Below are 56000 nucleotides of genomic sequence, written 5' to 3'. Positions count from 1 at the left end.
CTCGGGGCTGCCCATGCGCACGTATTCGCGCATCCGGAAGAGCTGCATCCGGGTCGGTTCCAGGCTGGGTTCGCGCCGGAAACAGTACGATTGCAGGTCGAACAGGCCGCCCTCTTCGGGCAGGCGGCCGCGCGCTGCGGCGGCCGGGTAGAGGGGGTAGCAGGCCGCGGGGGTGAGCACGATGTCCGTCGCCTGCTGGTGACCGGTCCAGTCGCTCCGGGCTTCGACGCAGGCGAGAAGCTCGGCATGCTCCGCCTCGTTGCCGCAGAAGCTGTGAATGGTGCCGGCGAGGTTCGGAAAACCCTTGAGGTAGCCGCTGCGCTCGAAGGCTGGCCGGCTCATGCCGGGGGGAAAGCGCATCACCTCCGCCCCGTCCGCCGCGCCGAGGCGGCTGATCAGGCGCTCGAGGGCATCGACGACGCTCTCGAAGGCGCCGCTGCGGCCGTAGAGGCCGTTGACGCCGGTGCGTACCAGGAGGCCCTGGTCGAACAGGCGATCGAGGAAGCTCGGGACGCCGTCCGGGGCCTCGTCGAAGATTTCGGCGGCGCGGGAATCTGCCCGGGGAGAGAAGGTCGAGTCCATCACGCGCTCATGAGCTGGCCGCCGCCCTTCTGCACGAGCAGAAGCTTGGCGGTGTTGGCGAGGATGCGGTCGTTTCCGATCATCAGCGGCGCCGACAGGACGTCGCGCAGGGGCCGGCCGAGGCTGAAGGGCGTGCCGTTCTGGTAGCCGGCGAGGCCGACGATCGAGAGGGCGCGCTGCACGATGTCGACGGCCATCTCGGAGGCGGTCGTCTTCAAGTTGTTCAGCATGACGGAGAAGCCGATCGACCCGATGGTGTCGACGTCTCCCTGCGCGTCCTCGTAGCGGCGGAGCGCCGACACGATGGCGGCCCGCATCGCCTGGAGGGCGTTCGAGACTTCCGCGAGGCGCAGGGCCGTCGGCGGCACCTGCCCCGGCTGGCGCCGGGCCTCGGTCTGCACGAAGGTGCGGGCGCGGTCGACAGCGGAACTGGCGATGCCGAACCAGACGCTGCTCCACAGGAGGTGCGAGGAGGCCAGCATCGACTGGGCCGCGATCTCCGCGAAGGGCTTGGGCAGGATCTGCTCGACGGGAATGTCCCGGGCCTCCAGGCGGAAGCCGTCGCTGCAGGTGCCGCGCATGCCGAGAGTGTCCCACACGCTCTTGCGCTCCAGGGAGACCTGGTCGGCGAACAGGGCCACCAGCACTTGGTCGGAGCCCGCGGCCTCCGGGTGGCGCCGGGCAGTGGCGAGGATCAGGTCGGCCTGCGTCCCGTAGGAGATCACGGAGGCGTCTTTGCCGAGGGCGAAGACGCCTCCGGTGGTCTCGACGGCGCAGAAGCTGGTGCGCAGGTCGCCGCCGATCCCGGCCTCCGTGGTCGAGGAAGCGACGAGGAGCTGCTCCTGGGCGATCCGCTCCATCAGCTGACAATGCCACGCGCTGTCCAGGCCGTGGGCCACGAGGCTCGCGACCTTGATGTGGTGCATCGCGAACACCATCGCGGCACTGCTGCACGCTTGCCCAAGCGTGCAGCACAGGTCCGCGATCTCTCTCAGCCCGGCCCCTTCGCCGCCGAACTGGCTCGGGAACTGCAGGCCCAACAGGCGCTCCGCCTTGAGGGCCGTGACCGCTTCCAGGGGGAAGCGGCCGTCTCGGTCGACGGCGTCGGCATGGAGCGCCGCGATCGTCGCTGCCCGCTGCGCGCGCTGGGCCAGGGTGCTCATGCGGCCTGCGGATGGAGGACGGTGGCCACGGTCTCGCGGATCGCAGCGATCGACGCGAAGGACTTGCGGGTCAGGAACTCGTCCGGGAACTCGATGCCGAACCGCTCCTCGAGGGCCAGCATCAGCTGGACCGAACCGAACGAGTCGAGGCCTCGATCGAACAGGCTGTCGTCGTCGCCGATCTGTTCGGCGACCGGCGCGAGCACCTCATTGGTCGCGAGGATCTCGCGGATGTCCTGGGAGGTGACCAAGGTACGGCTCCTTTCTAAGCAATAGCACATGTATTGGCTGGCAATTTGAATTGTCAAACAACAAGGGCCACGATGGTAAATACCGGGCTCTGTTGTGTGCGATCGGGTTTGTCGACGGCCGACGCTCCGATGCTCACCCAACGCGCCGGTCTTCTGATCGATCTTCGTGCCAATCCTAGAGGAAGGCGACTTTACAGGCGCTTCCCCCAAGGTCCTCCGGCTCGAAAATTCACTGGCATCCGCAGCGCCAGGGACAACACCTGATATCGTGGTAAACAAAGTCTCGCAATAATTGACAAAAGGCGGAACGATTCAGGATAATGTCTGGAATGACGTGACTTTGCGGGCCGGCGCGCGCTCAGGTTCGACGATCAGGCGTTGACCGGGTCCGCTCCCGTTCAGCGGACGCACACGATCCTTCGGCGAGAGATGATCTACAACCTGCAGATCCTGCGCGCCCTGGCGGCCTATTCGGTCTTCCTGACGCATTTCGGACTGTACGCGGGCCCCATTCTGCCGAGGCCCGACGCGATGGCGTTCGGAGCGGCGGGCGTGGACGTGTTCTTCGTCCTGTCCGGCTTCATCATGTTCGTGAGCACGGCCGGGCGAAGTGAGACCCCCGGTTCGTTCCTGCTCCGTCGGGCGATTCGCGTGGTACCTCTCTACTGGCTCGTCACCCTCGGGCTGGCGCTGATCGCGCTCGCCGGACTGAAACCCATCGGCATCGTCGAACTGCGGCCGGATTACGTGGTGCAGTCACTGCTGTTCCTGCCGTTCTCGCGGGGCGGCTACGTCGAGCCCCTCAATTCGGTGGGCTGGACGCTCAACTACGAGATGTTCTTCTATGCCGGATTCGCCGCCCTGCTGCTGGTGTCGGACTTGCGCGCGCGGATGATCGGCCTGGCCGCCGCCTTCGGTGCGCTGGTCCTGCTCGGCCTGGCGCCGGTACCGGGCCTCTACTGGGCCTATTACACGAAGCCGATCGTGCTCGAATTCGTGGCCGGTGCGGCTCTGGGCTACGCCTATCTCCGCTGCGGGGCGCCCTCGCCCGGCTTCCCGGTCCGGCGGGCGGCCGTCGGCGCGCTCGCGGTCGCGGGCGCCCTCATCCTCGGTGGGCAGGCGGTGGCGGGCGCCCTCGGCGCCGATTTGGAGATGACGGGGTTCCTGCGCCCTCTTGTCTGGGGGAGCGCCGCAGCGCTCGCCGTCGGCGCGCTGCTTCTGCTGGAGCGGGGCGGCATCGTCCTGCGCTCGAGGTGGCTGTTCTCCCAGGGGAACGCCAGCTACGCGTTCTACCTGATCCACAATCTGATGTTGCATGCCGGCGCCAAGGTGGCGGCCGTTCTGGTGGTTCCAGGTCCCCTGCGCGTCGTCCTGGTCTTCGTCCTGGCCTTCAGCGCTTCCGTGCTCCTCGGGGAATGGCTGTTCCGCTGCGTGGAAAGGCCCATCGGGGCCGCCCTGCGGCGGTTGTGCGACCGGAGCCCGGGCCCTGGACCGCTGCCCGGCGCGGTTCCTTCCTGAACGAACGGACGCCGCGATGCGAAACCACCGTCTGTCTTGATCCTTCCTAAAAACCTAATACGGGCAGCCTGATTTTCGATAAAAGCGTCCGCAGACTGTTATCTCTAAGTACTGATCGTGCGTAAGATGACTTCAGCGCGTGGGTTTATCATAGTAGTTTAGTTCGAAGAGAGAATGCTCTCAGGGGTCGGTGTCATGCCGTCCGTCTGCGGAGGTTCTCTCGGTGTCCGGCAGGCCGGCGAGGATGGTTCGGATGCGTATAGCGATCGTTCACGACTGGTTATACGTGGTCGGAGGCGCCGAGCAGGTGCTGCGCCAGCTGCTGAAGATCTATCCGCAGGCCCATATCTATACCCTGTTCGACTTCCTGCCCGAGTCCGCGCGGACCTATCTCGGCTACACGCAGGCGCGCACGAGCTTCATCCAGCGCCTTCCCCTCGCGCGCACGCGGCACCGGCACTACCTGCCGCTGATGCCGCTCGCCATCGAGCAGTTCGACCTGTCGAGCTACGACCTCGTCATCTCGAGCAGTTACGCCGTGGCCAAGGGCGTACTCACCGGACCGGACCAGCTTCACGTGTCCTACGTCCACTCCCCCATGCGCTACGCCTGGGATCTGCAGCACACCTATCTGCGGGAAAGCGGCTGCGCGAGCGGCCTCAAGGGCCTGCTCGCTCGGCTCATCCTCCACCGGATGCGCCTGTGGGACTACCGCACCGCCCCCGGGCCGAACGCGATCATCGCCAATTCCGGTTTCGTGGCGCGGCGGATCCACAAGGTCTACGGCCGCGGCGCCGAGGTGATCCCTCCGCCCGTCACCCTGTCCAGCCAGCGCTACGACGGACCGCGCGGGAACCACTTCCTGGTGGCGAGCCGCCTCGTGCCCTACAAGAACGTCGAAGCCGTGGTGCGTGCTTTCGCGCAGCTGCCCGGCCTCGACCTCGTGGTCGCCGGCACCGGTCCGGAGGCCGAGCGGCTGAGGGCGATCGCGACCTCGAACGTCACCTTCGCGGGGTTCGTATCCGACGAGGAGCTGCGCCGTCTCATGGCCACGGCCCGCGCCTTCGTCTTCGCGGCGGAGGAGGATTTCGGGATCATCGTTGTGGAGGCCCAATCGGAGGGCACGCCCGTCCTCGCCCTCGGGCGCGGCGGCGCTCGCGAGACCGTGCAGGTCCGTGGGCCGAACCGCACGGGCCTGTTCTTCGACACGCCCGAGCCCGATGCCATCGCGTCCTGCGTCTGCGACTTCATCCGCCAGGAGGACAGCTTCACCCGCGAGGCCTGCCGGAACCAGGCGGAGCCGTTCTCCTCCGATCTGTTCCGCATCCGCTTCTCGCGCTTCGTCGACGAACAGCTCACGATGCATCGCGCCGCCTGCGAGCCACGCCTGCGCACCCTCTCCCGGCTCGAGGCCGTTCCCCGCTTCGAAGCCGTGTCCTGAGGAGCGGCGCGCATGTCCCTCCTCACCCTCGACATGCCCGACCGCGCGCCGGCCGCCGGGCGCGTACCCGAGCAGGACCGCGAGCGCGGCGGCGCGCTCATGGTGCCCCTCCTCAAGATCTGGCGCCGCCGCGTCCTGTTCGTGACCGTCTTCGTTGCCGTCCTCGGGCTCGCGGTGGCCATCCTGTTGCGCACACCCGCCCAGTACGTGGCGACCGGGTCCGTCATCGTGGCCGAGCCGGAGCCGGGCGCCAGCAACGCCTCGATGGCCTGGATTCAGAAGCTCGGCGATCCGGCCGATCTGGAGAGCCAGATCCTGGTGATCCGCTCGCCCCGCCTCATGCGTCTCGCCGCCGAGAGCGGCCTCGCCGAGGCGGTGATGTCCGAATGCCGTGAGACCGTCACCCGTGGGCATCCCGACCGGATCACGGAGAAGAAGGATGCCGTCTGCGCCAAGCTCGGCGCGGACCGCGACGCGCTCGTGGAGTATCTGCAGAAGCGCTACATGGTCGGCAGCGCCGGCCGCTCCCGCGTCATCGCCATCGGCTACAAGTCGCCGCTGCCCGAGGTGGCGCAGACGATGACCAACGCGCTCATCAACGCCTTTCTGGAAGACCAGCGCAACGCGCAGGCCTCGAGCCGCAAGGCGGCCACCGACTGGCTGTTCACCGAGATCAAGCAGCTCGACGCCTCGATCCGCGACGACGAGGCGCGCATCCAGGCCTTCCGCCGCCGTAAAGGCCTCGTGAAGGGTGCGACCGGTCCGATCAGCGCCGAGCGCCTCACCGGGATCAGTCAGCAGCTCGCGGCCTCCGAGGCCGCCAAGGCGGATGCCGCTGCACGCCTGAAGGAGATCGAGGCCGACCGTCGACGCGGCTCCGACAGCGCCCCGGCGGTCCTCGCCAGCCGCGCCGTAGGCGACCTCAAGCAGCAGATCAGCGGCGTCAGTGCGCAGCTCGCCAACCAGAGCACTCTGCTCGGCCCGAACCACCCGACCGTTCGCGCCCTGCAGACCGAGCAGGCCAGCCTGCGCGCCCGGATCGACCGGGAACTCGCCAACGTCGCCGACGGCCTGCGCAAGACTTACGAGGCCTCGAACACCCTGGCCCGCTCCCTCCGCGCCCAGATGGACGCCGCCAAGTCCGAGGCGGCCGCCGCCATGGACGACGAGGCCTCGATCGAGGGCATGGTCCGCAACGCGGAGATCAAGCGCGCCCGCTACGCCGACCTCGTGAAGCGGGCGAGCGAGCTGGAGACCGAGCGCCGCATCCTCACCGGCAGCACCCGCTTGGTCAGCCTCGCCGAAGTGCCCCAGGAGGCGTTCTCGCCCAAGCCCGTCCCGTTTCTGGCCGGGGCCGTCGTACTGGCGACCGTGCTCGCTGCCGGCGCCGCCCTCCTGCGCGATCTCGCCGACCGCCGGGTCCGCACGCCCGCCCAGCTGGTGGCCGGCACCGGCGCCCCGGTCTTCGCCCAGCTGCCCTGCCTGGCTGCCGGCGGCCTGATGGGCCGCCTTTCCGACCGGCGCCGCGAACTGCCGCTGGCCGAGGCCCTGCAGCGGGCGCAGGCGGATCCCGGCATGCGGAACGTGCTGCGGACCCTCCACGCCCACCTGTTCCTGGCGGGCGGCGACGGCTCGCGCACGGTGCTGGTGACCTCGGGCAAGCCGCGCGAGGGCAAGTCCTTCACGACCTTCGCCATTGCCGGCCTCAGTGCCGCGAGCGGTCGCCGTGTCCTGGTGATCGAGTGCGACCTGCGCCGGCCCAATTTCGAGGCGTCCCTCGGTCTGAGCCGCAGCCCTGGCCTCGCCGGTATCCTGCGCGGCGAGATCGATGCCGCGGCGGCCGTCATCGCCAAGGACGGATTCGACGTCATCCCGGCCGGCGTTCCGACGCCGGACTCAACCGAGCTTCTGATGAAGCAGCGCATGGCGAACCTCCTGCGTTGGAGCCGGCGCTACGACCTCGTGCTCCTCGACAGTCCGCCGACCAGCCTGCTGATGGATGCCTGCATGCTCGCCCGCCACGTGGACGGCGTGCTCTGCTGCACCCGTGCGGGCCGCTCGCAGCTGTCCGATACGATCGAGACCGTGACGAGCCTGCGTCAGGCCGGCGGCGCCGTCCTCGGCATCGCCATGACGATGGTCAAGCCCGGCGGCCAGCCGGCCTACGAGGCCATGCCCCTGTCCTTGCCGCATCGTACGGGAGCCGCCTGATGGCCGGGACGCTCTCGACCGCGAACGGTTCCGAGCGGGCGCGCACCGCGCGTCCGGTGGGGGCGCGGGCGGCCCAGCCCCGGGTGCTGTTCGTCAGCCACACGGGCACCATGTCCGGCGCCGAGCTCGTCCTGCGGGACGTCGTGCGGGCCTGGCCCGGCTCCCAGGCCTTCCTGTTCGAGGGCGGCCCCCTCGCCGACGCCCTGCGGGAGACCGGCCTGACGATCCGGCTCGCAGCGCCGGGCGCCGACCTCTCCGGCCTGCGCCGGGACGTCTCCCCCTGGCGCGCCCTTCCGGTGCTCGGCTGCCTCGCCCGTTTGGCGCGGGACCTCGCCCGGGCCGCGCGCGGCTGCGACGTGGTCTATGCCAATTCGCAGAAGGCCTTCCTGCTCGCGGCCCTGCCGGCCCGTCTCGTCGGCCGCCCTCTGGTCTGGCACCTGCACGACATCCTCGACGGCGCCCATTTCGGCCCGGCGCAGCGGATCGTGCAGGCCCGGCTCGCCAATGCCTGCGCGGCGTGCGTCATCGTCCCCTCGCGGGCCGCGGCCGAGGCGTTCGTGCAGGCGGGCGGACGCCGGGACCGGGTGACGGTGGTGCCGAATGGCCTCGACCTGATCCTCGACCCGCGCCCCGTGGCGGAACTGCGCACGGAGCTCGGCCTGCCCGCCGGGCCCCTCGTCGGCGTGTTCAGCCGTCTCGCACCCTGGAAAGGGCAGGACGTCGTGATCGAGGCGCTGGCTGAGATGCCGGGCCTGCGCTGTCTGGTGGTGGGCTCTGCCCTGTTCGGCGAGGATGGCTACGCGGCGGGCCTGCGCGACCTCGCGGCGGCCCGCGGCGTCGCCGACCGGGTCCTGTTCCTGGGCCAGCGCAGCGACGTGCCTCGCCTGATGCAGGCCGTCGATGCGGTGGTTCATCCCTCCGTGGACCCCGAGCCGTTCGGCCGGACCCTCGTCGAGGCGATGCTGGCCGGCGTGCCAGTGGTCGCCACCGATGCCGGCGCTTCCAGCGAGATCCTCGACGGCGGCGCCCTCGGCACCCTCGTACCGCCCCGTCGCCCCGACCGCATCGCCGCCGCCCTCGCCGAGATCCTGGATCGCCCGGAGGCTTTCGCGGAGCGCACTCGCCTGGCTCGCGAGCGGGCCCTCGCCCGCTACGGCGCCACCCGGATGCAGGACGACCTCGCCGACCTGATCCGCCAGGCCGCCGCTCGCCCGTGACGCTGACGGACAATCCCCCCATCCGGAGCCGCCGAGCCACGATGACCCGCGTCCTCGTCAACATGCCGAGCCAGCATGGCGGCCGCCCGTCCGGCGTGGCGTTGGTCGCCTTCCGGGTGATCGCCGGGCTGCTCGACCGGGGCACCGTCACCGTCGTCCTGCGCTCGCCCTGGACCCGCGCGCAGCTGCCCGAGGCGATCCGCGACCGGGTCGCGATCGTGACCGTGCCGCGCCCGCGCCTGATGATCCTCGACGTTCTCCGCCAGGCCGTCACCGTCCCGGCCCTGTGCCGGGCGGAAGGGATCGACGTGGTCTTGAACGCCGATCCCTACGGTGCGGCCTTCGGCGGCCGGGCCCGCGTCACCGTCGTGCACGACCTCTACTTCCGAACCATCCCGGACTGCACCGGGTGGCGCGAGGCGCTCACGACGGACCTGATCTTCCGGCTGGTCCTCGGCAACAGCGCCCGGGTGATCGCGGTCTCGGACACCACCCGGGACAGCCTCGGGCAGTTCTACCCCTCCCTGCGCGAGCGCGTCCGGAGCGTGCCCTCGGCGGCCATGCTCGATGCGTCGGCGACGGGCGGCATCGCGCCCGAAACCGCGCGGGGCGCCTACGTTCTGGCGGTGGGCAACGCCACCCACAACAAGAACTTCGCCGCCCTGGCGCGGGCGGCCGCGGCGCTCTCCCAAACCCATCCCGACCTTGCCATCGTCCATGTCGGCGAGGACGCGCAAGAGACCATCGCGGCGGCCTTGGCGGGGGCGCCGGTGCGGCTGACGCGCCTGTCGCGCATCGGCGAGGATCGCCTCGCCGCTCTCTACCGGGACGCCCTGTGCCTGTGCGTACCCTCCTTTGCCGAAGGATTCTGCCTGCCGGTGCTGGAGGCGCAGACCCTGGGCTGCCCGGTGCTGTGCTCGGACCGCTCGGCGACGCCCGAGATCGCCGGGAATGGTGCGCTTACCTTCGATCCCGCCGATCCCGCTGCGCTCGCCGCGGCCCTGCGCCGCCTCCTGCACGAGCCCGACCTGCGCGCCGACCTGATCGCGCGGGGCCACGCCAATGCCCGACGCTACGACTGGGCCGAGACCGCCCGGCGCTACGAGAGCGTGCTGCTCGAGGCCTTGCGGGACGCCGCCCGCCCAATGCCCGCCGGGGAGGCCTCGGATGCGCATCCTGCACCTTAGCTCCCTCTACGCCCCCGAGCAGGTCGGCGGCGCCGAACTGATGGTGGAGACCCTGGCCCGGACCCAGGCCGGCCTCGGCCATGCCGTGGCGGTGGCCTGCGCCTCGCGCCGGGTGGAGGCGCCGACCCTCCAGGACGGGGTCACCGTCTACCGGACCGGCCATGGCACGCCCTTCCACAGCCTCGACTGGCCGCAGCACGGACGCCTCGACCGCCTCCGCTACAAGCTCGCCACGCAGTGGAACCGGCAGACGGTGATCCGGATGGAGGCGGCGGTCCGCGCCTTCGCCCCCGATGTCGTCAACACCCACTCGATCTCGGAGATCACCCCGGCCGTCTGGCCGATGCTCCGGCGCCTCGATATTCCTGTTGTCCACACGCTTCACGACTTCACCAGCCTGTGCACCAACGGTGCGATGGCGAAGCACGGACGCGCCTGCGCCGGCCAGCACTTGAAGTGTCGGCTCTACGCCGAGCCGCACCGCCGCTGCCAGCGCGCGGTCTCCGCCGTCGCGGCGGTCGGCACCGACATCCTGGACCGGCACCTGGCGGCCGGGTTCTTCGCGGAGATTCCCGACTCGCTTCGCCGAGTGATCTGGAACCCGATCGCCTCCGGTGGCCCCTCCGCTCGTCCGCCGCGCAGGCCCGGCGATCCGGTCGTCTTCGGCTCCCTCGGCCGCATCGAGGCCTCGAAGGGCACCGACGTGTTGCTGGCGGCCTGCCGCCACCTGCCGCCCGAGGGGTGGCGCCTCGTCGTCGCCGGCCGGGCTGCGGATGGGCTCGCGCGATACCGCGCCCTGGCCGAGGGGTTGCCGGTAACGTTTGTCGGGTATGCCGAGAAGGATGCCTTCCTCGACACCATCGACTGTCTCGTCGTCCCGCCGGTCTGGCCGGAGGCGTTCGGCCGGACGGTGGCGGAAGCCTATGGTCGCGCCGTGCCGGTGATCGGAACCGCCGTGGGCGGGATCGGCGAGCAGGTCGGCGCCGGCCCCTGGCTCGTCCCTCCCGGCGATGCGTCCGCCCTGGCCACCGCGATGGCGCGGGTCGTGGCGGCGCCGGAGCGCCTTCCCGAGGGCCTGTCCCGCGCCGAAGCCGTTCGCTCGGGCACCGACCCCGACGTCGTCGCCGGCGCCTATCTCGAGCTCTACGCCGCCGTTCGCGCTGGCGTCGCGACCTCCCCCCATCCTCTCCCGCCGGTGGCCTTCTCCGAGCCCCCGCGTCTCGACGAGTGTCGCCCATGACCGCTTCCATGATGACCGCTTCCGAGATGGCCACCGCCGCGATGACGGCCCCGGGCCTCGCCCGCGCCCAGCTGGCCCCGTCCGCCGCCCCGGCGCTCGCGGTGCGCGGCGCGGAGGGTGCCGCACGGATCGCCGCCACCGGGCCGCTGCGCATCCTGCATCTCAGCGCGCTCTATCCGCCCTACATCGTCGGCGGCGCCGAGCGGTCGGTGGAGCATCTCGCCGAGGAGCTGGTGACGGCCGGCCACACGGTGGCGGCGGCCTGCATCGCCCGGGAGGCCGAGCCCAAGACCGTGCGCAACGGCGTCACCGTCTACCGCATGGCCCACAACAACGATTTCTGGCTGGAGGACTGGCCGAAGGCGACGCGGGTCGGCCGCACCTGGGCCAAGCTGAAGCAGCAGTGGAACTTCGCCATCGCCGCGGAGTTCGGCCGCGTCCTCGATGATTTCCGGCCCGACATCGTCAACACCCACTCGCTTCTCGACGTCTCCACCCTGGTCTGGCGGGAGGCGGTCAAGCGCGGCATTCCGATCGTCCACACGGTCTGCGAGTACGACCTGATCTGCGGCAATGCCGCGATGTTCCGGCACGGCAAGCCCTGTACGCACTGGCACCTCGGCTGCAAGGTGGTGAACGCCACCAAGCAGATCACCAACCGGGCGGTGGGCGCCGTGGTCAGCGTCGGAACCGAAATCCTGAAGACCCACGTGACGCACGGCCTGTTCCGCCACCTCGCGCCGGAGCGCCGCCGGGTCATCTACTATTCCTGCACGGTGCCGGACGGCGACCCAGAGGCGCGGCGGCGGATCGACCGCACCGGTCGGCCGATGACCTTCGGCTATCTCGGCCGCATCAACGTCGAGAAGGGCGTCGGCACCCTCGTCGACGCATTCCGCGCGGTGGGCCCCGGCGACTGGCGCTGCCTCGTGGCCGGCCAAGCGATGGACGACTCGATCGACCGCTTCACGGCGCAGGCCGAGGGGCTGCCGATCGAGTTCGTGGGCTGGGCCAAGCCCGCCGACTTCCTCAGCGAGATCGACGTGCTCATCGTGCCCTCGTTCTGGGCCGAGCCCTCGCCGCGGACGATCTACGAGGCCTACGTCATGGGCGTGCCGGTGATCGGCGCGGCCTCGGGCGGCATCCCCGAGCTGATCGGCGAGGACAACGCCGAATGGCTGTTCACGCCGGGCAACGAAGCCGAGCTCGCCGACCGAATCCGGGCCGTGATCGCCCGCGGCCGCGTCGGTCTGCCGGACGAGCGCAGCTTCCAGCACGTCATCCGGGAATCGACCTCCGTGCGCGTGGCGGAGAAGTATCTCGATCTCTACGCCGAGCTTGTGGACGAGCGCCGGGCCGACCGCGCGTGAGCGCCACCGCACTGCTTCCGGGGCAGGCCGCCACCGCCCCGGCCGCCCTCGGGGTCACCGACGAGCCGGACGTCTCCGGCCGCTCCTTCGCGGCGGCCCGCTGGGTGGCGCTGGCCTCCGTCGGCAACGTCGTCCTCAGCTTCGGGGTGTTCTTGGTCCTGGCCCGGCTGATCGAGCCTGCCCAGTTCGGGCTCGTCGCCGTCGCCGCCGTGTTCATCGACATCCTGCAGATCGTCGCCCGCGGCGGCCTGCCCGACGCGGTGGTCCAGCGGGCCGATCTCGAGGAGGCCTTCGCCGCTACCGCCTTCTGGGTCACCCTGGCCTCCAGCGTCGTCTACGCTGCGGCCCTCGTCGCCCTGTCTTGGCCGATCGCCTGGCTGCTCGACCTGCCCGAGCTGCGGCCCGCCCTCTGCGCGCTCTCCGCCTGCTTCGTGATCTCGGCCCTGGGCGCGATCCACGAGGCGCGGCTCCAGCGCAGCTTCGGCTTCCGCAAGCTTGCCCTCCGGGCGCTCGGCGCGAACCTCCTCGGGGGCGCCGCCGCTCTGGCCCTGGCGCTCGCGGATTACGGGGTCTGGAGCCTCGTGGTCCAGCGCCTCGTCGCCACCGGCGCGACCACGCTCCTGACCTGGGCGGCGATGCCCTGGGTCCCGGCCCGGCGCCTGGATCTCGCGGCGGCCCGGCGCCAGATCGCCTTCGGCTCCCGGGTCTTCTCCACGAACCTGCTGCTGGTCTTCTCGATCCGCAGTCAGGAGGTGATCGCCGCCTATTTCCTGTCCACCGCCGATGTCGGCCACCTGCGCCTCGCCTGGCGCTGCATCGACCTCGTGAGCCAGGTCGCGGTGATCCCGTTCTCGGCGGTCGCGCTGACCACCTATGCCCGCCTGCAGGACCGCCCGGCCGACCTCGCCGCCGCCTTCCACGACTTCACCCGGACCTCCGCCTTCCTGGCGCTGCCGGCCTTCTTCGGTATGGCGGCGGTGGCCCCGACCGTGATCCCGTTCCTGTTCGGCGAACAGTGGCACGACGCGGTGCCGGTCCTGCGCATCCTGGCGCTGCTCGCGCCGGAATTCGTCGTGACCTCCATGCTGTGGATGATCTTCACGGCGCTGGGCCGCAGCGGCACCGCCCTGAAGCTCGCCGGCGCCCAGTTCGGGATCGGGGCCGTGACGGCGATCCTCACCGGACCGTTCGGCCTGTCGGCCCTCGTCATCGGCCACGTGGTCCGGGCCTACCTGTTCTCACCCCTGATCGTCGCGCGGGCCGGGCGCTTCGTGCCGGTGAGCAACGGGGGCCTCGTCGGGGTGCTGCTGCCCGCCACGGCCTGCGCCGGCGCCATGGCGGCCCTGGTCTTGCTGGTGCAGGAGCCCATCAACGCGGCCCTCGGCGACCGACTCGGCCTCGTCGCCTGCGTGACCCTGGGCATGACGGCCTATGGCACCCTCGCCCTTGTCTTCCTGCGTCCCACCGTCCGCGCGGCGCTCGGGTTCTTCGTCCGCCGCGGCGGCTGAGCCACCACCCTCCCGGCACCTGCACGCTTCGCAAACCTTTGCGCGCCAGAGTGCACGCGCGGGCGGAGGCATGCCCGGGCCGGGCACGCGGCGTCTTCTCGGGGGGCCGGAGCGATGACGGGACCAGCGGGGCCGATGGCGGCCGGGATGCGGCGGACGCGGGCGGTGCCGATCATGGCCGACCGTGCGGTCGTGTTCCTGCTCGGGGTCGCCCTGCAGCTCAACGTCCTGACCTCGAGCTTCGGGCTTCCCTTCCAGCGCCTGTCGGACCTCCTGCCCTTCCTGCTGATCCCCTGGTTCGGCCTGCGCCGCGCCGTGATCGCCGAGGGGCTGCGCCAGGCTGTCCCGATGGGGGCCGTCGGAATCCTGATCGCCCTCTCGCTGGTGCTGAAGGCCGAGATCCAGGCCGGCGACGTCTACCTGACCCTCGTCCTGCTGCTCTACTTCGTCCTGGCGATGATCCTGCTTGTGATGTTCCGCGACCGGAGCCTGGAGAACGCCTTCTGCTGGGGCCTTCTCGCGGGCCTCGGCGGCTCGCTGGTCGTCCTACTGCTCTCGTCCTCCGGTTTGCCGCTGGACCGCTTCGGCCTCGGCGTCCCGACCGATGGCCTGGACGAGGAACTCAAGCTCTTCGTCGAGGACAAGCAGGGCGGCCTCTGGGCTTCCGGCAACGAGACCGGCCACGTCTTCGCCCTCGGCGGGGCGGCGGCCCTGCTGCTGAGCCTGCGCTACCGCTTGAACCTGATCTACCTTGCCTATTTCGCGGCTCTGCTGGCGAGCTTTCCCCTGACCAACAACCGCTCCGGGCTGTTCATGCCGGTGCTGATCCTGCTGGTGCTGATGCGCCGGAGCATCCGGCTGCAGGTGGTGCTGCCCGTCCTCGGGGTGCTCGGGATCCTGCTCGTCGGCTTCTCGATGACCGGCGAGATCCCCCTGCCCCAGAAGTTGGCGCAGTCCATCGAGACGCGCTTTGCGGGCGACGGCAACGTCTCGGGCAATGCCGACGAGCGCTTCATTTCCGGCTTCACCGCTCTGCAACTCGTGGCGGAATACCCGTTCGGTGTCGGCGAGACCACGCGGCGCGAAGAACTCCGCGCCCTCACCGGGCTGGTGACGCCGCATAACGGCTTCATCTCCCTGGCGCTCCAGAGCGGCATCGCGACGGCGCTGCTCCTCCTCGCCGCCCTCGTGCGCATCGCCCGCGCACCCGCCGCCGCCGGTCCCTTCGTCGCCTACACGGCCCTGTTCCTGGTGCCCTCGATGATGTTCGAGGAATTGTCGGTGAACCAGTACTTCCTCTTCTTCATGGCGGTGCTGCTGGCCTCGCGGGTCGTGCGGTCCGGTTCGGAGCCGGCAACCGGGCGCTAGGGGTACGGGCGGCACGTCGGCCGATCCGGTCGCCCCAAGGTTCTCGTCCGGTGCCCACTTCTACCGGTGTCGACCTCCCTGGGTGTCCCCCCGCACGCGGGGGCGCCACGGCAGCGTTGACCTGTTCCATCCGCCAAAATAGATGATAAACATAATCTTAGAGCGGCGGATGGTCCGGCTGCGGAGGATGCATCATGCAGAAGTGGTTCGCACCCGGTCTCGCGTCCCTCGCCCTCGGCGCCTGCTCACCGGCGGAGACGGCGGTGAGCCCGGAACCGCCCCTCGTTCAGGTGGCCGAGGTCGTCCGCGGTCCCGGCGCGGTCGCGCGCTACACCGGGGTGATCCGGGCCCGGACCGAGAGCAACCTGGGCTTCCGGGTCGGCGGCAAGATCTTCGAGCGCCTCGTCGACCCGGGCGACCGGGTGCGTCGCGGGCAGCCCCTGATGCGCCTCGACCGCACCGACTTCACCCTCGCCCTCGACGCCGCCCGCGCCTCTGCCGAGGCGGCCCGGGCCCAAATGATCAAGAACAAGGCGGACGAGGAGCGCAGCCGCAGGCTGGTGGCCGACGGCTGGACCTCCCGGCAGACCTACGACCAGAACAAGGGCGCGGCCGACGCCGCCATCGCCCAGCTCGCCCTTGCCGAGGCCCAGGCCAGTCAGATCCAGAACCAGGCGGGCTATGCCGAACTCCAGGCCGATGCCGACGGCGTCGTCATGGAGGTGCCCTCCGAGCCCGGCCAGGTGGTCGCGGCCGGCCAGACCGTGGTCAAGCTCGCCCGCGACGGGGCGCGCGAGGCGGAGGTGTTCCTGCCCGAGGGCAGCCGGCGCGCTGCCGAGGGAGAGGCCTCCGCCACCCTCTACGCCGAGGGCGCGGCGACGTACCCGGCGCGCCTGCGCGAACTCTCCGCCACCGCCGATCCGGCGACGCGGACCTACCGGGCGCGCTATATCCTCTCGGGCGGGGGCGAGGCCGCCCCACTGGGCGCCACCGTCACCCTTCAGCTCATCGATGCCGCGGCGGCCCGCGTACCGCGCGTCGAGGTGCCCCTCGCGGCCCTGTTCGACCAGGGGCACGGCATCGCGGTCTGGCGCTACGATGCCGCCACCGAGACCGTGCGTCCGCAGATCGTGCAGGTCGCTCGCCTGGGCGAGGAGCGCGCCGAGATCGTCGACGGTCTGAACCCCGGCGACCGGATCGTGGCGCTCGGTGCCCATCTCCTCACGGCCGACCAGCGGGTGCGCCCGGCGCCCGCCAGCAGGACCGGGGTGGTGCGATGAGCGGCCTCAACCTCTCCGCGCTCGCCGTCCGCGAGCGGGCCGTCACCCTGTTCCTGCTGATCGCGCTGACGGGGGCGGGCTTGTTCGCCTTCCAGAAGCTCGGGCGGGCGGAGGACCCGGCCTTCACCGTCAAGGTCATGACGGTCTCGGCCGCCTGGCCCGGCGCCACGGCGGAAGAGATGCAGCGCCAGGTCGCCGACCCCCTCGAGAAGCGCCTGCAGGAGCTCGTCTACTACGACCGGGCGGAGACCACGGTGCGCCCCGGCCTGATGGTGACGAAGGTCATCTTCAAGGATGCGATGCCTCCGGCCAAGCTCCAGTCGGAGTTCTACCAGGCCCGGAAGAAGCTCTCCGACCAGGCCTCCAGCCTGCCGCGCGGCGTGATGGGGCCGCTCTTCAACGACGAGTTCTCGGACATCTACTTCGCCCTCTACGCCGTACAGGCCAAGGGTCTGCCACACCGCCAGCTCGTGCTGCACGCCGAGGACCTGCGCCAGCGCCTGCTGCGGGTGCCGGGCGTGGAGAAGATCAACATCCTGGGTGAGCAGACCCAGAAGATCTTCGTGGAGATCTCCTACCAGCGCCTCGCCACCCTCGGCATCACCGGCCAGCAGCTGCTGGCCGCGCTGGCTAACCAGAACGACGTCACCCCGGCCGGCTTTGTCGAGGCGGCGGGACCGCGGGTGTACCTGCGTCTCGACGGGGCCATCGACGGCCTCGACGCCATCCGGAATCTGCCCGTGGCCGCCGGCGACCGCAGCCTCAAGCTCGGCGACATCGCCGAGGTCAGGCGCGGCTACGAGGATCCCCGGACCTTCGCGATCCGCAACGACGGCGACCCGGCCCTGATGCTCGGCCTCGTGATGAAGCCCGGCTTCAACGGGCTGACGCTCGGCGCGGCGCTCAACGCCGAGGAGGTGGCGATCCACCACGAGACGCCGGTGGGCATCGCCTTTACCAAGATCACCGATCAGGCCAAGGTCATCGACGACGCCATCCACGAGTTCATGGTCAAGTTCTTCACCGCCCTCGGCGTGGTGATCCTCGTCTCCCTGGTGGCACTCGGCTTCCGGGTCGGCATCGTGGTCGCGCTGGCCGTGCCGCTCACACTCTCGGCGGTGTTCGTCGTGATGATGGTCACGGGCCGCGATTTCGACCGCATCACGTTGGGCGCCCTCATCATCTCGCTCGGCCTCCTCGTCGACGACGCCATCATCGCCATCGAGATGATGGTGGTGCGCATGGAGGAGGGCGCCGACCGCATCGCGGCGGCGACCCATGCCTGGAGCGCCACGGCCGCGCCGATGCTCACCGGCACCCTGGTGACCATCGCGGGCTTCCTGCCCGTGGGCTTCGCCGCTTCCACGGCAGGTGAGTACGCCGGCAACATCTTCTGGGTGGTGGCCTTCTCGCTGATCCTCTCCTGGATCGTGGCTGTGACCTTCACGCCCTATCTCGGCGTGAAGCTCCTGCCGAACATCCAGCGCGTCGTGGGGGGACACGAGGCGATTTATGCCACGAAGACCTACGAGCGCCTGCGCCGCGTCGTGCGGATGTCGGTCGACCACAAATGGCTCGCCGCCGGCATCACCGTGGGGCTGTTCGCCCTCGCCGTGGCGGCGATGGGCAAGGTCGAACAGCAGTTCTTCCCGAACTCAGAGCGCCCCGAGCTCATCGTCGAGGTCACGCTGCCGGCGGGCTCGGCCTTCGCCACGACGGAGGCCAGCGTCAAGCGGATCGAGGCCGCGGTGCGCGATCTGCCGGAAGCTGGCGCGATGACGAGCTACATCGGCCAGGGTATGCCGCGCTTCGTGCTCTCCTTCGATCCCGAGCTTCCTGATCCGGCCTTCGCACAGATCGTGGTGCAGACGGCCGACGCGCAGGCGCGCGACGTCCTCAGGGGCAAGCTGCGCCGACTCGTGGAGGACGGCCGCTTTCCGGAAGCCCGCGTGCGGGTGCTCCAGATCGTGTTCGGCCCACCCATCCGCTTTCCCGTCGCCTTCCGGGTGGTGGGGCCCGACCTCGACGTTATCCGCGGCATCGCCGCCGAGGTTCGGGAGGTCATGGCGGCCAATGCCAACATGCGCCTCGTCCATCTCGACTGGGGCGACAAGACGCCGAGCCTGCGCCTCGCCTTCGACCAGGAACGTCTGCGCCTCATCGGCCTGACCCCGAAGGAGGCCGGCCAGCAGCTGCAGAGCTACCTCAACGGCACGCCCGCCACCCAGGTGCGCGAGAACCTGCGTTCCGTCGACGTCGTCCTGCGCAGCCCCGGCCCCGAGCGGCGCTCCCTGGGCGAGATCGGAGACCTGACGCTGACGACCAAGGACGGTCGTCAGGTGCCGGTCTCGCAGGTGGCGCGCCTGGAGAGCCGGACCGAGGACGCGGTGCTCAAGCGCTACAACCGCGAGACCTACATCCGCGTCCAGGGCGACGTGCTCGACGGCAAGCAGCCGCCGGACATCCACGCCCAGGTCTTTCCCCTCCTGGCGCCGATCAAGGCCAATCTCCCGCCGGGCTACCGCATCGATACCGCGGGTGCCGTGGAGGAGAGCGAGAAGGCGATGATGTCCCTGGTGGCGGTGTTCCCGATCATGCTGATCGTGACGCTCACCGTCATCATGATCCAGGTCCGCTCGTTCGCCACCATGTTCATGGTCTTCGCCACCGCCCCGCTGGGCCTGGTGGGCGCAGCACCGACCCTGCTGCTCTTCCACCAGCCCTTCGGCTTCAACGCGATCCTCGGGCTGATCGCCCTGTCGGGAATCCTGATGCGCAACACCCTGATTTTGGTGGACCAGATCCACCACGACCAGGCGGCGGGCCTGGGGGATTACGACGCGATCGTGGAATCCACGGTGCGGCGCGCCCGTCCCGTCATCCTCACGGCGGCGGCGGCGATGCTGGCCTTCATCCCGCTCACCCACTCGGTGTTCTGGGGGGCGCTGGCCTACGTCCTCATCGGCGGCGTCGGGGTCGGCACCCTGCTGACCCTCCTGTTCCTGCCCGCCCTCTACGCCCTCTGGTTCCGGGTGGCGCGCCAGCCGCGCAACGCGCGGGGCGCCACCGAGACGGCGCCGCAGGGGGCCGGAACCTGACGCAGGCGCGGGGCGAGATCCCGGCAGCGGTGGTATAAGCGTATCGCGCCGGGCTTGCCCGAGACCGCGCGGGCCGTCGGCCGATCCGTACCCTGTTCCTTTCGGCGGGCCGGCCGATGCGGACCTGTATCGATGACGGCCCGCATCTATATAAGACCGGAAAGGCAGCGGGAGAGCCGGAGATGCCGAGAGTTTCGCAGGAGCAGGCCAAGCTCAACCGCCAAAGGGTCGTCGCGGTCGCCGCCGCCCTGTTCCGGGAACGTGGCCTGCACGGGGTGGGGGTGGCCGACATCATGGCCTCGGCCGGCCTGACGCATGGCGGCTTCTACGGCCAGTTCGCCAGCAAGGATGCGCTGGCGGTCGAGGCGTTCGACGCGGCCCTCGGGGAGGACCGGCGGGGCGCGCTGGACATGCTCATCGCCAACTACCTGTCCGTCGGCCACGTCCAGTCGCCCGGCATGGGCTGCCCCCTCGCCGCCCTGGCTAACGACGTCGCCCGCGAGCCGGCGGGGAGTCCCCTGCGGGGACGCTTCACCCATGGGGTCCGACACCTCGTGGGCCTGCTGTCCGAGCTCTCGCCCCAGGGTGCGAAGGAGCGCCGCCGCCAGCGCGCGCTCGCCAAGTTGTCGACCCTCGTGGGCGCCGTCGTGCTGGCACGGGCGGTGGACGATCCGAGCCTCGCCGAGGATCTCCTCCGGGCCGCACGGACCGCCGCGGGCGAGCGCGGTGACCCACCGGCCCCCGACAGCGCGTCGCCGCCCTGAACCGGCACCGACGCGTCGCCTCCCGGGGCTGTCCGGGACGGACGGAGCCTTACGCCGGACGCGGCAGCTTGCAGCTGTCGAGAGCGTTCAGGGCCTTGGCGCGGGCGGAATCGTTGAAGTAGCCGGTGCTGCGGTAGCCATCGAGCTCGCTCTTGTCGAGGCTTGCCAGCGTCTGGTTCGCGTAGCAGCCGCAGGGGCGGGCGAGGGAGACCTCGGAGACGTTCTGCAGACGGGCCTGGGTGACGGTGCAGGCGTGACGCACGCGGCCGGTCAGGTTGCTGGTGGAGGCCGTCTTCAGCGCCGGATCGGGAGTGTAGCCTTCGAGCGACGCGGTCGGGCCGGACTTGTTGGCGTTGCAGGCGGCGACGAGCGAGAGCAGGCCGGCGGCGAGCAGGAGCCGGCCGGTGCGCGGGGCGATGGAGCGCATGGAATGATGGGTCCGTGAAAGCGATTCGGGAACGAACCGGTTTCACGTCCGGGCCCCCGCCGCGCAAGGGCGCCGGGGCCACACTGGGACGGCAAACGCCGAAGCTTCCGGGAAGCTTCGGCGCGCCGGTTCGGTCGACCGTGTCCGAACCCCGAAGGATTCAGCCGACGATGTCGGAATCCTGGAAGAACTGGGCGATTTCCGCCTTGGCGTTCTCGAGGCTGTCGGAGCCGTGGACGGTGTTCTCGCCGACCGACTCGGAGAAGGTCTTGCGGATGGTGCCCGCGTCGGCGTTGGCCGGGTTGGTGGCGCCCATCACTTCGCGGTACTTGGCGACGGCGTTCTCGCCCTCGAGCACCTGCACGACGACCGGCCCGGAGGTCATGAACTCCACGAGCTCGCCAAAGAAGGGGCGCTCCTTGTGGATCTCGTAGAACGTCTCGGCCTGGGCGCGGCTCATCTGGATGCGGCGCTGGCCGACGATGCGCAGGCCCGCCTTCTCGATCACGGCGTTGACCGCGCCGGTCAGGTTCCGCTTCGTGGCGTCGGGCTTGAGAATGGAGAAGGTGCGCTCGGTGGCCATGGTCCGTCCGGTTGTGATCGCTCAGCCGAAAATGGCTTCGGCGCCGGGCTTATAGCCGCCAGGCCCCCGGCCCTCAACCCGAGGCGCGAACGCGGGGGATAACCTGAGCGCGGCCGCGGGTTTTCCCGCTGCCATGGCTTTGGCGCAACAGCGCCGGAAATTCGCCCGAATGCGGACGCCTCCTGTGGCCAGACGAACACGGCCCTGCCCCCGCGCCGGGTCGCTTGCCGATCCCCTTGCCGACTCTCTGGCCGCCGGCCTTCCGCCGCAGCCACGCCACCTGGAGACCTGGACATGCGCGTCGCCCTCACCGCCGCCCTCATCCTCACCGGCCTCGCCCCCGCCTCCGCCGCCCCGGCCCAGGACCCCTCGGGGACCTGGCTCACCGGGGACGGCCGCGCCAAGGTCCGCATCGACCGCTGCGGCCCGGGTGCTGCCAACATCTGCGGGAAGGTGGTCTGGGCCAAGACCGCAACCAACGAGGACGGGACCCCGCGCACGGACATCAAGAATCCCGATCCGAAGAAGCGCGGCCGCCCCGTGCTCGGCCTGACCCTCCTCGACAACCTGAAGCCCGAGGAGGCGAAGTTCTCCGGCGAGATCTACAACGCCGACGAGGGCAAGATGTATCAGGTCAGCCTGGAGCGCGAGAGCAGCTCCGAGCTGTCGGTCTCAGGCTGCCTCCTCAAGGTCCTGTGCGGCTCGCAGACCTGGACCCGGGTGCCCGACGTGAACCAGCAGGCCTCCGCTGCCACGCCCGAGTCGGCGCCCGCGCCCCGGCCCGCGCCGAAGGCCGCCAAGGCCGCCCCCGCGAAGGCGCTCGCGGCTCCGGCCGAGTGACGCCAGCGGCGTGACGCGTATCGGGTGACGCCTCCGCTCAGACCGCCGCGAATCCCCGCTGAACGGCCGGCCGCGCCATGACGCGGTCGAGCCAGGCCCGCACGTGGGGCACGCCGGCCAGCTCGATGCTCTGCTTCTCGTGGTACTTGGCCCAGGGCAGGATCGCGATGTCGGCGATGGAGAAGTCGCCCGCCACGAAATCGCGGTCCGCGAGGTGCCGGTCGAGGACGCCGTAGAGGCGCTGGGCCTCCGCGGTAAACCGGTCGATGGCGTAGGGGATCTTCTCCTGCGCGTAGATGCGGAAATGGTGGACCTGGCCGAGCATCGGCCCGAAGCCGCCGACCTGCCAGAACAGCCACTCGTCCACCGCCACCCGGGCGCGCTCGTCGGCCGGGTAGAGGCAACCGGTCTTGCGCCCGAGATATTGCAGGATCGCACCGGACTCGAACACCGTGATGGGGTCGCCCCCCGGGCCGTCCGGGTCGACGATGGCGGGAATCTTGTTGTTCGGCGAGATCTTCAGGAAGTCGGGCGCCATTTGGTCGCCGCGGCCGATATTCACCGGCACCACCCGATAGGGCAGTCCGCACTCCTCCAGCATGATCGGGATCTTCCAGCCATTCGGCGTGCTCCAGGTGTGCACGTCGATGGGTTTTCCCGGCGCGTGTGCCATGCTGATGTTTCCGACCCTGTTCAGGCTCGCCCGACCCGCCGAAACAATCGGGAACGCGAGCGGATGGTTGCAGACTCCGTGCCACCGCCACAGCACGTGACACGAGCGGTGGATCACGTCGACACCCGTACAGATGGCACTTGCCCTCGCCCGGGGTTGTGGCTGTGATGCGCCCGGCCCGCCACACGGCGGCGCCCAAGCGTCCCCGGGGGTCGTCATGCTGTCGTTCCGTTCGCGTCACACCCGTGCTTTGTTCGCGGGCTTGCTGCTTCTGGCAAGTCCCCTCCTTCTGACAAGCCCGTTCGTCGCGGGCGGTGCGCTGGCACAGGCCGCGGCGGCGAAGCCCGCCAAGGAGCTCAGCGTCGGCCAGAGTGCCGCGCGCGAGCGCCAGAAGAAATGCGGCGCCGAGTGGCGCGCCCTCTCGGTCGCCGACAAGGCCGCGCAGGGACCGAAATGGCCGCAATACTACAGCAAGTGCGTCAAGCGCCTGAAGCAGATGAAGGCCTGAGGGGATCCGGCCGCGCGCGGGCGTCCGCGGGCGGCCGACATCGTGTGCGGGGCCAGGCGGCCCCTTTCGCGGACCGCCAAGGAACGTAAGCCTGGCCGTCCCGGTTGCCGATCCTGACAGGCGGATTCCGGACGGACGCGATGATGCGGGAACGGCAGGCGCTGCAGCGCGCGGTGGCGGTGATGGCCCTGGTCCCGGTGGCCTCCGGCCTCCACGGCGTGCTGCTCGGGCTGAACGGGATCGGACGCGGCGACCTCGTCGACGTCTCCGCCGACAGCCACTTCCGCTACCTCTCCGGCCTGCACATGGGCATCGGCATCCTGTTCTGGACCTGCGTGCCCGGCATCGAGACCAAGACCACCCTGTTCCGCTTCCTCACCCTGGTGGTGGCGCTGGGCGGCCTCGCCCGCCTCCTCGGCTGGGCGCTGACCGGATTGCCGTCGTTCCTGATGCTGGCCGCCCTGGCCGTCGAACTCCTCGTCAGCCCGCTGCTCTGCCTGTGGCAGGCCCGGGTCGCGGCGCGTGCCGCCGACGCGATGCCCGGCGGGGTCATCGGGTGAGCGCCCTCGCCGACAGCCCGGCCCGCATGCCGGACCGGATCCTCGCCGCGATCGAGCGCGTGGTTCCGAAGCCCGCCGCCTGGGCCTTCGCCGTGCGGATCTGGCTCGCCATGATCCTGGCCCTCTACGCGGCCTTCTGGCTGCAGCTGTCGAGCGCCTCCTCGGCGGCCGTCTGCGTGGCGATCCTGGCCCAGCCCAAGCGCGGGCAGGCCCTGTCGAAGGCGCTCTACCGCTTCCTCGGCACCCTCGTAGGGGCGGCCGTGGCCATCGTCCTGATGGCCTTGTTCGCGCAGGACCGGGTGGTGCTCCTCGTCGCCTTCGCCACCTGGCTCGGCCTGTGCGTCTTCACCGCCCACTTTCTGCAGGACACCCGGGCCTACGGGGCCATGCTGTCGGGCTACACCGTGGCGATCATCGCCATCGCCCATATCGACACGCCGCAGAGCACCTTCGACGCGGCCGTGGACCGGGTGGCGGCGATCACCCTCGGCATCGTGGCGATCACCGTCATCAACGACGCCCTCGGCTCGCCCAGCATCTGGCGGACGGTGCGCGACGCCCTGGGCGACGCTCTCGCGGAAACCCGGGCCTTCGCCCGCGAAACCCTGACCCGGGGCGATCCCGGCTCCGAGCGGACCGCCGCGCTGATCCGCAAGATCGCCGCCCTGCGGGGCGACGCCAGCGCCATCGCGGGCGAACGCGACGACGGGCCGGACCGGGCCGCGGGGGCGCGCAGCGCCATCGCGGCGCTCTACGTCATGGCAGCGGCCGCCCGCCATGTCCGGGCGGCCCTGGCCCGCCTGCCCGCCCCGTCGCCCGCCGTCGCGGAGGCGCGCGCCCTCTGCCTCGGGCTGACGGAGCCGGAGACCGACCCGGCCCCGGCGGTGGCACGCCTGTCGGACCTCGTCGCGGAGGCCGTGCGGGCGGGCGACCAGCCCCTCGACGCGATCCTCGCCCTGCAGCGCGCCCTCGATTTCGCTCGGGCGGCCGCCTTCGCGGCCGATGGCTCCCGCGTCCTCGCCCATGGGGGGCGCCCCTTGCGCGACGTCCCGCTCCCGACCCACCGCGACGTGCCCGAGGCCGTGCGGGGCGCCCTGCGAGTGGTGATCGCCTTCGGCCTCACGGCCCTCCTCCTCGTCGCCACGGGATGGCCGGCCACCTCCTTCGCCCTGGTCCAGGTGGCGGCGACCTGCTCGCTCTCCGCGATCACCCCCGACCCGCGCGTCTTCGCCAAAGGCGTGCTCATCGGCATGCCGCTGGCCGCCCTCTGCGCCGGTCTCGTGCTGTTCGGCGCGCTCGCCGGCGTCCAGGGCTTCCCCCTGCTGGCGATCGCCATGGCGCCGGTGGTCTTCTCCGCCTGCTTCCTCAGCCTCAACCCGCCGACTTTCGGCATCGGGTTCATCCTGCTGGTGTTCTTCCCCGTGCTGCTCTCGCCCGCCAACCCCCAGAGCTACGACCCGCAGGGCTTCCTCACCAACGCCTTCCTGGTGATCTTCGCGGCGCTGATCCTGTTCTTCACCGTCCGGATCATCCTGCCCATCTCCAACGCCCGCCACCGTGCCTTCGCCCTCGATTCGGCCCGGCGCGCCCTGGTCGAGGCCTTGGCGGGCCGGGGCGGCGACGCCACGACCCGGACGAGCCTCAACAGCGACCGCCTGCTGCAATTCGCCCGCTGGAGTTCGGGCAGCGCGGCCGTGCGCCGGGCGAGCCTCGACCGCGCCTTCGAGCTCGCCCGGATGGAGTCGGCGGCCGCGCGCGCCCAGGCGCAGCTGCGCGGCCTCGCCCGGGACGGTGCCCTGGCTGCGGTCGCGGGCCGGGCCCGCGCGGCCCTTGCGAGCGTCGATGCCGGCCGGATGCGGGAGGCCGCCGCGGCCCTTCTCGCCGCGGGCGGGCCGGCCGATCCGGCCACGCGCCTGCACCTCGCCCGGGCGGTGAGCGATCTCGCCACGGCCGCCCACGTCGCCGAGGGTCAGGGCCGCTTCCTGCGCCGCCTCGGCATCCGGGGCGCCTGATGCGCAGCGACCTCGATCTCGGCGGCGTGCTGCTCTCGCCCTTCGTGGCCTACGCCGCCGGCGCGCTGGCGATCCTCCTAGGTCTGCGCCTGCTCTTCGCGCGCCTGCGCATCGCCCGCTACGTGGCCAACCCGCCCCTGGCGGAGGCCGGCCTCTACGTGTGCATCCTCGCTCTCCTGATCGTGTTCCTGTGACCATGGCTCAAGACCCGCCCGCCGAGACCGCCGCCGCAGGGCCCGACGGCCGCTCCCGCGGTTCCGCCCCGGATACCCGCCCCCGCGCGCCCGGCCGGGGGCGCCGGGTGCTGCGCCTGCTGATCACCGGGCTCATCCTGGCCTGCGCCTTCGTCGCGGCGGCCCTCGTCTGGCAGTTCTACGTGACTGCCCCCTGGACCCGCGATGGGCGGGTGCGCGTGCAGGTCGCCAGCGTAGCCCCCCAGGTCTCGGGCCAGATCACGGAGCTGCGCGTCGCCGATAACCAGACCGTGAAGAAGGGCGACATCCTCTACGTCATCGATCCGTTCGACTTCGAGGTCTCGGTGACCTCGGCCCAGGCCGAACTCGACAACCGGGAGGCGGACCTCCAGGTCAAGCGGACCCAGGCCGCCCGGCGCGAGGCGCTGACCACCCTCTCGACCTCCATCGAGGAGAAGCAGCAATATGCCGGCACCGCCAAGATCGCCGAGGCGGCGGTGGCCTCGGCCAAGGCGCAGCTGTCCCAGGCCAAGATCAATCTCCAGCGCACCCAGGTGCGCTCGCCGGTGAACGGCCGGGTAACGAACCTCCTGCTGCGCCCCGGCGATTACGCCACCACCGGCACGGTCAACATCGCCGTCATCGACACCGATTCGTTCTGGATCGACGGCTATTTCGAGGAGACCAAGATGGCGCGGATCCACGTGGGCGATCCGGTCTCGGCCGAGCTCCTCGGCTACGATCCGCTGATCCGCGGCACGGTGGAGAGCATCACCCTGGGCATCAGCACCGCCAACGCCACCGCGAGCACCCAGGGCCTGCCGAACGTCGACCCCGTCTACACCTGGGTCCGCCTCGCCCAGCGGGTGCCGGTGCGCATCCGCATCGACGTCGTGCCAAACGGCGTCACCCTGGTCGCCGGCATGACCGCCACCGTCTCGGTTGGCGCGCCCGGCGCCCATCGGCGGGACTGGCTCGCGGGCCTGCGGAGCCGCTTCAGCGGGACCGCGGTACCCACCCCGTAGGTTGTGGCGACGGGGCGTGCGGTGGCAGCCGCGCCCAAGCGACTGCGGCGAAAGGACATTTCAGGGTCGAGTCTCTGGGAATGAATACAGTCGCAAAATCACGCAAATAGGCTCTTGACGCATTCGCGATCCGGTCGCACCTTGATGTAGTGCTTCGACGGCAAAGCACAGCTCAAGCAACGAGGAGGCCTTGATCGGATAACGATCACGACCGACCTGACGCAGGAGATGTGGGAATGACTCCACCCCAGCAGGAAGCTGCGGCGATCATCCAGGGCTGATTCGACCTGGACGTTGAGCAGCGCACACGCGAATTACGGGACGGAAGCGGTCTCCGGGGCGCAGAAGCGGCCAGCACGGCACGACTTCAGACATGCATCAAGCCCCACCTCGGCCGCTTCCGCCGCCGATCTATTTAGATGAGCCGGCGTGCTTCGCGCCGAATGATCACGACATCTTCGTCTCAAGGCGTCGCCGCCGCGCTCCCGCGCGAGCGGCTCGACCCATGAGCGGACGTAGGAGAGTTCGCGCGCCGCCGCGACGCTCGCCTCTGCCACGGGGGGAAGCTCCCCCGAAGGCGGCCGCCTCTCTCATTGGACCAGGGAGCTCCTCGCCCGGCCGCACGACGTCGTGTCCGACCCGGCACCGACCGTGCATGTCCGCGGCGCGTGACGCAGGACCGCTTCTACTCGATCCCCAGCTTCGCCTTCAGCAGGGCGTTCACCGCTGCCGGATTGGCCTTGCCGTCGGTTGCCTTCATGGTCTGGCCGACGAACCAGCCGAGCAGGGTCGGCTTCTCGCGGGCCTGAGCGACCTTGTCGGGGTTCCTGGCGATGATCTCGTCCACGGCCGCCTCGATGGCGCCGGTGTCGGTGACCTGCTTCAGGCCGCGCGCATCGACGATCTGGCGCGGGTCGCCGCCCTCGGACCAGACGATCTCGAATAGGTCCTTGGCGATCTTGCCCGAGATCACGCCTTCGCCGATGAGGTCGACGATGGCGCCGAGCTGGTCGGCCGAGACCGGGCTGGTCTCGATGCTGTGGCCTTCCTTGTTCAGGCGCCCGAATAGCTCGTTGATGACCCAGTTCGCCGCGGCCTTGCCGTCGCGGCCCTTGGCCACCGCCTCGAAGTAGTCGGCCGAGGCGCACTCGGCGATGAGCACGCCCGCATCGTAGGGCGACAGGCCGTAGGAAGCGATGAAGCGCGCCTTCTTGGCGTCGGGCAACTCGGGCAGGCCGGCGGCCAGGGCGTCGACATAGGCCTGGTCGAATTCCAGCGGCAGCAGGTCCGGGTCCGGGAAGTAGCGATAGTCGTGCGCCTCTTCCTTCGAGCGCATGGAGCGGGTCTCGCCCTTGCCCGGATCGAACAGGCGGGTCTCCTGGCTGATCGTGCCGCCATCCTCGATGATCGCGATCTGGCGGCGGGCCTCGGTCTCGATGGCCTGGCCGATGAAGCGGATCGAGTTGACGTTCTTGATCTCGCAGCGGGTGCCGAGCGGGTCGCCGACTCGGCGCACCGAGACGTTGACGTCGGCGCGAAGCGAGCCCTTCTCCATGTCGCCGTCGCAGGTGCCGAGGTAGCGCAGGATGGTGCGCAGCTTGGTCACGTAGGCGCGCGCCTCCTCCGACGAGCGCAGGTCTGGCCGGGAGACGATCTCCATCAGGGCGACGCCGGAGCGGTTGAGGTCGACGAAGCTCTGGGTCGGGTTCTGGTCGTGCAGGGACTTGCCGGCATCCTGCTCCAGGTGCAGGCGCTCGATGCCGACGGTGATCGACTCGCCGTCGGGCAGATCGACCAGCACCTCGCCCTCGCCGACGATCGGGTCCTTGAACTGGCTGATCTGGTAGCCCTGCGGCAGGTCCGGGTAGAAGTAGTTCTTCCGGTCGAACACCGAGCGATGGTTGATCTGCGCCTTGAGGCCGAGGCCGGTGCGCACGGCCTGGGCCACGCACGCTTCGTTGATGACGGGCAGCATGCCGGGCATCGCCGCGTCCACCAGCGAGACGTGGTCGTTCGGCTCGCCGCCGAACTCGGTGGAGGCGCCGGAGAACAGCTTGGAGCGGCTCGTGACCTGGGCGTGGATTTCCATGCCGATCACGACCTCCCAGTCGTGCAGGCCGCCCTTGATGAGCTTCTTGGGGTTCACGGCAGCGGTCATGATGGCCCGGATTCAGCGTTGCGGGGCGTGGGTACGCGCCGGAAAGGTGGAAGTGTCGGCCCGCCCGGTCAAGCGCGCAGGCGGTAGAGCTGGTGCGCCAGGAAACCGAGGGCGCCCCACAGGAAGGCGGCGATCCAGCGCACGGGGAAGAAGGTCGGCCCGTCGTGGCTCACCGGCGCCGGCCACGGGATGCCGATCGCGGTGACGCCCCAGGACACCAGCACCGAGACGGCGAAGGCCATCAGCGAGACGAGGATAACCTTGACGAACTGGTCCGACTTCCAGCCCATCACCAGGGCGATGGCGATCAGCACCGGATCGAAGGCGGCCCAGATCCAGACGTCGAAGGGATAGATCGGGACCGTCATCGCGTGCGCCTCATGCCCACCACGCCGCCGGCAGCCTGGTCCGTCCGGTGGCGTCCTCGATCACCTGGGCGGCGGCGAACAGCGTCTCCTCGTCGAAGGGCCGGCCAATGAGCTGGAGCCCGAGGGGCAGCCCCTGCGCGTCGAGGCCGGCCGGCACCGAGATGCCGGGCAGGCCCGCCATGTTCACCGTGATGGTGAAGACGTCCTGCAGGTACATCTCGACCGGATCGCCCGAGCCCTTCTCGCCGATGCCGAAGGCGGCCGACGGGGTCGCGGGCGTCAGGATCGCGTCGACGCCGGCGGCGTAGGCCTGCTCGAAGTCGCGCTTGATCAGGGTGCGGATCTTCTGGGCCCGCACGTAGTAGGCATCGTAGTAGCCGGCCGAGAGCACGTAGGTGCCGATCATGATCCGGCGCTTCACCTCGCGGCCGAAGCCGGCGGCGCGGGTGTTCTCGTACATCCCGGCGATGTCCTTGCCGGGCACGCGCAGGCCGTAGCGCACGCCGTCGTAGCGGGCGAGGTTCGAGGAGGCCTCGGCCGGGGCGACGATGTAGTAGGCCGGCAGGGCGTAGGGGGTGTGCGGGAGCGAGATCTCCCGCACCGTGGCGCCGGCATCCTTCAGCATCGCGGCGCCCCGGTCCCACAGCGCCTGGATCTCGGCCGACATGCCCGCGACCCGGTATTCCTTCGGGATGCCGATGGTCAGGCCCTTCACGCCGCGGGCCACCGCCGCCTCGAAGTCGGGCACGGGCAGGTCGGCGCAGGTGGTATCGCGCGCGTCCGCGCCGGCCATCGAGCCGAGCAGGATGGCGCAGTCGCGCACCGTCCGGGCGATCGGGCCCGCCTGGTCGAGGGAGGAGGCGTAGGCCACCGTGCCCCAGCGCGAGCAGCGCCCGTAGGTGGGCTTGATGCCGACGGTGCCGGTGAAGGCGGCGGGCTGGCGGATCGAGCCGCCGGTATCGGTCGCGGTGGCGCCGAGGCAGAGATGGGCGGCCACCGCCGCCGCCGAGCCACCCGACGAGCCGCCCGGCACCAGCTTGGCGTCCGATCCGGCCCGGCGCCAGGGCGAGACCACGTCGCCATAGGCGGAGGTCTCGTTGGACGAGCCCATGGCGAACTCGTCGAGGTTCAGCTTGCCGAGCATCACCGCGCCGTCGCGCCAGAGATTGGCGGTCACGGCCGATTCGTAGGCCGGCGTGAAGCCCTCGAGGATCTTCGAGCCGGCGGTGGTCGCCACGCCCTCGGTACAGAACAGGTCCTTGATCCCGAGGGGGATGCCCTCCAGCGGACGGGCCTCACCGGAGGCGATCTGCGTGTCGGCCGCCTCCGCCATGGCCAGGGCCCGGTCCGGCGTCTCGACGAGGTAGGCGTTCAGCGCCCGCGCCTTCTCCATGGCGTCGAGATGCGCCCGGGTCAGGTCGGTGGCGGAGAAGTCCTTGGCCTTGAGCCCGTCGCGGGCCTCCGCCAGGGTGAGTTCGTTCAGAGAGGTCATGGGTTGCGAGAGTCCTGGGCGCTCGTCCTGGTGGGTCCCGGGGAACAGCCGCCGTCGCCGTTCGGGCGCCGGGCGGACCGTCCTTCGGGGCGGCCGGGTTTTGAGGTCGGCGGCGCGTGCGCCTACTCGACGACCTTCGGCACGAGGAAGTAGTGGTCCTCGGTCTCGGGGGCGTTGGCCACGATGGCGTCGGCCTTGGCCCCGTCGGTGACCGCGTCCGCGCGCTTCTTCATCGCCATGGGGGTGACCGAGGTCATGGGCTCGACCCCCGTCACGTCGACCGCGCCGAGTTGCTCGACGAAGGCCAGGATCGCGTTCAGTTCGCCCTGCAGGGGGGCGACCTCGTCCTCGCTCACCGCGATGCGCGCCAGGTGCGCGATGCGCCTCACCGTCGTTGCGTCGACCGACATGCTGTCTTCAGATCCTCAGGCCCCCATCCGCAGCCCGTCGGGGTTCCGCGGGCGATGGGGGCGTCGGGCCGGGCTATAGCACCCGCCTTCCCGCGCTCGCAACGGCGGGGCCGCGCGGGGGCCGGATCGGGCGGAGCGGCCCGGACGCCTCAGGCGATCGCGTGATGCGGCTGTACCGGTGATTCGATGAGGATCCCGGCCCGCGCCGGCCCGCGATCCGCCTGTCGGAACCCGACGAGCAGGATCTCGCAGGCCAGGGCCAGCATCAACTTGTGCCGCAGGGGCATCCGGCGTGGTGCGGGTGTCGTCGCGTGGGGCGGCAGGGGCATGCGGTCGGCTTCCAGCGTCGTAACGGTTCGTTAACGATGCTCTGGCCGATCCGGTCCCCGCAAGGCTATGACAACGTTTTCTCAAGGTTAACGACGAGCCGGAGATCAGATTCATGTGGGAGACGGTGTTCTCGCCCTGCGCGCCGGGTCCGGTGGCGACCGAGGCGGCCCTCGACCGGGCGGAGGCGGAGCTCGGCTACGGCCTGCCCGAGAGCTACCGCGCCTTCTGCCGGACCCTCGGGGCCGGGCTCGCCAACGGCTCCTTTCGCGTGGCGGTCCCGAGCGAGGCGCCCGAGACGGACCTCGTCGCCCAGTCCGAGCTGATCGCCCACAGCATCGCCTCCGTCCTCGGCGACCGGCCGGAGCACCGTTTCGAGGTCGAGGGCGATGACCCGACCGTCGTCGAACGGGCCGGCTTCTTCGGCCGGTCGGAGGCCGGCGAGTTCCTGTTCTGGGACGTGGTGCCGGGGCGCGACGAGTACGAGATCTGGGTCCTCGGCGCCGACCTCGAATCGGTGCGCTTCGGCGGGGCCGACCTCGTCGACCTGATGCGGCGGAGCCAGGGGGCTGCCGTGCGGGGCATCCTCGGCATGGGCGCCGAGCCCCTCCCCGCCAGCTTCGTGGGCGACGGCACCGAAGGGTCGGCCGGCCCGCACTGATCCGCGAGGATCCCCTTGCCGGCCGGGAGCGGATCGCGCAGGACGGGCGGCGGCACGGGAGAGCGACGGACATGGACGAGGCCGAGATGCGGGCCTTCGCGGAGGCGTCGCAGGGCGGCCCCCGCCTCATCGGAATCGACCTCGGCACCAAGACGATCGGGCTCGCCCTCTCGGATGTCGGGCGCCAGATCGCCTCGCCCCTGGAGACGATCCGGCGGGTGAAGTTCACCCCCGACGTGAAGCATCTGGCGGCCCTGTGCGAGCGGCACGCCGTCGGCGGCCTCGTCATCGGCCTGCCCCTGAACATGGACGGCAGCGAGGGCCCGCGGGTCCAGTCGACCCGCTCCTTCGTGCGCAACATGAAGCCGCTGCTGCCCCTGCCCGTCCTCTACTGCGACGAGCGCCTCTCCACCGCTGCCGTCACCCGCGCCCTCATCGCGGCGGATGCCTCGCGGGCCAAGCGCGGCGAGGTCGTCGACATGCTGGCCGCCGCCTACATCCTGCAGGGTTGCCTCGACCAGATGCGCCGCGCCCTGGGCGAGGAGGCGCCCGACGACGACGCATGACGGCCCTCACCCCACCAGGGACACCGACCCGCTGCCGTGGCGCTCGATGCGCCCGTCGAGCTCCAGCTCGAGCAGGGTGGTCTGGACGACCCGGACGCTGAGGCCGGCGGTGCGCGCCAGTTCGTCGGTTCCGATCGGGGTCGGGCTCAGATAGGCGATGAGGCGGGCCCGGTCGTCCACGGGCTCCGGCGCCGCGAAATCCTCGGCGGGGAGCGGCAGGACGATGCCGTCCACGTCGAGTTCGTCCCAGAAGATCGGCGCGTCGGCGAGGTCCGGCCGGTCGACGGCCAGGGCTTCCACCCTGCGCGCCTCGCTGCCCCCCGCCAGCAGCGGCGCGATGACGTCGGTGACGTGGGCGGCGTCGGAGACCAGGGTCGCGCCCTGGCGGATCAGGTCGTTGGTGCCTTCCGCCCGCGGATCCAGGGGAGAGCCCGGCACGGCGAAGACCTCCCGGCCCTGCTCCAGGGCGAAGCGGGCCGTGATCAGCGAGCCCGAGCGGCGGGCGGCCTCCACCACGACGGTGCCGTAGGCAAGGCCGGAGATGATGCGGTTGCGCCGGGGAAAGTCGCGCCCGCGCGGTTCCCACCCCATCGGCATCTCGGCCAGCACCGCCCCGCCCGCCTCCAGGATCGCCTCCACCAGGGCCGCATGGTTGGCCGGGTAGATCCGGTCCTGTCCTCCCGCCAGCACTGCCACCGTACCGCGCGCCAGGGCGGCCCGGTGGGCGCGGGCATCGATGCCCCGCGCCAGCCCCGAGACCACGACGAGCCCGGCCTCGCCGAGCCCGCGCGCGAGGCGCTCGGTGAAGGCGAGGCCGGCGGCGGAAGCGTTGCGCGAGCCGACCAGGGCGATAGCCGGACGGTTCAGGATCGCGGCCTCACCCCGGATCGCGATCAGCGGCGGTGCCGAATCGGCGGCCTGCAGCAGCTTCGGGTAATCCGCCTCTCCGAGGGCGACGAGGCGGGCGCCGAGGCGACCGGCCGCGCGGAGCTCGGCCTCGGCTTCTTCCCGGCTCGGCGGCGTGATGCGCCGGCCGCTGCGGCCGGTGAGGTTCGGCAGGGCGTCCAAGGCCGGCCCGGCGCCGCCGAAGCGGTTGACCAGGGTGCGGAAGCTGCGCGGGCCGATCCCCTCGCTGCGGATGAGGCGCAGCCAGTCGAGACGCTGGGCATCGGTGAGCTGCATCGCCCTCCCCTCCCGGAGCGGGCGGCGAGCCTCAGCCCTTCTGCCCGATGCGCCCCTCGGTCCCGTCGATCAGCCGGCGGATGTTGGGCGCGTGCTTCCACCATAGCAGGATGGCGAGCAGGAGGAACAGGCATGCAACCGCAGGCTGTCCCAGGGCCCATAGGACGAGGGGCGTCAGGGCCGAGGCCGCCAGCGCCGCGAGGGAGGAGTACTTCAGCGTGAAGGCGAGGCCCAGCCAGATCGCCGCGAAGGCCAGAAGGCCCAGCGGGCTCAGGGCCAGCAGGACGCCCAGGAAGGTCGCGACGCCCTTGCCGCCCTTGAACCCGAGCCAGACCGGGAACAGGTGCCCCAGGAAGGCGCCGAAGCCCGCCACCAGGGCCGCCTCCAGTCCGAAGCGACCGGCGAGGAGCACCGCAAGGGTGCCCTTCAGCGCATCGCCCAGCAGGGTGGCGGCCGCCAGCCCTTTACGCCCGGTGCGCAGGACGTTGGTGGCGCCGATGTTGCCCGAGCCGATCGCCCGCACGTCGCCGAGCCCGGCATAGCGGGTCAGGATCAGCCCGAACGGGATCGAGCCGAGGAGGTAGCCCCCCGCCAGCGCCGCCAGCAGGACGGGCCACGGCAGCATGTTGAGAGCGATCACGCGGCGGCCTCGGTCTCGGCGGGGGCCCGGAAGACGATGCGGCCCGCCACCATCGTCAGCACGGCGGCTCCCTGGAGGCGCGCCTCGTCGAAGGGGGAGTTCTTGGAGCGGGACTTCAAGGTGCGCTTGTCGAGGACGTAGGGCAGGTCCGGGTCGATCAGCACCAGGTCGGCCGGCGCCCCGGTCGCGAGGCGGCCGGCGGCGCGCCCGAGGAGGGCCGCCGGGTTCGCCGTCAGGGCCGCCAGCAGGCGCGGCAGGGCAACGTCGCCGGTATGGACCAGCCGCAGGGCCGCGCCCAGCAGGGTCTCGATGCCCAGCGCCCCGTCGGCCGCTTCGGCGAAGGGCAGGCGCTTGGTCTCGACGTCCTGCGGGTTGTGGTCGGAGACAACGACGTCGATCACGCCGTCGTTGAGGCCCGCCACCAGGGCGAGCCGGTCCGTCTCGTGGCGCAGCGGCGGCGAGAGCCGGCAGAAGGTGCGGTAATGGCCGATGTCGCCCTCGTTGAGGACGAGGTTGTTCACCGAGGCGCCGCAGGTGACCGGCAGCCCGTCCGCCTTGGCCCGGCGCACGATCTCGACCGAATCGGCACAGGAGATCATCGCCGCGTGGTAGCGGGCGCCGGTGAGGCGCACGAGGCGGATGTCGCGCTCCAGCATCACCGTCTCGGCCTCGCGCGGGATGCCGAGCAACCCGAGGCGGGAGGCCATCTCGCCCTCGTTCATCACGCCGTCGCCGACGAGGTCCGGCTCCTCCACGTGCTGCATCAGCAGGGCGCCGAAGTCGCGGGCATAGGTCAGCGCGCGGCGCATGACCTGGGCGTTGCGCACCGCCTTGAGGCCGTCGGTGAAGGCCACGGCTCCGGCTTCCTGGAGCAGGCCGAATTCGGTCATCTCCTGGCCGGCCAGGCCCTTGGTGATGGCGGCGGCCGGCAGGACGTGGACGCTGGCCGTGTCGCGGGCGCGGCGCAGCACGAAGTCGACGATGGCCGGCCCGTCGATGACCGGGTTGGTATCCGGCATGCAGACCAGGGTGGTGACGCCGCCGGCGGCCGCCGCCGCGCTGGCGCTGGCCAGGGTTTCGCGGTGCTCGGCGCCGGGCTCGCCCACGAAGGCGCGCAGATCGATCAGGCCGGGGCTGAGGACGTGGCCGCCGCAATTCACGGTCTCGGCCTCGTCCGGCACCCCGGCGAGGGGCCCCCAGCCGACATCCTGGATCAGGCCGTCGCGCACGAGGACGTGGCCGGGTCCCTGCCGGCCCGTGGCCGGATCGCAGAGCGTCGCGTTGGTCAGGAGGATCGGGCGCATCGTCATAAGAGCCTAATCCTCTAACTGCGCGAAGGGGTATCTACGAGATGCAAAAGGAGAGAGCGCTCGCAGCTTCGAAAATCGCCCAGGCATGTCTACCAGCTAGTCCATTTCGTCAAGGCGTAGCGGATTCATAAGTCTCAAATCAAAAAATCGTCTCATGTCGTTTTCTGATGAGATCGATTCAACAAAAATTTTGTTAGAAAAATTCAAGCGATGCGTTCGGCGAATATCAAAATTCCTTACACCATTTATTCTAATACTATTAAATCACACCATTTTAGCCGATATTTTGATTGATTATATTTATCAAATATACTGCTCCAAAAATGTTATGACAATAAAGCCTCAGTTTCTAAATCAATAGCTTCAGCTATATCCGCGATAAACATATGGACACGGGCTGCATCTTCTTGTCTAACGGGATTGGCTTCCGATCTACCAGGGGGCCTATCAACCGAGTGTGCTATAAGATCCCTTCTGTCTCCTATAAGAGTCAATTCTTCGCGTATATCCTCTTCGGTTTTATCACTATAGCGCCCTGTGAGTTTCATCCGACCTAAAATCCGAGCCCATTTTTCCTTCGCAGGACAAGTCCAGATATAACTCAAAGCCTCAGAAATTTTTTCTGGCCTATAGAAAGATTTGTACTGAATTGAAGCAAATATATGCTGCTTAAAAAATAAAAGCCTCTCGACAGAATTCATGCGATCTATTTCTAATACATTTCCAAGAGGAAATTCTACTTGGCGAAGATTCTGGGTTAAGATGCGCGGAGTCTTATCGATGAGGCGCAATCCAGCCTCTGAAACTAGCTCAGTCAAATATAAATCGAATGAAGAAACTGATATTATCCATATATGACGTAGAGAAAATTCGTGACTTGTACTTCTGAAATTTTCGAGGCACTGCTCGGATTCGGCCAAATGGACTCGAAAGCGAATAATTGCCTCACTCATAGGCTAATATTGCCTCGATTTTTGCGCAAACCGCAGAATAAATTTGATCGAAAGTTGCGACATTCCCTTGCACGCTCGATTTCACGTTTCCTCTAAGGTCAAGCATGCGTAGATCCGCATCCGTGATTCCATATACGGGCTTTCCTAATTCAGACGCGATATGGCTTGCTTGTGCGAAATCTGGTATGCGGGCGAGGGCGTATAATCGAGTTCTGTCAGCATCTCGCGCGGACTCTGGCAAATTTATATTTGCCGCAATTACATAGGCTTCCTGCGCAAATAGAGTATTAGAGGCTCTTAGCCTTGGTACAAAATCATCCTCTATTCGGTTGTCTATTTGAGAAATCCGCTCGTGATACCGCCCTGCCGCCTTACTTTTGTGCCGATTAAATCGAGAGTGGATCGCTCCTAAAAATTTCGCCCAGCCATCTGGAAGTGGGTATGTTGCATCAGCGAATGCCGGCCCAAATCTTTCCTTCCAGCTTACCCATCTTTCAATTTCTAGACCAAGAGTCTTTAGAGACATCAATGAAAATGGATCTGGATTAGTTGGGACTATGAACGCACTGCTTATCATAAAGAAATTCTGATTAAGCGCTCCAAGTCCTGGGTTGATATCAATTATACTGTAATCAATATCATATCTATTTTCTATAAGTGAAATTATTCTGTGCAGTGCTCCTGGAATGTTTTTTGTAACAGATAGGGTTCCTCTGGTTTCTTGTGCTAAACTTATCTGACCTTCTAGAGCAGATAGATCCGGATGACCGGGAAGTAAAAATAGAGCACTATTATTTTCAGCAGTTGGACATTCAAACGCTTCGATAGGTTGAGGTCTTCCTTCAAAAACAGGGCGAACGGCATCGTAAATGTTATTTAGGCGAGTCGGGCTATCTTCAGAGTAGTGATCCTCGAAGCGGTCACCAAGTGCGCGGGCGGTAAGATTTACTTGAGAGTCGCCATCAACTAAAAGGACGCGATGACCTGTTTGACTTAATTTCCAGCCAATATGATATGCGGATGTTGTCTTACCGACGCCCCCTTTATGATTAAAAAGCAGAATACGGTGCGGCATTAAGTTTCTCCTAGAACCGCAGCCATTCTATGTCTGCAAAGATTATAGCATACCCGCTGTTCGACGAGCTTGCATAGCCTAAAATCTGAAGCGCAAAAAAGCCCCGCCCTTTCGGGCGAGGCCTCGGGATCGCGGAGACCGCCAGATCTTGCGCGGCTCAGCCTTACGCGGCCAGCGAGCGCAGGACGTAGGGCAGGATACCGCCGTTGCGGAAGTACTCGAGCTCGTCGAGGGTATCGATGCGGCAGGTCAGCGGGACCTCCCGCTTCGTGCCGTCCGCGGAGGTGATCTCGGCGATCAGGGTCTGGCGCGGCTTCAGGTCGCCGGACAGGCCCCGGATCGAGACCGTCTCGTCGCCCTTCAGGCCCAGGGAGGCCCAGGACGTGTCGCCCTGGAAGACCAGGGGCACGATGCCCATGCCGACGAGGTTCGAGCGGTGGATGCGCTCGAAGCTCTCGGCCACCACGGCGCGGATGCCCAGGAGCTTGGTGCCCTTGGCCGCCCAGTCGCGCGACGAGCCGGTGCCGTACTCCTTGCCGGCGAAGACCACGAGGGGCGTGCCCTCGGCCTGGTACTTCTGCGCGGCGTCGTAGATGAACATCCGCTCGCCGGAGGGCTGGAACAGGGTCCAGCCGCCCTCGACCACGTTGCCGGACTCGTCGCGGACCATCTGGTTCTTGATGCGGATGTTGGCGAAGGTGCCGCGCATCATGACTTCGTGGTTGCCGCGCCGGGTGCCGTACTGGTTGAAGTCCTGCACACGGACCTGGTGTTCCTGCAGGTAGGCACCCGCCGGGGAATTCGCCCGGATGTTGCCTGCCGGCGAGATGTGGTCGGTGGTGATCGAGTCCAGGAACAGGCCGAGGATGCGGGCGTCGACCACGTCCTCCACCAGGGCCGGGGTCTTCTGCATGCCCTCGAAATAGGGCGGGTTCTGCACGTAGGTGGAGGTCGAATCCCACTGGAAGGTCTCGGCCTCGGTGACCTCGACGGCCTTCCAGTAGTCGTCGCCGCCGAACACGTCGGCGTAGCGGGACTTGAACAGGGTCGAGGTTATGTTGGCCTCGATGAACTCTTGGACCTCGGCGCTCGAGGGCCAGATGTCCCTCAGGTAGACGGGCTGGCCATCGGAGCCCGTGCCCAGGGGCTCGGTGGTGATGTCGATCTGCATCGAGCCGGCCAGCGCGTAGGCGACCACCAGCGGCGGCGAGGCCAGGTAGTTCGCCCGGACATCCGGGTTCACGCGGCCCTCGAAGTTGCGGTTGCCCGAGAGTACCGCGGCGGCGACGACGTCGTTGTCGTTGATCGCCTTCGAGATCGCGGCCGGCAGCGGTCCGCTGTTGCCGATGCAGGTGGTGCAGCCGAACCCGACGAGGTTGAAGCCGAGCGCGTCGAGGGGCGTCTGCAGACCGGCGCTCTCGAGGTACTCGGCCACCACCTGGGAGCCGGGCGCCAGGGAGGTCTTCACCCAGGGCTTCGAGCGCAGGCCCCTGGCGACCGCGTTGCGGGCGAGGAGCCCGGCGCCGATCATCACGCTCGGATTCGAGGTGTTGGTGCAGCTCGTGATGGCGGCGATCACCACGTCGCCGTGACCGATGTCGAAGTTGGCGCCCTCCACCGCGTAGCGACTGGCGAGGTCGGCCGCCTTCTTGAACTCGGTCTCCATGGATTGCGCGAAGCCCGGCTTGGCGCCGTCGAGGAGCACCCGGTCCTGCGGACGCTTGGGGCCGGCCAGGGACGGGCGAACGTCGCCCATGTCGAGTTCGAGCGTGTCGGTGAAGACCGGGTCCGGCGTGGCCGCGTCGCGCCACATGCCCTGCGCCTTGGCGTAGGCCTCCACCAGGGCGATCCGGTCGTCGGCGCGGCCGGTGACGGTGAGGAAGTCGATGGTCTTCTGGTCGATCGGGAAGAACCCGCAGGTGGCGCCGTATTCGGGGGCCATGTTGGAGATCGTGGCGCGGTCGGCCACCGCCATGTCGTCGAGGCCGGGGCCGTAGAATTCCACGAACTTGCCCACCACGCCCTTCTTGCGCAGCATCTGCGTGACGGTGAGCACGAGGTCGGTGGCCGTGGTGCCCTCGGGCAGCTTGCCCGACAGCTTGAAGCCGACGACCTCGGGGATCAGCATGGAGAGCGGCTGGCCGAGCATCGCGGCCTCGGCTTCGATGCCGCCGACGCCCCAGCCCAGCACGGCCAGGCCGTTCACCATGGTGGTGTGCGAATCTGTGCCGACGAGGCTGTCCGGATAGGCGAGCTCGGTGCCGTCCGAAGCATCGGGATCCTGCTTCGTCCACACGGTCTGCGACAGGAACTCGAGGTTCACCTGGTGGCAGATGCCGGTGCCGGGCGGCACGACGGAGAAGTTGTCGAAGGCCGACTGGCCCCACTTCAGGAAGGTGTAGCGCTCGCCGTTGCGCGAGTATTCGAGCGCGACGTTGTCGGCCAGCGCCTTCGGCGTGCCGAACTCGTCGACGATCACCGAGTGGTCGATCACGAGGTCGACCGGCACCAGCGGGTTGATCTTCTGCGGGTCGCCGCCGAGCGCCACCATCGCGTCGCGCATCGCCGCGAGGTCGACCACCGCGGGCACGCCGGTGAAGTCCTGCATCAGCACGCGCGACGGCCGGAAGGCGATCTCGGTCTCGGTCTTGCCCTTGTTGCCGAGCCAGGCGACGGTGGCGGAGATGTCGTCCTTCTTGACCGAGCGGTCGTCCTCGAAGCGCAGCAGGTTCTCGAGCAGCACCTTCATGGAGAAGGGCAGCGCGGTGGCGTCGGCGAGGCCGGCCTTCTCGGCGTGCGGGATCGAGTAATAGGTGTAGGCCTTGTCGCCGACCGTCAGGGTCTGGCGGGACTGGAAGCTGTCGAGCGATGCCACGGCGTTCTGTTTCCTCGCGAGCGGTTGGTCGAACACGCGCAGGCATAACCTGCGCCACGAAAACACGTGTTCGGCTGGGAGCGCTATGAAGCGCGCGCCGCCCCGGGGGTGCCCGGATAGGATGTTGCGCGAAGGGCGATTTGGACGCCCTGAAATCTCGCGCGGCGCAGCCTGCGCGCGTTATAGAACACTTCGAAACTGGCCGCTACCGGGCGCCTGACAGCGCGTGGGATCTGTTCGGAGGGCGGGTCTACGCCGCGACCAGATGCGCCAGATCCGCCCCCTCGGCCACATGCCGGGATGCGTCGAGGATCTCGCTTCCGACGATCCTCGCCTCGGCGAGCTGCACGTCGAGGGCGTCGGTCTCGGCGTCGTATCGGGACGTCATCGGCTCGGGGCCTTCGCCCACGATCGAGGAAGGCGGTGATGAAAGGGAAGGTCGAGAGCGATCGTACCACGAAAGCCACGCGAAGCTCGGGAGCGTCCGATCCACAGCCGTCGAGAGCGAGAGGGCTCGAATAGCACGTTTGGGATGTGCTCCGGCATGCCGGCCCGGATCGCGGTCGCCACGGTGCTCCCCGGCTCCGGATGGTGCGACGGACCGTGCGACCGTCGGCTGGGTCCATTTTGCGCGCCCGGGTCTCGCCACCGAACGATCCGCGTGCGATGGGCGAAGCGCCGGGGGACGGAGACCGCACATTCCTTCGTTCGGTCTGCTCGACAGGCGCCACCTCTTGAGGCTCATGATTCAGGACCCCCCGTGCGGCTGACCGCTCAAGACCTCGCCGTCCGCCGGTCCGGCCGCCGCATCTTCGCGAACCTGTCCTTCGCCCTCGGGCCGGGGGAGGCGCTGATGGTCACCGGGCGGAACGGGGCCGGCAAGTCGACGCTGCTCGCGGTGCTGGCCGGCCGGCTCAAGCCCGAGGCCGGGACCGTCGCGGCGAGCGAGGTTGGCGAGGCGACCCTGTCCGAGTGCCTGCACGTGGTCGGCCACCGCGACGGGCTGAAGAGCCCGCTGACGGCGGAAGAGAACCTCGCCTTTGCCCGCGACCTCCTCGGCGCGCCGACCGCGACCCCGCGGGCGGCCCTGGAGGAACTCGGCCTCGGCCACGCCCTGCGGCTTCCCGTGGCCTATCTCTCCGCCGGCCAGCGCCGGCGGGTGGCGCTGGCCCGCCTCCTGGTCTGCCGGCGCCCGCTCTGGCTCCTCGACGAGCCGACGGCCGCCCTCGATGCCGCCTCGCAGGCGGTCCTGGCCGGGATGATGGCGCGGCACCGGGCGACGGGCGGCCTCGTCATCGCGGCGACGCACCAGGCCCTCGGCCTCGCCGACGCCCAGGAACTGCGGATCGAGGCGCCCGCACCCGCCCCACCGACGCTGGCCCGGACGACGGTCGCGGCCGACGAGGTCTGGTGGTGATGCGCGTCTTGAGGGCCCTCGTCGCCCGCGACCTCGCCCTCGCCGCCCGCGTCGGCGGCTCGGGGGCGCTCTCCCTCGTGTTCTTCCTGATGATCGTCGCCCTGGTGCCGTTCGCCCTCGGCCCGGACCTGAACCTGCTGTCGCGGATCGGCCCGGCGATCCTCTGGCTCGCCGCCGTGCTCTCGACCCTGATCGGCCTCGACCGCCTGTTCCAGGCCGACGAGGAGGACGGCTCCCTCGACCTGATGACCGGCTCGCCGGCCCCCCTGGAGGGCGTGGTGCTCGCCAAGGTGCTGGCCCACTGGCTCACCACTGGCCTGCCCCTCGCCCTCGCCTCGCCCCTCTTCGGGCTCCTCGTCGCCCTCGACGGCCGGGCGATGGCGGCGACCGCGCTCACCCTCCTGGTGGGCACCCCGGCCCTGACCTTCGTGGGCGCGGTCGGCGCGGCCCTCACCGCCTCGATCCGCCGGGGCGGCCTCATCCTGGCGGTCGTGGTGCTGCCGCTGATGATCCCGACGCTGATCTTCGGCGTCTCGGCGAGTGAATCGGCCCTCGGCGGCACCGTCCCGTTCACCACGCCGCTGGCCATCCTGTGCGCCCTCAGCCTGATCGCGGGCGTGATCGGGACGCTCGCCGCCGCCGCGGCCCTGCGCTGGTCGGAATAGGGCGTCAGGCGATCGCCGGGGTCTTCCGCAGGCCTGCGACCCGGACCTCCGGCGGCGCGGGGTGGGCGGGCCGCACCCGGCCCGGGCGCCCGGCGATCCGCAGGGCGGTGCCGACGAACAGCGCGATCATGCCGGCCTCCAGAAGCAGCAGGGGAAGCCAGGCGGCGTTCAGGGGAATGGCGGCCAGATCCAGCGCCTCGCTGGCGAGCACGGCCCCGATCGCGCCGGCGGTGAAGACCGGCAAGGACCGGCGGCCGAGGCGGGTCAGCGGGTGGTCGCGCGGCACCTGGTGCAGCAGGCGGATGAGCGGGGCGCGCGGCAGGGCCATCACCAGGTAGGCCAGGGCGAGAACGTGCAGGACGCGCAGGGGCGACTGGTAGGTCTTGCTCGCGCCGAGCCAGAAGGCGTCGTTGCGCGTCGCGGCCCAGTCCGCGGCCGCCGGCCAGAGACGAACCACGACCACCGCCAGGACGAGGTAGCTGACGAGGTAGCCCAGGGCGAGGCCGGTCAGCCCCCGGGGGCGCGGCAGGGCGACGCCGTCGACCAGGCCCTGCCCGATGGTGATCCCCAGGGCGAAGATCAGGGTCCAGGGCAGGATCGTCAGGGCGAAGGGCGCGCCCGAGAGGCTGTTGCTCAGCACCAGATGGAAGTGGCCGGCCGCGATCCAGAGCAGCAGTGCCGGCGGCAGGGGCGCCCAGAACCGCCACCCGGCGAGGCGCAGCAGGATCGGGGCGATCAGCATCAGGGCCACGTACAGGCGCAGGACGGACGAGTAGCCCACCGTCTGGCGGAGGGTCAGGGCATGGCTCAGCAGGTTCGGGAAGCCGTGGTCCCGCAGCAGGGCGGTGTCCTGCGCGTGCACGCCCGTCACGCCTCGAAGGGCGAGGATGGCCGCCAGGAGACCGAGCGTCGCGAAGACGATGACCAGTTCGAAGGCGTAGATCCGGGCCGCCCGCCGCCACAGATGGGCGACGATGTCCGGCAGGCGGCGCCGCGAGGCCTGGCTCCCCGCGAGGGCGATGGAGATGCCGCTGAGCAGGACGAAGATGTCGGCGCTGTCGGAGAAGCCGAGCCGGGAGGGCGACACGGCCGAGACGGCGCCGTCCTGGATGTGGTTCACGAAGATGTTGATCAGGCACAGACCGCGAATGGCGTTGATCGTCGTTCTTCGCTGCGGCATGCCTCGCCCCGATGCGGCCTACACGCACCGATCGTAGGGCGGGGGGTTTAAGGTTGTGTTGCAACCTCCGGACGTAGGGCCGGGGAACGGTTGGGCCGTTCCCCGGGCCGAGTCCTCGTGCGCCTCACGCCGGATCGGCGTCGATCCGCATCCGCAGGATGGCGTAGGGCGGCGCCTGCAGGTCCTTGCCGCCGTTGTATTCCGGGCGTCGGTTCACCTGGGCGGACGAGATGTAGAGCCAGCGGTCGGGGGTGATCCAGAACGTGTCGGCCCAGATCAGGCGCGGATCGGAGGCGATGATCGTGACGGTGCCGTCGGGGTCGCGCCGGCCGACCGCGTTGAATTCCTGCAGGGCGAGGTAGACCCGGTCCTTGGAATCCGTGGTCAGGCCGCCGGTCATGCCCTTCTCGCCGAGATCCGTGACGCCGGCCGCCACGGACCCGTCGCTGGCCCCGGGATCGAGGAGCGCGGCGGTCTCCACGGCGTAGAGGCGGCGCCCGATCAGGGGCGCGTAGTAGAGGCGCCGGCCGTCGGGGCTGAGCGCGATGCCGTTGGCCCCGCCCTGGACCGGGCGCGGCGGCCCCTCTCCCTTCCGCTGCACCACCGGGCGGTCCTCGACGATCTTGAGGAGGCCCTTCTGCGACCGGGTGCTGGCATGGCCCGCGAGGCGTCGCACCACCCGGCCGCTGGCGAGGTCGACGGCCAGGATGGCGCCCTCCCCGTCCTGGCCCTGGTCGGTGACGTAGGCGCGGGCGTACCCGTCGCGGATGTCCACCCGCAGGTCGTTGAGCGACGAGGTCGGGGTGATGCCGGCCTCCAGGGGCACCACGCGGCGGATGCGGTTGTCGGCAAGATCGATCTGCACGAGCTTCGCGCCGCCCTTCACCGGCGGGCCGGAGCCGTCCGGCAGGCCGGCATCGAGGCACCACAGGGTGTCGTCGCGGTCGAAGACGCCGTTGGGCACGTGGAACAGGCGCGCCTGCGGCTGCTCCGGGTCGGGCTGGTTCGTCGGCAGGTCCGGGTAGGGCCGGACCTCCCCGTCCGCCAGCACCTCGCCCAGGGTGTAGGGCACCGTCGCGGTGAAGCGGGGCATCATCACGAAGCGCCGGCCGCCGGACGAGATGGCGAGACCGGTGGGGGTTGAGGGGGCGTTCGCCGTGAACGCGAGTTCGAGCCCGCCCGCCGCCCGGTGGGTGGCGACCTCGGAGGACGGCGCGGCCGCGGCCTCGCCGGGTCGGGCGAGGGCTGCCGCACCGGCGAAGCCGGCGGCGAGGAGGTCACGGCGAGCGAGCGTCATGGCGGGATCCGGTCGAGCGAGGATGGGGGACATGGCGGGTCAGCCCCTGGCGGGGCCGCGCACCTTGAGGTCGATGGCGAGGACGTGCGCGCCCGCGCCGATGAAGAGGCGCCGGCCGTCCGGGCCGCCGAAGGCCACGTTGGCGGCGTCGGTCGCGGTGGCGATGCGTCCGAGGGGCGTGCCGTCGGGCGCATAGATCCGCACACCGTCGAAGCAGGCGGCATAGACCCGGCCGTCGGCATCCACCGCGAGGCCGTCCGGCACGCCGGCCTCCACGGTGGCGAAGGGTTCGGGCGCGCCGAGCCTCCGGCCCTCCACCACCGGGAAGGCCAGGATGGTGCGCGCGCCCTCGGGATTCTTCAGGGCGGCGCTGGTGTCGCTGACGTAGAGGCGCGTCCCGTCCGGGCTGAAGGCGATGCCGTTGGGCTGGCCGACGGCGTCGGTCATGCCCTCGACCCGGCCGGCCGGGTCGATCCGGTAGACCCGCCGGGCCCCTTGCGCCGGCGGCGCCATTAGGCCCTCGTCCGGCATGGTGATGCCGAAGACGGGGTCGGTGAACCAGATCGCGCCGTCCGGGGCCAGGGAGGCGTCGTTCGGGGAATTCAGCGGCCGGCCCGCGAAGGCGTCGGCCAGCACCGTGAGGCGGCCGTCCGGCTCCCGCCGCACCACCCGCCGCCCGCGATGCTCGCAGGTGACGAGGCGGCCCTCGGCGTCGAGCGTGTTGCCGTTGGCGTTGTTCGAGGGGTCGCGAAACACGCCGGTGCCGCCGTCGTCGGCGATCCGGATCATCCGGTTGGCCCGGACGTCGCTGACGATCAGGCCGCCGAGGCCCGGGGCGTAGCACAGGCCCTCGCACCAGCGCCCGCCGGCATAGAGGGTGCGCAGCACCGCGCCGGGATCGACCACCTCGCTCAGCCGCGGATCGTCGACCCGGACGATGGGGGCCGCTGCGGCCGGCCAGGCACGCAGGGCGAGGGCCGCTCCCGCGCCGCCGAGCAGCGCGCGTCGTCGTATCGTCGGCATCGGTCCTCGATGGGCTGCGGGTGCGATGAGCGCGCCGCCCCGTGGCCGGGGCGGCGCGGGACGGGTCAGCGCGCGGCCGGTGCGGGGGCGGTCGAGCCGGTGGCGTCCGGGGTCCCCGGCTTGAAGCTCCACAGCTCCGTCGGCAGGGCCGCCGGCGCATCGGGCTTGTAGAAGGCCGAATCCTGGATGCGCGAGGTGGTGACGTAGAGCGTCCCGTCGGGCCCTTCCGCGAAGGTGTCGGGCCAGCGCAGGCGCGCGTCCTGCACCACGGTGCTCAGGGTGTTCCCCTTCGCCGAGAGGTCGCGCACCTTGATCGCATCGTCCTGCGGCGAGGTCACGTACATCCGGCCGTCCTTGCGGGCGATGATCAGGCCGTCGGCGGGGCCGTTCTCGCCCACGATCTCGATGCGGCCCGACACGCTCTTGTCGGCCAGCGCGGTCGGCATCAGCGCGGTGGTGATGCTCCCCGCGAGCGTCTCGGTGGGCAGGCTGTAGAGCGTCTTGCCCTTGATCGCCTGCCAGTACAGCGTCTTGCCGTCGGGGGAGAGGGCGATGCCGTCGGCGGCGAACTCGACGCCGCGCCCGTCCGGCCGGCGCAGGGGCTTGCCGTCATAGGTCACGGTGACGCCCGTGTCGGGTTGGGTCGACGGGTCGCCGTCGAGGACCCGGTGGGCCCGGCCGCTGTCGAGGTCGACCACCACCAGGGCGCCCCGGGCGCCGGAATCGGTGAGGTAGGCGGTCTTGCCGTCGGGGGAGAAGCGCACGTCGTTGAGGTAGGAGCCCTGCGGCGCCACGCTCTCGTCGAACGCGATGGTGCGCGCGGGCTGGTTGGTCTTCAGGTCGATCTCGACGAGCTTGGGACCGCCGGGCACCAGAGCCGCCATGGCGGGGGCGGCCGGATCGAGGACCCAGAGGTTGCCGTTCGGGCTCGCCACCACGCTCTGGACGCAGACCCAGTGATCCTTGGCCGAGATCTCGTCCTTCTTGGCGTTGCGCCAGGAGTTCCAGGCCGCATCCGGGAACGGCACCAGCTTGCCGTCCTTCAATTCGGCCACCGACACCGCGGTGTCCTCGGTCCAGCGCGGGAAGTTCACGAAGATCCGCCCGTCCTTGGAGACGGTGACCCCTGTCACCTGGTGGTCGAAGCTCGCCACCTTCGTGAGCGTCGCCGTCGGCGCGGCGGCGGCGGCGCCCTGCGCCAGGACCGAGCGGGGGAGGAAGACGACCCCGGGGAGGAGGACGGCGCCCAGGAGGGCCGCGGCGCGCGTCCGGCCCCGCCGCCGGGGGCGGGCCGAGAGGCGCGGCGGGGCGGCGAAGATCGGACGGTCGGACTGATGGTGCGTCATCGGAACCCTGGAAAATGGAATCCCTGGCATCGGATTCCCTGGCATCGCGCCGATCGCACCGTGCGGCGCGATCGTGACGACCTAACGCATGAAGTCTCGGCCAAGGTTCATCCGCCCCGCGACTCGTGAACGGCGGCGCCCCTCTCCCGCGCGACCGAGCGGCGGCCTCGGATTGCGCGGTTGGCCGGTGTCGCACGGACCCGGCCCGCGTCCGGATGCGAGGGCGCTCGGCACGCTTTCATATGTTGTTTTTTGCAAAGTCGTTTCAGGATCTTCGACCGTTAAAGACAAATTCACGGATTGTAATTAAAGTTACGAGCATCAAAATGCGACCCGTCTAGTCGCGTATCAGTCACCGTTTCCGCGAAAGAAATTGACGATGTTGGGCGCCGGTCTTCGTGCAACACTCGAAGCGCTCGATCGATCGCAAGGTCGAATCGAGTTCGCGATGGATGGAAGTGTCCAGAGCGCGAACCAGATCTTTCTCGATCTCATCGGCTATACGTTCGCAGAGGTCCGTGGCCGCCCGCACAGCCTGTTCGTCCCTCCGGAGGAGCGGGACACCCCGGCCTACCGGGCCTTCTGGGACAGCCTGCGCCGGGGCGAGCACCAGGCGCGCGATTTCTGCCGGATCGGCAAGGACGGCCGCCGGATCTGGATCCGGGCGAGCTACAACCCGATCCTCGATCGCCGCGGCAAGCCGGTGAAGGTGGTGAAGTTCGCCACGGACATCACCGCGCAGGTGGCGCGCAACGCCGCGTTCGAGGGCCAGATCGCGGCGATCAACCGGTCGCAGGCGGTGATCCACTTCACGCCGGACGGTCTCGTCACCGACGCCAACCCGAACTTCCTCGCCGCGCTCGGATACACCCTCGACGAGATCAAGGGTCGGCACCACAGCCAGTTCGTGGCGCCGGCGGACCGGGACACGCCGGCCTACGCCGCCTTCTGGACGGCGCTGGCGGGCGGCGCCTACCAGGCCGGCGAGTTCCGTCGCCTGGCGAAGGGCGGCCGCGAGGTGTGGATCTACGGCGCCTACAATCCGGTCTTCGGACCCGACGGCCGGGTGGTCTCCGTGGTGAAGTTCGCCAGCGACGTCACCGCCCAGGTCGCCGACCGGCTGCGTCGGCACGAGGGCCAGCAGGCGATCGACAAGGATCTCGGGGTCATCACCGGCTCGATCTCCGACGTCAGCCATCAGGCGACCCTCACGGCGGAGGCGGCGGCCCAGACCTCCGGCAACGTCCAGGCGGTGGCGGCCGGCGCCGAGGAGTTCTCGGCCTCCATCGAGGAACTGAGCCGCCACGCGTCCGAGGCGAAGGTCGCGTCCGAGGAGGCGGTGATCCGGGCCGAGGAGGCCTCCGGCATCATCGCCGGGCTGACCTCGGCCGCCGACAAGATCGGCGAGGTGATCTCGGTCATCCGCACGATCGCCGACCAGACCAACTTGCTGGCGCTCAACGCCACCATCGAGGCAGCCCGCGCCGGCGAGGCGGGCCGCGGCTTCGCCGTGGTCGCCGCCGAGGTGAAGGCCCTGGCAAACCAATCGTCCCGGGCCACGGAGGAGATCGGGACGCAGATCGCGGCGGTGCAGGGCTCCACCACCCAGGCCGTGACCGCGATCGAGGCCATCGCCCGGACGATCGGCCATCTCAGCGAGATCTCGCTGAGCGTCTCCTCGGCCGTGACCGAGCAGGCCGCGGTGACCCGCGACATGACGATCAACATGCAGAATGCCGCCCGGAGCGTCGAGGTCGTGCGCCAGAACATGGACGGGATCGCCGCCGCCACGATCGACGTCGACGCCTCGGTGCGCAAGGCCGGCGCCGCGGCCCGCGCCCTGGCCTGAGGGCCGGTCGAACCGGATCAGTCCGGGCGCGGGCCGGCCCCGGGCTGCATCACCGCCGGCTCGGAGCCCGAGCCGCGCACCCGGCCGCGCAGGGCCGGCGGCGCGCCCGGCCGTCCGGGTTCGCGCCGCTCGAGGCCGGGCACGACGCGCTCGGTGAGGTCCACGCAGCGGCCGACCAACCACGTCATCCAGTTCATCGCGAAGCTCCCAGCCTGACCTGTCTGATAGATCGTGTGTCGCGCCGCCAAAGCGAGGGGGTGGGCCGGAAATATCCGCTCCGCCGCCCGTCAGTCGAGGTCCTGCAGGTGGCGGGCGGCGATGACGGACGCGGCCGTGCGGTTCTCGACGCCGAGCTTCTCGTAGATCCCCTCCAGGTGCTTCGTCACCGTGCGGGGGCTCAGGCCCAGGATCTCGCCGATGTCGCGGCTCGACTTGCCGCGCGAGAGCCAGAGCAGCACCTCCGCCTCCCGTCCGGTGACCCGCAGGCGCAGGCGCAGGCGTTCCAGGCCCGCCTCGGTGCCGTCGCGCGACAGGCGCAGCAGGATCTCGTCGCCGGTGCCGCCGATGAAGCTGAAGGTATAGGCGGTGCCCGCGCGGTCGCCGAGGGTCAGGGCCGGCGCGCCCGTGCCGGCGAGGCAGCCCCGGAGCCAGGCGGCCCCCTGCGGCGGCAGGCTCGAGGGAGCGCCGGGCTCGGTGAAGCCGCCGAGCAGCCGGGCGGCCTGGGGCGTGCCCCACAGGACCGTGCCGTCGCGGTCCACCGCGAACAGGGTGCGGCCGGTGGTGTCGAGGGCGGCGCGCGCGCTCTGGGCCGCCCGGGCACCGGCGAGATGCACGCGGATGCGGGCCAGGATCTCGTCGGGGGCGATGGGCTTTGTGACGTAGTCGACGCCCCCCGCTTCCAGGCCCTTCACGATGTGCTCGGTCTCCGACAGGCCGGTCATGAAGATGACGGGCACGTGGGCGAGGTGCCCCTTCGCCTTGAGGCGGCGGCAGGTCTCGAACCCGTCCATGCCGGGCATCATCGCGTCGAGCAGGATGACGTCGGGGGTGATCTCGTCGACCAGGGCCAGGGCGAGGTCGCCCGCCACCGCCACCAGCACGGTGGCGCCCGAGCGCTCGATCGCCTCGGTGAGGAAGCTCAGGGTCTCGGGGGAATCGTCGACCACCAGGACGGTGTCGCGCTGCGCCTCAGCCATCGGCGGGCTCCAGCAGGCCCTCGATCACCGCCCGGGCGCGGCGCAGGTCGAAGGCGGCGGTGAGCCCCCGCATCTGCGCGATGAAGGCGGTCGGTGCCGCGGGGCCGCTGTCCATCTCGGCGAGCTTCGCCTCGATGCCGCGGACGTGCCCGATGCGCACGAGGCGCAGGAGGTCGGCGAGGTGCTCCGGCCGCGGGTCCGGCGCGGCGGCCTCGGGCGGGGGCGGCGCGGGCGCGTCCCCCGCCGTCCAGTCGAGGCCGAGGAGCCCGGTGACGCATTCGAGGAAGTCGCGCAGGTCGAAGGGCTTGGCGATGATCGCGTCGTGAGGCGCGTCGTCGCCCCGCACCGGGCTGATCTCGTGCACGTTGGCCGACATCATGGCGATGCGCGCCGTGTGGCCGGCCTCCCGCAGGGCCTTGGCCAGCCCCCAGCCGCTCATGCCCGGCATGGCGATGTCGAGGAGGAACAGGTCCGGCGGCTGGGTCTCGGCCAGCGCCAGGCAGGCCGGGCCGTCGCCCGCCTCCCAGACCACCAGGCCGAGGGGTTCGAGGATGTCGCGCATCAGCCCGCGATGGGCGGCATCGTCGTCGGCCACCAGGATCGTGCGGCGGGCCCCCGCGTAGACGCGCGGCGGGGCGCTCGCCTGCGCCGCCAGCACGGGTTTGGGCCGCGCCACCGAGGCCAGCATCAGCCGGAGGCGAAAGCGCGTGCCGCGCCCGACCTCGCTCGCCACCGTGATCTCGCCCCCCATCACCTGGGCGAGCAGGTGCGCGATGGTCAACCCGAGGCCGGTGCCGGGGGTGGAGCGGGCGGCGGCCATCGAGCCGCGCTCGAACGGCTCGAAGATGCGCTCCAGGTCGTCCGGGCGGATGCCGAGGCCGGTGTCGCTGATCGTGAACACCGCGATCTGGCTGCGGTAGGTCAGGTCGAGGGTCACCGTGCCGGCGGGGGTGAACTTGATCGCGTTCGACAGGAGGTTGAGCAGGATCTGGCGCAGGCGCTTCTCGTCCGTGGCGACCACCGCCGGCAGGGTCTCGGGCCGGGTGAAGCGGAACGCCAGGGCGGCGCCGTGGGCCTGGAGCCGGATCATGTCGACGATCTGGTCGAGGAAGTCGGCGAGCCGGACCTCGTTGCGGTGGATCTGGAGGCGGCCCGCCTCCATCCGGGAGATGTCGAGCAGGCCGTCGATCAGCCCCGAGAGGTGCTGGGCCGAGCGCCGGATGACCCGGATCCCGTTCTGGCGCGGGGCCGGGATCGCGGGATCGCCCTCGAGGAGCTGCGCGTAGCCCAGCACCGCGTTGAGGGGCGTGCGCAGCTCGTGGCTGATGCCGACCACGTAGCGGCTCTTGGCGAGGTTGGCGGCCTCCGCCACCTCCTTGGCCTGCTGCAGCTTGGCGTCCGTGACCTTGTGGGCCTCGATCTCGGCCTGGTAGAGCCCGGTCTGGCGGGCGGTCTCCTCCAGGGCGACCCGGCGGCTCTCCTGGGCCAGCACGAACAGCCAGGCGACGATGCCCAGGATCACGATGAGGATCAGGAACACGCTGGTCAGCGCCGCGCCGAGCACCGCGCGGTGCTCGGGATGCTCGGCGCTGGCCCCCGCATGAACGATGCCGAGGATCAGCCCGATCGCCGCCACCAGGGTGAGCATCAGCGCGAGGTAGCGCCCCAGCGGCGCGCCGATCCAGGCGGCGGTGCGGGCCGGGGCGACCCGGGCGAGCACGCTCTGGGCCTGGGCTTCCAGGCGGCCGTGCGGCTTGCAGAGATCGCCGCAGCGGGCGTCGAGGGAGCAGCACAGGGAGCAGATCGGCCCGGCATAGGCCGGGCACTGGGCCATGTCCTCGGGCTCGAACGGGTGCTCGCAGACCCGGCAGGTGATCTCGGTCGCCCCCTGCCAGTCCGTGCGCGGGGTACGAGCGAGGTAGTAGCGCCCGCCGGTGGCGAGGGCGATCGCGGGGGCGCCCGCGACGGCGACGACCAGGGCCAGCAGCGGCGCGAACGGCACGGCCTGCGTCCCGAGCCAGCCCGCATGGGCCACGAACCCCGTGAGGATCGCCAGCGCCATGGCGCCGGTGCCCACCGGGTTGACGGCGTAGAGATGGGCGCGCTTGAACTCGATGCCGGGGGGCGACAGGCCGAAGGGCTTGTTGATGGCGAGGTCCGCCGCCAGCGCGCCGACCCAGGCCGAGACCACCACGGCGTAGAGCGACAGGGTGCTGACGATGGTCTTGTCGATGCCGAGCTCCATCAGCAGCAGGGCGATGGCGACGTTGAAGACGAGCCAGACCACGCGGCCCGGATGGCTGTGCGTCAGGCGCGAGAAGAAGTTCGACCAGGCGATGGAGCCCGCATAGGCGTTGGTGACGTTGATCTTGAGCTGCGAGACCACCACGAACAGGGTCATCAGGGCGACCGCGCCCATGCCCGAGGGCACCACGTAGCCGAAGGCCACCGCGTACATCTGGGTCGGCTCGGCGGCCCGCTCGGCCGGAACGCCGTGCGCGATCGCAAGCACGGCCAGGAACGACCCGAGCAGGATCTTGAGCATCCCGGGCAGGATCCAGCCGCCGCCGGCGCCCAGCACCGCCGCCCACCAGCGCCCGGCGCGCTCGGGCGTGCGCGCCGGCACGAAGCGCAGGAAATCGACCTGCTCGCCGACCTGGGCCAGCAGCGCCAGGAGGATGCCGGAGGCCAGCCCGAAGCGGGGCCAGTCGAAGCCCCCGAGTCCGTCGGCCCCCGGATGGGCGAGCCAGGCCGCCACCGGAGCGTCCCCGGCCCAGGCGATGCAGGCGAGCGGCACGAGGTTCAGGACGATCCAGATCGGCTGCGTCCAGAGCTGGAAGCGGCTGATCATGGCGAAGCCGTAGACGACCAGCGGGATCACCGCGAGGGCGCTGACGAGGTAGCCGAGGCTCGGCGGCAGCCCGAAGCACAGCTCCAGCGCCAGGGCCATGATCGCCGCCTCGATGGCGAGGAACAGGAAGGTGAAGCTCGCATAGATCAGCGAGGTCACGGTCGAGCCGATATAGCCGAAGCCGGCGCCCCGGGTGAGGAGGTCGATGTCGACGCCGTAGCGGGCGGCGTAGAGGCTGATCGGCGTCGCGGTGGCGAAGATGATGGCGCTGACCACCAGGAGCGCCGCCAGGGTGTTGGTGAACCCGACCGTCAGCACCAGGGTGCCGCCGATCGCCTCCAGGGCCAGGAAGGAGAGCGACCCGAGGGCGGTCTGGGCGACCCGGAACCCGGACCAGCGCCGCGCCTTCTTGGCGGTGAAGCGCAGGGCATAGTCCTCCAGCGTCTCGTCGGCGACGAGGCGGTTGTAGTCGCGCCGGATCGGCAGGATACGCTGGTGCTCGGTCATCGTGTTCGGCGGGGACGGTATCATGCGGCGCGGGGTCTGGCGCGGCATCCCGGCCTGTCCGAAACCGTGGCGCTCCGTCGTCCCCAGCGTAGCAAGGACCGTGCCCGATCCCGTGTTTCCACGTGGGCGCGCATTCCGTCCAGTGGCCGGAGCGGCGATGGGACCCTGGACTCGCGGGCAGTTCGCCAGAATGGGCCTGTCCGCCCGGCTCCGACATACGCAAAACAGCGTATAGGCCGCACTGCACAACGCGGCCTAGCCTCCGCTCCGTCGATCCGCGGCCGTCCGATGCGCCGTGCGACGACCGACAGGGGTTTTGGGCACGATGGCAGAGGACAAGGGCAACGGCCTGCAATCGGCGCTCCGGCGCAGGCTTCTCATGGGGCTCGCCGGCGCTCCGGCGATCGCCTTGATGCCGCGCATGAGCTTCGCGGCGGCGCCGCCGACCTCGGCGGTGAACACCACCGGCCTCGCCGTGACCGACACGGAGGTCACGGTCGGCATCCTGCACTCGGCCACCGGCACGATGGCGATCTCCGAGACCGGCTCGATCCAGGCCGAGAAGCTCGCGATCTCCCAGATCAACGAGGCGGGCGGCGTGCTCGGCCGCAAGATCAAGATCATCCAGGAGGACGGCGCCTCCGACTGGCCGACCTTCGCCGAGAAGGCCAAGAAGCTCCTCGTCAACGACCACTGCGCCGCCGTGATGGGCTGCTGGACCTCGGCCTCGCGCAAGGCCGCGTTGCCGGTCTTCGAGCAGTATAACGGCCTGTTGTACTACCCGACCTTCTACGAGGGCCTGGAGCAGTCGAAGAACGTCTTCTACACCGGCCAGGAGGCCACCCAGCAGATCCTCGAATCGCTGAACTGGGTCACCAAGGAAAAGAACGCCAAGACGTTCTTCTTCATCGGTTCGGACTACATCTGGCCGCGCACCTCGAACAAGATCGCCCGCAAGCACATCGAGAACGTGCTCAAGACCAAGGTCGTCGGCGAGGAATATTTCCCGCTGGGCCACACGCAGTTCAACTCGGTGATCAACAAGCTCAAGCTCACCAAGCCGGACGTGATCTTCACGGACGTGGTCGGCGGCTCGAACGTGGCGTTCTACAAGCAGCTCAAGGCGGCCGGCATCGACCTCGCGAAGCAGACCCTGCTGACGATCTCGGTGACCGAGGACGAGGTCGACGGCATCGGCGGAGACAACATCGCCGGCGCCTATTCCTGCATGAAGTGCTTCCAGTCGCTCAAGAACCCGAACAACGAGAAGTTCGTCGCCGCCTTCCACAAGATGTGGGGCGAGAAGACCGTCATCGGCGACGTGACCCAGGCCGCCTATCTCGGGCCGTTCCTCTGGAAGATGGCCTGCGAGAAGGCCGGCTCCTTCGACGTCGACAAGGTGGTCGCCGCCTCGCCGGGCCTCGAGTTCAAGGAGGCGCCGGAAGGCTACGTCAAGATCCACCCGAACCATCACCTCTGGTCGAAGACCCGGGTCGCCAGGGCCCTGCCCTCGGGCCAGTTCGAGGTGGTCTACGAGAGCCCCGACCTGATCGAGCCGAACCCCTTCCCGAAGGGCTACCAGTAGGACCTCAAGGTGCCCTCCTCCCCCTTGTGGGGAGGAGTTGGAGGTGG

At 69.8% G+C, this 56000-nt stretch carries 49 protein-coding genes (1 of these 49 running past the window's edge); 24 read left to right on the top strand and 25 right to left on the bottom strand.

Annotated features, from left to right (window positions below; translation table 11 throughout):
• The 3 genes in view from ASF20_RS10425 to ASF20_RS10415 are tightly spaced (each overlapping or abutting the next) and all read right to left on the bottom strand, a layout consistent with a single transcriptional unit that may run on beyond the window.
• Positions 1-582: the 5' portion of an amino acid--[acyl-carrier-protein] ligase gene (locus ASF20_RS10425; RefSeq protein ID WP_082501280.1), read on the bottom strand. It extends 387 nt beyond the left edge of the window; the window shows 582 of its 969 coding nt (coding positions 1-582); the start codon lies at positions 580-582; its stop codon lies beyond the left edge, outside the window.
• Positions 582-1745 carry an acyl-CoA dehydrogenase family protein gene (locus ASF20_RS10420; RefSeq protein WP_056273897.1) on the bottom strand — a complete coding sequence of 388 codons (1164 nt, stop codon included), beginning with the start codon at positions 1743-1745 and terminating at the stop codon, positions 582-584. Before ASF20_RS10420 ends, ASF20_RS10425 begins: the two co-directional genes overlap by 1 nt.
• Complete coding sequence (locus tag ASF20_RS10415) at positions 1742-1996, bottom strand: acyl carrier protein (protein ID WP_244472596.1); 255 nt, start codon at positions 1994-1996, stop codon at positions 1742-1744. The genes ASF20_RS10420 and ASF20_RS10415 overlap by 4 nt, the downstream gene beginning before the upstream one ends.
• 429 nt (positions 1997-2425) lie before the next feature.
• Here ASF20_RS10415 and ASF20_RS10410 point away from each other — a divergent pair, with 429 nt between their 5' ends.
• The 12 genes from ASF20_RS10410 (at position 2426) to ASF20_RS10355 (ending at position 20198) form a co-directional block, all read left to right on the top strand.
• A complete protein-coding gene (locus ASF20_RS10410) occupies positions 2426-3514 on the top strand; it encodes an acyltransferase (RefSeq protein ID WP_056273893.1) in 1089 nt (362 codons plus the stop codon).
• 253 nt (positions 3515-3767) lie between these two features.
• Positions 3768-4955 carry a glycosyltransferase gene (locus ASF20_RS10405; RefSeq protein ID WP_056273890.1) on the top strand — a complete coding sequence of 396 codons (1188 nt, stop codon included), beginning with the start codon at positions 3768-3770 and terminating at the stop codon, positions 4953-4955.
• A 12-nt stretch (positions 4956-4967) separates the two neighbouring features.
• A complete protein-coding gene (locus tag ASF20_RS10400; protein ID WP_056273886.1) occupies positions 4968-7166 on the top strand; it encodes a polysaccharide biosynthesis tyrosine autokinase in 2199 nt (732 codons plus the stop codon).
• Positions 7167-7276: 110 nt separating this feature from the next.
• Positions 7277-8383: a glycosyltransferase family 4 protein gene (locus tag ASF20_RS10395; protein ID WP_056273989.1), complete on the top strand. Its 1107-nt coding sequence runs from the start codon at positions 7277-7279 to the stop codon at positions 8381-8383.
• 41 nt (positions 8384-8424) lie between these two features.
• Positions 8425-9570, top strand: a complete 1146-nt coding sequence (locus ASF20_RS10390) for a glycosyltransferase family 1 protein (RefSeq protein ID WP_056273884.1) — start codon at positions 8425-8427, stop codon at positions 9568-9570.
• On the top strand, positions 9551-10810 hold the full coding sequence (locus ASF20_RS10385) for a glycosyltransferase family 4 protein (RefSeq protein WP_056273881.1): 1260 nt from the start codon (positions 9551-9553) through the stop codon (positions 10808-10810). The genes ASF20_RS10390 and ASF20_RS10385 overlap by 20 nt, the downstream gene beginning before the upstream one ends.
• On the top strand, positions 10807-12180 hold the full coding sequence (locus tag ASF20_RS10380; protein WP_244476389.1) for a glycosyltransferase family 4 protein: 1374 nt from the start codon (positions 10807-10809) through the stop codon (positions 12178-12180). Before ASF20_RS10385 ends, ASF20_RS10380 begins: the two co-directional genes overlap by 4 nt.
• Positions 12177-13688, top strand: coding sequence for a lipopolysaccharide biosynthesis protein (locus ASF20_RS10375; RefSeq protein ID WP_056273878.1), 1512 nt, complete (start codon positions 12177-12179; stop codon positions 13686-13688). The genes ASF20_RS10380 and ASF20_RS10375 overlap by 4 nt, the downstream gene beginning before the upstream one ends.
• Before the next feature lie 114 nt (positions 13689-13802).
• A complete protein-coding gene (locus tag ASF20_RS10370; protein ID WP_056273875.1) occupies positions 13803-15056 on the top strand; it encodes an O-antigen ligase family protein in 1254 nt (417 codons plus the stop codon).
• Positions 15057-15250: 194 nt separating this feature from the next.
• Entirely contained in the window at positions 15251-16336 is a 1086-nt protein-coding gene (locus tag ASF20_RS10365; RefSeq protein ID WP_056273872.1) for an efflux RND transporter periplasmic adaptor subunit, read from the top strand.
• Positions 16333-19434, top strand: coding sequence for an efflux RND transporter permease subunit (locus tag ASF20_RS10360; RefSeq protein WP_056273870.1), 3102 nt, complete (start codon positions 16333-16335; stop codon positions 19432-19434). Before ASF20_RS10365 ends, ASF20_RS10360 begins: the two co-directional genes overlap by 4 nt.
• Positions 19435-19616: 182 nt before the next feature.
• Positions 19617-20198: a TetR/AcrR family transcriptional regulator gene (locus ASF20_RS10355; RefSeq protein WP_056273867.1), complete on the top strand. Its 582-nt coding sequence runs from the start codon at positions 19617-19619 to the stop codon at positions 20196-20198.
• A gap of 49 nt (positions 20199-20247) precedes the next feature.
• Here ASF20_RS10355 and ASF20_RS10350 read toward each other — a convergent pair whose 3' ends face one another.
• Together ASF20_RS10350 and ndk are read right to left on the bottom strand one after the other, a co-directional pair.
• Positions 20248-20625, bottom strand: a complete 378-nt coding sequence (locus tag ASF20_RS10350) for a hypothetical protein (protein WP_056221571.1) — start codon at positions 20623-20625, stop codon at positions 20248-20250.
• A gap of 160 nt (positions 20626-20785) precedes the next feature.
• Positions 20786-21208, bottom strand: a complete 423-nt coding sequence (ndk, locus tag ASF20_RS10345; RefSeq protein WP_056221568.1) for a nucleoside-diphosphate kinase — start codon at positions 21206-21208, stop codon at positions 20786-20788.
• A 294-nt stretch (positions 21209-21502) separates the two neighbouring features.
• Here ndk and ASF20_RS10340 point away from each other — a divergent pair, with 294 nt between their 5' ends.
• Entirely contained in the window at positions 21503-22048 is a 546-nt protein-coding gene (locus ASF20_RS10340; protein ID WP_056273866.1) for a DUF2147 domain-containing protein, read from the top strand.
• A gap of 37 nt (positions 22049-22085) precedes the next feature.
• On the opposite strand, the gene ASF20_RS10335 is transcribed toward ASF20_RS10340, so the two are convergent.
• Positions 22086-22721, bottom strand: coding sequence for a glutathione binding-like protein (locus tag ASF20_RS10335; RefSeq protein WP_056273862.1), 636 nt, complete (start codon positions 22719-22721; stop codon positions 22086-22088).
• Between the two features lie 250 nt (positions 22722-22971).
• Between ASF20_RS10335 and ASF20_RS10330 the strand changes: the two genes are divergently transcribed.
• From ASF20_RS10330 to ASF20_RS10310, 5 genes are all read left to right on the top strand, one after another.
• Positions 22972-23229 carry a hypothetical protein gene (locus tag ASF20_RS10330; protein ID WP_056221559.1) on the top strand — a complete coding sequence of 86 codons (258 nt, stop codon included), beginning with the start codon at positions 22972-22974 and terminating at the stop codon, positions 23227-23229.
• 140 nt (positions 23230-23369) lie between these two features.
• Positions 23370-23789, top strand: coding sequence for a DUF4345 domain-containing protein (locus ASF20_RS10325; protein ID WP_056273985.1), 420 nt, complete (start codon positions 23370-23372; stop codon positions 23787-23789).
• A 26-nt stretch (positions 23790-23815) separates the two neighbouring features.
• On the top strand, positions 23816-25801 hold the full coding sequence (locus tag ASF20_RS10320) for an FUSC family protein (protein ID WP_056273984.1): 1986 nt from the start codon (positions 23816-23818) through the stop codon (positions 25799-25801).
• On the top strand, positions 25801-25995 hold the full coding sequence (locus ASF20_RS10315; protein ID WP_056221554.1) for a DUF1656 domain-containing protein: 195 nt from the start codon (positions 25801-25803) through the stop codon (positions 25993-25995). The genes ASF20_RS10320 and ASF20_RS10315 overlap by 1 nt, the downstream gene beginning before the upstream one ends.
• Positions 25996-25997: 2 nt before the next feature.
• Positions 25998-27020, top strand: coding sequence for an efflux RND transporter periplasmic adaptor subunit (locus ASF20_RS10310; RefSeq protein ID WP_056273859.1), 1023 nt, complete (start codon positions 25998-26000; stop codon positions 27018-27020).
• A 685-nt stretch (positions 27021-27705) separates the two neighbouring features.
• Here ASF20_RS10310 and gatB read toward each other — a convergent pair.
• From gatB to ASF20_RS23980, 5 genes are all read right to left on the bottom strand, one after another.
• Positions 27706-29178, bottom strand: a complete 1473-nt coding sequence (gene gatB / locus ASF20_RS10305; protein WP_056273855.1) for an Asp-tRNA(Asn)/Glu-tRNA(Gln) amidotransferase subunit GatB — start codon at positions 29176-29178, stop codon at positions 27706-27708.
• Between the two features lie 68 nt (positions 29179-29246).
• Complete coding sequence (locus ASF20_RS10300; RefSeq protein ID WP_056273853.1) at positions 29247-29546, bottom strand: hypothetical protein; 300 nt, start codon at positions 29544-29546, stop codon at positions 29247-29249.
• A 10-nt stretch (positions 29547-29556) separates the two neighbouring features.
• Complete coding sequence (gene gatA, locus ASF20_RS10295; RefSeq protein ID WP_056273849.1) at positions 29557-31038, bottom strand: Asp-tRNA(Asn)/Glu-tRNA(Gln) amidotransferase subunit GatA; 1482 nt, start codon at positions 31036-31038, stop codon at positions 29557-29559.
• A 122-nt stretch (positions 31039-31160) separates the two neighbouring features.
• Positions 31161-31448: an Asp-tRNA(Asn)/Glu-tRNA(Gln) amidotransferase subunit GatC gene (gene gatC / locus ASF20_RS10290; RefSeq protein ID WP_056221539.1), complete on the bottom strand. Its 288-nt coding sequence runs from the start codon at positions 31446-31448 to the stop codon at positions 31161-31163.
• Between the two features lie 149 nt (positions 31449-31597).
• The gene (locus ASF20_RS23980; protein WP_156389640.1) at positions 31598-31777 is read right to left on the bottom strand and encodes a hypothetical protein; all 180 of its coding nucleotides are present in this window, start codon (positions 31775-31777) and stop codon (positions 31598-31600) included.
• 113 nt (positions 31778-31890) lie between these two features.
• Between ASF20_RS23980 and ASF20_RS10285 the strand changes: the two genes are divergently transcribed.
• Both ASF20_RS10285 and ruvX read left to right on the top strand, forming a co-directional pair.
• Positions 31891-32436, top strand: coding sequence for an SMI1/KNR4 family protein (locus tag ASF20_RS10285; protein ID WP_056273846.1), 546 nt, complete (start codon positions 31891-31893; stop codon positions 32434-32436).
• Between the two features lie 71 nt (positions 32437-32507).
• Positions 32508-33002, top strand: coding sequence for a Holliday junction resolvase RuvX (gene ruvX / locus ASF20_RS10280; protein ID WP_056221534.1), 495 nt, complete (start codon positions 32508-32510; stop codon positions 33000-33002).
• A gap of 6 nt (positions 33003-33008) precedes the next feature.
• Here the strand turns inward: ruvX and dprA are convergent, their stop codons facing one another.
• The 7 genes from dprA to ASF20_RS24600 all read right to left on the bottom strand — a co-directional run bounded on the left by dprA (position 33009) and on the right by ASF20_RS24600 (position 41425).
• Entirely contained in the window at positions 33009-34184 is a 1176-nt protein-coding gene (gene dprA / locus ASF20_RS10275) for a DNA-processing protein DprA (RefSeq protein ID WP_056273843.1), read from the bottom strand.
• 31 nt (positions 34185-34215) lie between these two features.
• Entirely contained in the window at positions 34216-34809 is a 594-nt protein-coding gene (gene plsY / locus ASF20_RS10270; protein ID WP_056221792.1) for a glycerol-3-phosphate 1-O-acyltransferase PlsY, read from the bottom strand.
• An 11-nt stretch (positions 34810-34820) separates the two neighbouring features.
• Positions 34821-36128, bottom strand: a complete 1308-nt coding sequence (locus ASF20_RS10265; protein WP_056273981.1) for a dihydroorotase — start codon at positions 36126-36128, stop codon at positions 34821-34823.
• A gap of 332 nt (positions 36129-36460) precedes the next feature.
• On the bottom strand, positions 36461-37087 hold the full coding sequence (locus ASF20_RS23975; protein WP_156648023.1) for a hypothetical protein: 627 nt from the start codon (positions 37085-37087) through the stop codon (positions 36461-36463).
• Positions 37080-38162: an AAA family ATPase gene (locus ASF20_RS23260; RefSeq protein ID WP_082501285.1), complete on the bottom strand. Its 1083-nt coding sequence runs from the start codon at positions 38160-38162 to the stop codon at positions 37080-37082. The genes ASF20_RS23975 and ASF20_RS23260 overlap by 8 nt, the downstream gene beginning before the upstream one ends.
• A gap of 163 nt (positions 38163-38325) precedes the next feature.
• Positions 38326-41037 (bottom strand): aconitate hydratase AcnA, encoded by a 2712-nt coding sequence (gene acnA, locus ASF20_RS10260; RefSeq protein ID WP_056273842.1) that lies wholly within the window; start codon positions 41035-41037, stop codon positions 38326-38328.
• Between the two features lie 250 nt (positions 41038-41287).
• A complete protein-coding gene (locus ASF20_RS24600) occupies positions 41288-41425 on the bottom strand; it encodes a hypothetical protein (RefSeq protein WP_200927214.1) in 138 nt (45 codons plus the stop codon).
• Positions 41426-41797: 372 nt separating this feature from the next.
• On the opposite strand from ASF20_RS24600, the gene ccmA reads away from it, so the two are divergent.
• Both ccmA and ccmB read left to right on the top strand, forming a co-directional pair.
• Positions 41798-42454 carry a heme ABC exporter ATP-binding protein CcmA gene (gene ccmA, locus ASF20_RS10255; protein WP_056273839.1) on the top strand — a complete coding sequence of 219 codons (657 nt, stop codon included), beginning with the start codon at positions 41798-41800 and terminating at the stop codon, positions 42452-42454.
• Complete coding sequence (gene ccmB / locus ASF20_RS10250) at positions 42454-43119, top strand: heme exporter protein CcmB (protein WP_056221519.1); 666 nt, start codon at positions 42454-42456, stop codon at positions 43117-43119. Before ccmA ends, ccmB begins: the two co-directional genes overlap by 1 nt.
• Positions 43120-43123: 4 nt before the next feature.
• On the opposite strand, the gene opgC is transcribed toward ccmB, so the two are convergent.
• The 4 genes from opgC to ASF20_RS10230 form a co-directional block, all read right to left on the bottom strand.
• A complete protein-coding gene (opgC, locus tag ASF20_RS10245) occupies positions 43124-44299 on the bottom strand; it encodes an OpgC domain-containing protein (RefSeq protein WP_056273836.1) in 1176 nt (391 codons plus the stop codon).
• Positions 44300-44423: 124 nt separating this feature from the next.
• Positions 44424-45596 carry an L-dopachrome tautomerase-related protein gene (locus tag ASF20_RS10240; protein ID WP_056273833.1) on the bottom strand — a complete coding sequence of 391 codons (1173 nt, stop codon included), beginning with the start codon at positions 45594-45596 and terminating at the stop codon, positions 44424-44426.
• A gap of 39 nt (positions 45597-45635) precedes the next feature.
• Complete coding sequence (locus ASF20_RS10235) at positions 45636-46619, bottom strand: SMP-30/gluconolactonase/LRE family protein (RefSeq protein WP_244476388.1); 984 nt, start codon at positions 46617-46619, stop codon at positions 45636-45638.
• Between the two features lie 65 nt (positions 46620-46684).
• Positions 46685-47965 carry an L-dopachrome tautomerase-related protein gene (locus tag ASF20_RS10230; protein WP_082501278.1) on the bottom strand — a complete coding sequence of 427 codons (1281 nt, stop codon included), beginning with the start codon at positions 47963-47965 and terminating at the stop codon, positions 46685-46687.
• A 379-nt stretch (positions 47966-48344) separates the two neighbouring features.
• Between ASF20_RS10230 and ASF20_RS10225 the strand changes: the two genes are divergently transcribed.
• Positions 48345-49814: a PAS domain-containing protein gene (locus tag ASF20_RS10225; RefSeq protein WP_056273831.1), complete on the top strand. Its 1470-nt coding sequence runs from the start codon at positions 48345-48347 to the stop codon at positions 49812-49814.
• A 17-nt stretch (positions 49815-49831) separates the two neighbouring features.
• Here ASF20_RS10225 and ASF20_RS10220 read toward each other — a convergent pair whose 3' ends face one another.
• From ASF20_RS10220 to ASF20_RS10210, 3 genes are all read right to left on the bottom strand, one after another.
• Positions 49832-50002: a hypothetical protein gene (locus ASF20_RS10220; protein ID WP_156653363.1), complete on the bottom strand. Its 171-nt coding sequence runs from the start codon at positions 50000-50002 to the stop codon at positions 49832-49834.
• A 99-nt stretch (positions 50003-50101) separates the two neighbouring features.
• The gene (locus tag ASF20_RS10215; RefSeq protein WP_056221505.1) at positions 50102-51010 is read right to left on the bottom strand and encodes a response regulator transcription factor; all 909 of its coding nucleotides are present in this window, start codon (positions 51008-51010) and stop codon (positions 50102-50104) included.
• Entirely contained in the window at positions 51003-54368 is a 3366-nt protein-coding gene (locus ASF20_RS10210; protein WP_056273976.1) for an ATP-binding protein, read from the bottom strand. The genes ASF20_RS10215 and ASF20_RS10210 overlap by 8 nt, the downstream gene beginning before the upstream one ends.
• A gap of 325 nt (positions 54369-54693) precedes the next feature.
• Here ASF20_RS10210 and urtA point away from each other — a divergent pair, with 325 nt between their 5' ends.
• Entirely contained in the window at positions 54694-55953 is a 1260-nt protein-coding gene (gene urtA / locus ASF20_RS10205) for an urea ABC transporter substrate-binding protein (protein WP_056273824.1), read from the top strand.
• The last annotated feature ends 47 nt before the right edge of the window (positions 55954-56000 follow it).

The sequence above is a fragment of the Methylobacterium sp. Leaf88 genome (assembly GCF_001422795.1).
Taxonomy (GTDB): domain Bacteria; phylum Pseudomonadota; class Alphaproteobacteria; order Rhizobiales; family Beijerinckiaceae; genus Methylobacterium.
The sequence above is the reverse complement of the archived record's forward strand: the minus strand, read 5'-3'. Positions and strand labels throughout refer to the sequence as shown.

Bases quoted from the DNA above. Each gene is read 5' to 3' on its own strand.
- ASF20_RS10420 (WP_056273897.1), bottom strand. From the start codon at position 1,745: ATGAGCACCCTGGCCCAGCGCGCGCAGCGGGCAGCGACGATCGCGGCG.
- ASF20_RS10410 (WP_056273893.1), top strand. From the start codon at position 2,426: ATGATCTACAACCTGCAGATCCTGCGCGCCCTGGCGGCCTATTCGGTC.
- ASF20_RS10405 (WP_056273890.1), top strand. From the start codon at position 3,768: ATGCGTATAGCGATCGTTCACGACTGGTTATACGTGGTCGGAGGCGCC.
- ASF20_RS10400 (WP_056273886.1), top strand. From the start codon at position 4,968: ATGTCCCTCCTCACCCTCGACATGCCCGACCGCGCGCCGGCCGCCGGG.
- ASF20_RS10395 (WP_056273989.1), top strand. From the start codon at position 7,277: ATGTCCGGCGCCGAGCTCGTCCTGCGGGACGTCGTGCGGGCCTGGCCC.
- ASF20_RS10390 (WP_056273884.1), top strand. From the start codon at position 8,425: ATGACCCGCGTCCTCGTCAACATGCCGAGCCAGCATGGCGGCCGCCCG.
- ASF20_RS10385 (WP_056273881.1), top strand. From the start codon at position 9,551: ATGCGCATCCTGCACCTTAGCTCCCTCTACGCCCCCGAGCAGGTCGGC.
- ASF20_RS10380 (WP_244476389.1), top strand. From the start codon at position 10,807: ATGACCGCTTCCATGATGACCGCTTCCGAGATGGCCACCGCCGCGATG.
- ASF20_RS10370 (WP_056273875.1), top strand. From the start codon at position 13,803: ATGACGGGACCAGCGGGGCCGATGGCGGCCGGGATGCGGCGGACGCGG.
- ASF20_RS10365 (WP_056273872.1), top strand. From the start codon at position 15,251: ATGCAGAAGTGGTTCGCACCCGGTCTCGCGTCCCTCGCCCTCGGCGCC.
- ASF20_RS10360 (WP_056273870.1), top strand. From the start codon at position 16,333: ATGAGCGGCCTCAACCTCTCCGCGCTCGCCGTCCGCGAGCGGGCCGTC.
- ASF20_RS10355 (WP_056273867.1), top strand. From the start codon at position 19,617: ATGCCGAGAGTTTCGCAGGAGCAGGCCAAGCTCAACCGCCAAAGGGTC.
- ASF20_RS10350 (WP_056221571.1), bottom strand. From the start codon at position 20,625: ATGCGCTCCATCGCCCCGCGCACCGGCCGGCTCCTGCTCGCCGCCGGC.
- ndk (WP_056221568.1), bottom strand. From the start codon at position 21,208: ATGGCCACCGAGCGCACCTTCTCCATTCTCAAGCCCGACGCCACGAAG.
- ASF20_RS10340 (WP_056273866.1), top strand. From the start codon at position 21,503: ATGCGCGTCGCCCTCACCGCCGCCCTCATCCTCACCGGCCTCGCCCCC.
- ASF20_RS10335 (WP_056273862.1), bottom strand. From the start codon at position 22,721: ATGGCACACGCGCCGGGAAAACCCATCGACGTGCACACCTGGAGCACG.
- ASF20_RS10325 (WP_056273985.1), top strand. From the start codon at position 23,370: ATGATGCGGGAACGGCAGGCGCTGCAGCGCGCGGTGGCGGTGATGGCC.
- ASF20_RS10320 (WP_056273984.1), top strand. From the start codon at position 23,816: ATGCCGGACCGGATCCTCGCCGCGATCGAGCGCGTGGTTCCGAAGCCC.
- ASF20_RS10315 (WP_056221554.1), top strand. From the start codon at position 25,801: ATGCGCAGCGACCTCGATCTCGGCGGCGTGCTGCTCTCGCCCTTCGTG.
- ASF20_RS10310 (WP_056273859.1), top strand. From the start codon at position 25,998: ATGGCTCAAGACCCGCCCGCCGAGACCGCCGCCGCAGGGCCCGACGGC.
- gatB (WP_056273855.1), bottom strand. From the start codon at position 29,178: ATGACCGCTGCCGTGAACCCCAAGAAGCTCATCAAGGGCGGCCTGCAC.
- ASF20_RS10300 (WP_056273853.1), bottom strand. From the start codon at position 29,546: ATGACGGTCCCGATCTATCCCTTCGACGTCTGGATCTGGGCCGCCTTC.
- gatA (WP_056273849.1), bottom strand. From the start codon at position 31,038: ATGACCTCTCTGAACGAACTCACCCTGGCGGAGGCCCGCGACGGGCTC.
- gatC (WP_056221539.1), bottom strand. From the start codon at position 31,448: ATGTCGGTCGACGCAACGACGGTGAGGCGCATCGCGCACCTGGCGCGC.
- ASF20_RS23980 (WP_156389640.1), bottom strand. From the start codon at position 31,777: ATGCCCCTGCCGCCCCACGCGACGACACCCGCACCACGCCGGATGCCC.
- ASF20_RS10285 (WP_056273846.1), top strand. From the start codon at position 31,891: ATGTGGGAGACGGTGTTCTCGCCCTGCGCGCCGGGTCCGGTGGCGACC.
- ruvX (WP_056221534.1), top strand. From the start codon at position 32,508: ATGGACGAGGCCGAGATGCGGGCCTTCGCGGAGGCGTCGCAGGGCGGC.
- dprA (WP_056273843.1), bottom strand. From the start codon at position 34,184: ATGCAGCTCACCGATGCCCAGCGTCTCGACTGGCTGCGCCTCATCCGC.
- plsY (WP_056221792.1), bottom strand. From the start codon at position 34,809: ATGCTGCCGTGGCCCGTCCTGCTGGCGGCGCTGGCGGGGGGCTACCTC.
- ASF20_RS10265 (WP_056273981.1), bottom strand. From the start codon at position 36,128: ATGCGCCCGATCCTCCTGACCAACGCGACGCTCTGCGATCCGGCCACG.
- ASF20_RS23975 (WP_156648023.1), bottom strand. From the start codon at position 37,087: ATGAGTGAGGCAATTATTCGCTTTCGAGTCCATTTGGCCGAATCCGAG.
- ASF20_RS23260 (WP_082501285.1), bottom strand. From the start codon at position 38,162: ATGCCGCACCGTATTCTGCTTTTTAATCATAAAGGGGGCGTCGGTAAG.
- ASF20_RS24600 (WP_200927214.1), bottom strand. From the start codon at position 41,425: ATGACGTCCCGATACGACGCCGAGACCGACGCCCTCGACGTGCAGCTC.
- ccmB (WP_056221519.1), top strand. From the start codon at position 42,454: ATGCGCGTCTTGAGGGCCCTCGTCGCCCGCGACCTCGCCCTCGCCGCC.
- opgC (WP_056273836.1), bottom strand. From the start codon at position 44,299: ATGCCGCAGCGAAGAACGACGATCAACGCCATTCGCGGTCTGTGCCTG.
- ASF20_RS10240 (WP_056273833.1), bottom strand. From the start codon at position 45,596: ATGACGCTCGCTCGCCGTGACCTCCTCGCCGCCGGCTTCGCCGGTGCG.
- ASF20_RS10235 (WP_244476388.1), bottom strand. From the start codon at position 46,619: ATGCCGACGATACGACGACGCGCGCTGCTCGGCGGCGCGGGAGCGGCC.
- ASF20_RS10230 (WP_082501278.1), bottom strand. From the start codon at position 47,965: ATGACGCACCATCAGTCCGACCGTCCGATCTTCGCCGCCCCGCCGCGC.
- ASF20_RS10225 (WP_056273831.1), top strand. From the start codon at position 48,345: ATGTTGGGCGCCGGTCTTCGTGCAACACTCGAAGCGCTCGATCGATCG.
- ASF20_RS10220 (WP_156653363.1), bottom strand. From the start codon at position 50,002: ATGACGTGGTTGGTCGGCCGCTGCGTGGACCTCACCGAGCGCGTCGTG.
- ASF20_RS10215 (WP_056221505.1), bottom strand. From the start codon at position 51,010: ATGGCTGAGGCGCAGCGCGACACCGTCCTGGTGGTCGACGATTCCCCC.
- ASF20_RS10210 (WP_056273976.1), bottom strand. From the start codon at position 54,368: ATGACCGAGCACCAGCGTATCCTGCCGATCCGGCGCGACTACAACCGC.
- urtA (WP_056273824.1), top strand. From the start codon at position 54,694: ATGGCAGAGGACAAGGGCAACGGCCTGCAATCGGCGCTCCGGCGCAGG.